We start from the raw sequence: 56936 nt of genomic DNA, 5'->3' as shown, positions 1-56936 counted from the left end.
CTGAAATGCCCGCCAGTATGACCAGATGCATCGGTGCTTGTGGTGTTGTGTATCCAACAGTCAGCACGGCCGGGAAGGACCAGGCAAACCCTGCCAGAAGGGCAAGGACGCCAAACATGCGAAGGCGCGGCAAAACGCCAAGCAAATCCTGATGGCGCCCCGTTTCCTTTAGCTGAAAACGGGCGAGTGCAAGCCGGGCGGCATTTAGCGCATTGACGACCAGGAACCAGCTTGCAGCGGCAAAGCCGCCGCCAGAAAGGGCCTGCACCGCGCAAATCAGGCCTGACAGGATCGCGCTTATCGGCATCGACACGAAGAGCCCGGCCCTCAGGTCAGCAAGCTGATCCTGACGGATTTTGGCCTCCAGCGATTCTTCTTCCTTTAGGGGTGCCATGAATGGACCAGCTTGCTTGCGTCGTTGTTCGCGAGGACCAAACCTATGCAAGCCCACTGAAGGACGGGTTAACTACCCAGCGAGGGTAACCAGTGCGCTCACCATGCTGCGGGTCACACCTTTGGCTTAGCATTGCCGAATCATCAAGGCTTCGCCCGCGCGCGTGCCTTGATCCGAATCATGCCATGATCGGCAACGTCACCAGGAAGCAGCCGTGCCCGCGACGACGCGCGCCAGCAAGACAAGGAAGCCTCGCCGAGACAGCGTTCCAGAGCGGCAGCGCTCTGTGCGATTCACCGCCTGAGCATGGCCGAAATGCCATGGCGGACAAAGGGAAGATGTTGGGCAAAGCGGAGCGCAGCATGTCTTGCAAGCCGTGCCGCCGGGTGCTCGCTTGAGTAGAGACCGACAAGCATGTTGGTGGCATGATAGAGCGGCCCCGCCGACAGCCGCAGCCGGCTTTCGTATCTGCCGAGCATGTCGGGATCGGCAATGTCGCGGCGGGCGCGACATGCTGTCAGTATTTTATGAGCGAGTTGCTTCTGGCCGCTGAGGCCGATGTTAAAGCCATGCGCGGTCACCGGGTGCATGCCGATGGCAGCATCGCCGATCAGTGCCGCACTCGGAGCCGAGAACTTGTGCGCCCAGGTCGTGACCAGCGGATAGGCATGGCGGGTGCTTGCCAGGGTCATCTGCCCGAGGCGTCCTCGACACCTGTTCATCAATTCCATGCGGAACAATTCGTCATCGAGAGCAGACAGTCTGTCGGCCTCGCTTGAGCGCAAAGTCAGAAGCAGCGACGACACGCCTTCCATGAGCGGCAACATCGCTATGGTCTGATGGTGGTCGAACCATTCGACCGCGATCTGGTGATGGACGCGCTCGTGCCTCACTCGGCAAATCAGCATGGAGTGGCCAAGCGGATGGATGTTGGCGCCAATGCCGAGCAGGTCGCGCATCGGGGACAAACGCGAATCCGCTGCTACGAGCAGCCGAGCGGCCAATTGCCTGCCATCAGAAAGCGTTATGACCGCCTCGTCTTCGCTATTTGTTGCATTGACGACCGAGTTGCCGCACAGGAGCCGGGCATGATCCTGGAAGTGGACAATTTTGAACAGGGCATCGCGGATCCGACAATTTGGGACCAGAAATCCGAGTGGTTCCCCAGATCCGCTGGGAGCATCGAAGCTCAGGGCGAAAGGGCTGGATCCGTTGAGCACGCGCGCGCCATGAAGCGGTGATTTGTCCGATGCGGGGATGGCATCCCAGGCGCCGAGCTCGCGAAGGATTCTCACTGATGCGTGGGTCAGCGCGATCTCGCGACCGTCGAAAGCCGGATTCGCCAGGCTGTCGAGCGACTGCCGTTCAACCACTGCCACCTTGAGTGGGCTCCAGGCGAGCGATGCTGCGAAGGCAAGTCCGACCGGACCAGCTCCGACGACAATGATGTCGAATTTGTCGACATAGCCGGCCATCAGCGTGCCGCCAAAGCGGCTATCTTCGACACGAAGCGCTCTTGAAGCATCGCAATCACCCACGGTTTGCCGCTCATCTCCCCAACTCGATAGACATGCGTTCTCCGTTGGAAGCCTGGTCAATGAAACCATGCCGATGAAGAGATAACGCTGATCTGGATCAACCAGGCTCGACAAACCCGTCAGCGGCGGGTTCACGGTCGAGTGGTCGATTGCCGTGAAAACGTCTGCATGTCTGGGCATTCTGAATGGTCGGCTTCCCAATCGCGTGCCCCTCCTGGCCAAAGGTTCGGCAACGTATTGTGGCTGATCCGTTCTTCGCACGCGCGCCTCGCGGGCAATCGCCAGCAAAGATTCGGTCGACTGACGACCAGCATCCGCACAGTCGTTGGCGCCGCCAACCGGTTCAGCCTCGCGGCTCTTCCCGATCGATAAGGACCCGCTCGGCGGAGCCGTCGAGATCTTCGTATTGGCCGCTCTTCAAGATCCACAGGAAGCCCCGGTCCAAGCCCCACCAAAACAGGCAGCGGCCATCGCATTTCCGTCAGGACGGGCGTCTTGCTGCCGACAGCGTGCTCTCCGACCATAACGCGCTAGACGCCGAAGGAACTCGCCGACGGCCTCATGTCCAAATGATGTGGGAAGGGAGCAAACCAAAGGGACTCTGCTTGGCGTCCCCGCTTTTTTCGCAGCTATGAAACCATCACTGAGAACGGATCCGTACTGAGGAGGAGGCGGTCCTTGACTTGCCCGACGCCGGCAACCTTCTCAGCCGCAACGATCGCTGCCTTCCACTGACGCTCGTCGACAATCGCCCCCTTCAGTTCGACAAGGCCGTCGCTGACCCTCACATCGATCAAGTCCCACCGCTCCAGGTTTGTGGCTGCAGTTCGGCAAGGATAGCCTTGCGGATCAGTTCGTCATCGGGTGGCGTGGTTCCCTGTTTCGGCATGGCGGATCAGGACAAGCAGCAAATCAGTTCGCGTGATGATGCCGACGACCCTTTCCCGATCGACAATCGGGACATTGTTGATGCGGTGTTGCATCATGAGGTCGACAGGAGGCGCCGAGATGAGGTGTGTGGTCATCACCTGATGGATGATCCGTCCATTCGAGCGCACACATAGTCATTGGCGGTTGTGCCCGGGCCAAGATCAAGCTCCAGCCATCGCGGACGCACACGCTGGGTTCCGAGTTCCTCTCGGCGCAAGAAGTCGCTTTTGCTTACAACGCCAACCAAGGTGCCGTCGCTGGTCGTTACTGGCAGGCAGCTGACTTTGCTTGAAAGCATGACCGCTTCGGCGATCGTCGCGTTCGCATGCGTCGTGATGACTGGCTTTGTCATTAAGGGTTCGGCTTGCATCCTCACCCTCCTGATCTTTCGTCGGACGACGATAGGACATCCCGACCCGCGGCGCGTTGATCTGAGTCACTTGGAACGAGTGGCATTCTCCGCGCCGTCGTCGCTGTCGATGAGAATGCGCTCCGCCGCGCCATCGAGATCCTCGTACTGGCCGCTTCTCAACGCCCAAAGGAAGCCGGACAGGCCGAGTGCGCCAAGGAATAGCGCTACGGGGATGAGGTAGACGAGCGTCGTCATGACGATTGAGCCAAGGCGCCGGCCCGCGCGGGCCTGTCTTGCCGCGCAATCGCGGACGACGCACCCGTTGCGAAGCCTTGCAGACGCATGGCATTTCCAACCACGAGCAATGACGAGGCTGACATCGCGACCGCGGCGATAAGAGGCGTAACATGGCCCAGAATGGCGATCGGCACGGCAACAGCATTATAAACGATCGCAATTGTTATGTTCTGTCGGATCAGGCTTCCCGCCTTGCGCGATACGTCAACAGCCAGCGGGACCGCCAAGAGGCTTTCGCGCAGGAAAACGAAGTCGGCTGCATTGCGGCCAATGTCGGCGGCGGTGGCGGGTGCGATCGAGACATGCGCAGCGCTCAGCGCCGGCGTATCGTTGAGCCCGTCGCCAACCATCAGAACCTTGTGCCCGTCCCTCGCCAGCGTCTCGATGCGTTCAACCTTGCCGGACGGCAGCAGGCAGGGGACGAAGTCATCGACACCCAGCCCTGTCGCAACCTCGGCACAGGCTGCCGCCGTATCGCCCGACAGCATTTCCACCGACATCCCAGCATGGGTCAATTGCCCGATCGCCGCCCTGGCGTCGGCGCGCAGCGCGTCCTCAAAATCGAAGGTCGCGACAATGAACCCGTCTTTTGTCAGCACCGTTCCGCCATAGCCATGTTTGCCTTCGCCGCCGGTCCGGGCCTTCCATCCAGCCCATCCGCGCCGGCCCAGCCGCCAGGTGCTTCCGGCGTCAGAGGCTTCGATGCCAAATCCCGGGTGCTCGGTGACGGCATCGAATTTGTGCTGCCCGCCCCGCGCGGCGAAGCCGGCTATGGTCTTTGAAAACGGATGGCGGGAACGCGCGGCCATGTCTGCCGCGATTGCCAGGATGGCCGGATCGATCGACGATGCATTGACGAGCCGCGGTTTTCCGAGCGTGAGCGTTCCGGTCTTGTCGAACACCGCGGCATCGATCGTCGCCAGGCGCTCCATGGCCGAACCGTCCTTGACCATGATGCCGTTCTCGAACAGGCGCCGCGCCGCGACCACCTGGACGATCGGTACGGCGAGGCCGAGCGCGCACGGGCATGTGATGATGAGAACGGCAATGGCGATGGTTATCGCCCGGTGCCAGTCACCGGTCGCCGCCATCCAGCCAAGGAAGGTCGCGAAGGCGGTCAGATGAACCACCGGGGCATAGAGCGCTGAAACACGATCGGCGATCCGGCGATAATGCGCGCGGCCGCCCTCTGCGGCTTCCATGAGCCGAACCATTTCCGCCAGAAACGAATCTTTCGCGGCGGCTGTCGCCTCGATCGTCAGCGGGCCGGTTAGGTTGAGGATACCGGCCTGAACGGCTTCGCCTGCTGCAACGCTTCGAGGCGTGCTCTCGCCGGAAACCAACGAGCAGTCCAGATCCGAGGCCCCTTGAATGATCTTGCCGTCGACGGGGATTCTCTCGCCGGCAGCGATCAACAGCAGCATGCCAAGTTCGATCTCGCCAACCGGCAGATAGTCGCGTGCACCATCGCCGCGCAGCACCATGGCGCCACGTGCGGCCAACTGGGACAGGCCTTTCACGGCGGTCCGGGCACGTTCGCGCATGACATGATCCAACGTGCGGCCGATCAGGAGGAAGAACAGCAGCGACACCGATGCGTCGAAATAGGCGTGGTCGCCATGGGTGATCGTCTCATAGAGGCTCATGGCGTATGCCAGCGACACCCCGACCGCGATCGGCACGTCCATGTTCATGCGACCGTGGCGCAACGCATTCCAGGCCGAGCGGAAGAAGATGCCGCCGGCGAAGGCGAGTGCAGGGATGGCGATAAGCGCCGAGACCCAGTGGAACAGATCGCGTGTCGCGCCTTCGGCACCGGACCAGACCGAGACCGAAAGCAGCATGATGTTGCCCGCCGCAAAGCCCGCAACAGCGACGGCGCGGATGAGCTCCGAGAGCGTCTTGTCCTTTGTATCGGTGTCGGCTTCGAACAGATGTGTCTGGTAGCCCAGGCGTCCGAGGATAGCGACGAATGGCGGAACGTCGTCGCCGCGCCAGCGGATAGACACCCGCCTCGTTGACAGGTTGACGCGGGCGGCTTCGACATGATCGAGCTTTCCCAATGCCGTCTCGATAGTCTGAATGCAGGCACCGCAGCGAACAGCCGGTATCGAAAGCTCGGTCTGATGAAGGTCGTCGCCAAGTGATCGGCTCGCCAGCTTGATTTCCTGGCTGGACGGCAGGGCCGAGGTCACGCTGACCATATCCAGCGCCATTTCAGCACCTGGCGCACAACAGCTCATTGCAGCGCTCCATTGGAAATCATGATCCTGCGGACGTCGCGATACGGTTTATCCAGGCCGGCATCGGCGTCGACTTCGACGATCCAGACACCATCCTTCGGCAAATGCTGGGCGGCGAATTCCTGACCCGAGGCGAGGACGAGCTTGATGGATTCATCCTCTTTTTCGTAAGCGGGATGGCGAAACAGCGCCTTCACGCCATGCAAGGGAACCGGTTTGCCGGCGGCGTCGATGAGGCCGTAGCGGACTTCACCCGATGCGATGGTCAGCTTGCCGGTCCAGCCGAGGGCTGCCTGCGCCCGCCCTTCCTCGGCCTTCCTGTTGAACTGCTGGCTCGCCACATAGGTGTTTTCGACGACCAGGCCGGTCCAGCTCGTGTTGGCAAGCGTCGCCATGGTCAGATTGACCGCGATGACCACACCGAAAAAGGCCAGGATGATGGCCAACATGTGCCTGCCGGTGAATTCGCGGGTTTTTTGTGTTCTGGCGCTCATCTGGCAGTCTCCGGCGCGTTGAAGGTGGCGGTGTATTCGTCCGACTCGAAGCTCGCCTTGTCCTCGACGCGGAACTTGAAGGTCTGTGCCGGAGCGCGGATCTGGTCCGCCGGCTGGCGAACGAAGACCCTCAGCATTTTCAGGCGGTCGGGTTCGACCGGAATGGCGAAGGAACGGCCTGCGGGGATGTCGTCGCCGACGACGACCATGTCAGCGCCTTCAAGGCCCTGCATGGTTACGACGATCGTCCTCGGCTCGGGGATCATGTTGAGCAGCTTGACGGTGTAGCCGTTGCGGATCGAGCCGTCGGAGAGCGTGACGAATTGTGGATTGCGGTCGTGCAGGACATTGATTTCGAGCCGGTCGCGCGTCAGCAGCGAGTAGAGGAGGCCCAGGCCGATCAGCGACCACATAGCCATGTAGACATAGGTGCGTGGCCGAAAGATCTTGCGGATGTGGAAATGCGCCACTCTGTCCGAAAACAGGCCGTCATCCGTCCTGACCAGCGCCGGATTGACTGAGCTGGACCCGCCCGCGGTCGCCAGAATCATGTTGGCGTTGTAATCGGAGAGCGTCGCATAGGCGATCAGCCCACGCTCCTTGCCGAGCTTGTCCATGACGCCGTCACAGGCGTCGATGCAGAGCGCGCAAGTGATGCATTCGAGCTGCTGGCCGTCGCGAATGTCGATCCCCATCGGGCAGACCGCGACACAGGCATTGCAGTCGACGCAGTCGCCCACGAGCTGGCCTGCGGCCAGCACCTTCTTGGCGTGGCGCGAACGCGGTTCGCCGCGCCAGTCATTGTAGGTGACAGTGAGGGAATTTTCATCGAGCATGGCCGCCTGGATGCGGGGCCACGGGCACATATAGGTGCAGACCTGTTCGCGCATCAGACCGCCGAACGTGTAGGTGGTAGCCGCCAGAACCGCGACGGTGATGTAGGCGACAGGCGCTGCCGTGCCGGTGAAGAGTTCGCCGAGCAGCGTCGGCGCGTCAGCGAAATAGAAGATCCAGGCGCCGCCCGTCAGCGCGCCTATGGCCAGCCAGATGGCGTGTTTCGATACCCGCAGCACGAGTTTGCGGGGGGTCCAGAGACCGGCATCAAGCTTGATACGAGCGTTGCGGTCGCCCTCTATCGCGCGCTCGACGACCAGGAACAGGTCGACCCATACGGTCTGCGGGCATGTGTAGCCACACCAGGCACGGCCGACAGTCGAGGTGATCAGGAAAAGACCGACGCCGGCCATGACCAGAAGGCCGGCGACATAGTAGAATTCCTGCGGCCATATCTCGATGAAGAAGAAATAGAAACGCCGGTTAGCGACATCGAGCAGCACGGCCTGGTCCGGGCTAAACGAGCCCCGGTCCCAGCGCAGCCACGGGGTCAGATAGTAGATGCCGAGCGTGACCGCCATCACCAGCCATTTGAACTGGCGAAAGCTGCCCGAGGCCCGCTTTGGGAAGATCTTCTTGCGCGCGGCATACATTGGCTGACGCACCTTGGCGGAGTTGACCGGCGTGGGTTCGATCCTTTCTATTTGCGTGTTATCAAGCACGAGAAGCTCCAGTCACCAGCGACGATTTCGCCGGAAGCCGACTCATCGGTTCTGGATGATGCCGAGGCCCGGCTTGCGCCGGGCCTCGTCGCTTGGCGGGAGGGGGAGGACGAGAATAGGCTTCTGCTCCTATTCTCCGCCGCCAAGCGAATGGATGTAGACCGCCAGTTCCTTGACCTTGGTCTCGCCGAGGCGCGCGCGCCAGGCCGGCATCACGCCCTGTTTCGGCGCGGTGACCTGGGCGGCGATGGCCGCTTCGCCTGACCCGTAGAGCCAGATGGCGTCGGTCAGATCTGGAGCGCCGAGTTCCTTGTTGCCTTTTGCATTGTCGCCGTGACAGGCCACGCAATTTTCGGCGAAGACCTTGGCGCCGGGCGCGACCAACGATTGATCGCCGACAGTGCCGGACAGGCTGGCAACGTAGGTGCTGACCTGTTTGATCTGATCGGCGGTGATGATGTCGCCAAAGGCAGGCATCTCTGACAAGCGCGTATCCGGATCGGATGCGAAGCGGATGCCATGAGCGATCGTCTGCTGGATCTGGTCCACCTCGCCGCCCCACAGCCAGTCGTCGTCATTTAGGTTCGGAAAGCCCTTGGACCCTTGGGCGCCAGAACCGTGGCACTGCACGCAATTGACCTTGAACGCGGCGGCGCCGGCAGCGACGGCGAATTCGCGCAGCGTGTCATCCGCAGCAATCTCCGAAACACTTTTCGACTCTATTGCGGCGACATATTTGCCCTTTGCCGCTTCGGCCGCGGACAACTCGTTCTTGACTTCGTTGCGGCTGGAATAGCCAAGTACACCCTTTGTCGCGGAGTGCAACAGCGGCCATGCCGGGTAGGCAATTGTGTAACCGATCGCCCAGACTATGGTCATGTAGAGGGTGATGACCCACCAGCGCGGGAGCGGGTTGTTGAGCTCGCGAATGCCGTCCCACTCATGACCGGTCGTCGAGATGCCGGAAACCTCGTCAATGTGATCGCTGCTCATGATCAGTCCTCCTTCAGAGGAATTTGAGCTGCTTCGCCGGCTTGCCTGCGGCTGCCGGGACGAAGTGCAAAGGCAACGGATCCGATGAAGAAAAGAGCCATGGCAAGCAGGCCCCAGCTGTCGGCAAACTCCCGCATGAAATTGTACGTCATCGCCATTGTCCTCAGCGGTAGCCGGCGGTCTCATCGTAGTTCTTGAAATCGACAAGCGTGCCGAGCATCTGGAGATAGGAAACCAGGGCGTCCATTTCGGTGACTTGCTGCGGATCACCGTCGAAATCGCCGATCCTGGCCTTGGGGTAGCGGGCCTCGAGGCCGGATGTGTCGGCGTTGGGATCAGCCTGCGTCATCAAATCGGCATTGGCGTTAACGACCATGTCGTCGGAGTAGGGGACGCCGACGCGCCTGTTGGCAACCAGATGCGTCGAGAAATCCTTCACCGCGATCGGCCTATCCTTCAGAAAGCCATAGCTCGGCATGATGGATTCCGGCACCACGGAACGAGGGTCCGTGAGGTGCTCGACATGCCAAAGATTGGAGTAGCGATCGCCAACCCGAGCGAGGTCCGGTCCGGTGCGCTTCGATCCCCACTGGAAGGGATGATCATACATCGACTCGGCCGCCAGGCTGTAATGGCCGTAGCGCTCAACCTCGTCGCGGAACGGCCTGATCATCTGGCTATGGCAGAGATAGCATCCCTCACGCACATAGATGTTGCGCCCGACCAGTTCGAGCGGCGAGTAGGGCCGCATGCCTTCGACCTTCTCGATCGTGTTGTCGAGATAGAACAGCGGCGCGATCTCGACGATGCCGCCGATTGTCACGACCAGCAGCGACCCGAGGAGAAGAAGTGTAGCGTTCTTCTCGATGACCGCGTGTCTGTTCATCAACCTCATTTTCTGTCTCATCATCGCGCAAGCTGGAGGGCGGGAACGGAGCCGGGCATCGGATCCTCCTCGCGCCGGTAGCCAAGGATGGTCATGGCGATGTTCCACGCCATGATCAGGGCGCCGGAAAGGTACATGGCTCCGCCGATGGCGCGCATGATGTAGTAGGGGTGCATGGCGGCCACGGTTTCGGCGAAGGAGTAGACCAGGAAGCCCTGCTCGTCGTATTCGCGCCACATCAGGCCCTGCATGATGCCGGACACCCACATGACCGACGCGTAGACAACGATGCCAAGCGTCGCCAGCCAGAAGTGCCAGGTAACGAGGCGCAGCGAGTAGAGCCGTTCACGGTTCCACAGCTTCGGCACCATGTAATAAAGCGCGCCGAACGAGATCATGCCGACCCAGCCGAGTGCGCCCGAATGGACGTGTCCGATGGTCCAGTCGGTATAGTGCGACAGCGAGTTGACCGTCTTGATCGACATCATCGGGCCCTCGAAGGTGGACATGCCGTAGAAGGCGATGGCCATCACCATCATGCGGATGATCGGATCGGTGCGGAGCTTGTCCCAGGCGCCCGACAGCGTCATCAGGCCATTGATCATGCCGCCCCATGACGGCATCCACAGCATGATCGAGAACACCATGCCGAGCGTCTGCGCCCAATCGGGCAAGGCGGTGTAGTGCAAATGATGGGGTCCAGCCCAGATGTAGAGAAAGATGATTGCCCAGAAATGGACGATCGACAGCCGGTAGGAATAGACCGGCCGGTTCGCCTGCTTGGGCACGAAATAATACATCATGCCGAGAAAGCCGGCGGTCAGAAAGAAGCCCACGGCGTTGTGGCCATACCACCATTGCGTCAGAGCGTCCTGGACCCCGGAGAAAGCCGAATAGCTCTTCGAGCCCAGGAAGGAGGCGGGCATGGAGAGGTTGTTGACCACATGCAGCATCGCGATGGTGACGATGAAGGACAGGTAGAACCAGTTAGCGACGTAGATGTGGGGTTCCTTGCGCTTCAGGATCGTGCCGAGGAACAGGATGAGATAGGCGACCCAGACAATGGTCAGCCAGATGTCCACATACCATTCGGGCTCGGCGTATTCGCGGCTCTCGGTGATGCCGAGCAGGTAGCCAGTCGCTGCCATGACGATGAAGAGCTGGTAGCCCCAGAACACGAACCAGCCGAGATCGCCGCCGAACAGCCGGGCGCGGCAGGTGCGTTGCACGACATAGAGAGACGTGCAAAGCAGCGCGTTGCCGCCGAAGGCGAAGACGACTCCCGACGTATGCAGTGGCCGCAAACGGCCAAAGTTGAACCAGGGCTGGATGTTGAGATCGGGATAGGCAAGCTGCAGCGCGATGACCACGCCGACAAGCATGCCGATGACACCCCAGAACATGGTGGCGATGGCGCCATAGCGGATTGGCCCGTCCATGTAAGCGGACGGGTCGATCGGCGCGGCAGGCTTGAACTCAGTGTTGCGCAACAGGATCGCAGTGAAGCCAGCCAAGGCGAAGAACAAGACCCACATATGCTGGCGAAAGGGTTCATCCACCCCAGCGCCAGCGGCCACCAAAGCCGCGAATGCGAACAGGCTTAGAAGCACGATTTCTTTGCCGAATTTCATCGCAAGCCCCGATTTCCAATTCCGGCGGATGCCAAACCGCGGTGCCTTATTGCGCAGCCGTCGCCTGCTCGCCCTGATCCATGTCAGAGCCGCACCATTTTGCTTCGAGCAGCATCGAGTTCGGTGCGATCAGACTGTGTCGAATGTGGAAGTGCAGCACCGGCCGCCGGTTTATGGACAGGCCCGGCGTCCCCAGTCGGGGCCCGGGTAGGAGGCGACCGCGGGCGTGTGAGCGCACCTTCTGTGACGCTGGTAAGCAGGCCGATGCCTTACCGAACGTCGATCGTTTCAATGCCTTGGAACAGCCAGCGCCAGCGTTGCGCTGCCTTCGCGACATTTATAGTTTGGGGAGACGGCGATTTTCGCCTGCGTATGAGGCATATTGACTTCGGCCAAGTGTGGATGCTTCGCCGACGAGCCGAAACGCAACTGGCGTATACGATCGGAATTAGAACGGGCTGTCGCTACGCGATGTCTTCTGAGCCCAACGCGAGCATGCCCTGCCCCGAATGAAGTAAGTGGCGTGGGCCATGCAGCTCCGTGTCATTCAAACGGCTATTGCGCCTCGGCCGCCGCAGCGCCGTTCCAGCCGGCTCATGCTGTCCACGGTGACGCGGCGGTTGTTCTCGATCCGAATCACGCCGTCCATTCTCAGGCTGGTCAGCTGACGGCTCACGGTCTCGTTTGTGATGCCAAGGAAATCAGATATGTCGGCACGCGTCATCGGCAGCTCGAAGCATGCCGACCTAGCCGCCGGGTCAACATTGGAGTCGATGTTCCGGGCAATCATGAGGAGAAAGCTCGCCACCTTCTCTGGTGCGGTCTTGCGCCCCAGAGTCACCATCCATTCGCGGGCCTCGTCAAGTTCGTTCAGCGCCTGCTTGAGCAGGCGATGCACAAATTCGGGTGACTGCTTCATCATCCGTTCGATGGCCGCTCTCGGAAACGAGCACAGCGAGACAGCTGTTGCCGCTTCCGCATTGATCGCACTTTTCATCTTGAAGGGCCGTCCCAGAAAATCCGGCGCGAACTGGAGACCGACGATCTGCTGGCGGCCGTCCGAAAGGCTCTTCGTGAGCTTCACCACGCCTGAAAGCACGTTTGAATAACAGTCCACCGCCTCGGCGTCGCCGATCAGTTCGACCCCCGGCTCGATATTGTGCCGCGACGACGTTTTGGCGAGCTGAGCCAAATCGTCTGGCTCGAGCGCGCCACAGACACCGCGGCGCCGTGCCTCGCAAGGCAGGCAAAGAACGGGAATGCCGGAACTGTGAATATCCTGCCGTAATGTCATTCGATCGCTCTACCGGTCCAGTGCGGGCAGGATAGCAATCCACGGTAGAAAAATCCTTGCGGCAGTTTGTCCGTGCTGAAGGTTGATCGAAATCAGGGCTTAGGCTCATCCAAGCATCCACAGTTCGGGCGACGCAAACACGGTGGACCACGACATGCGACAAAAGCTAGCTGCCAGATTTGGCGAGAACGTCCCGCGCTATACCAGTTATCCGACTGCGCCCCATTTCCATGCGGGCGTCGATGCCGTCGTTTACCGAGGCTGGTTGGAGGCGCTCGAAGGTGGTGACGAGATATCGCTTTACCTGCATATTCCCTATTGCGACAGGCTCTGCTGGTTCTGCGCGTGCCATACCAAACAGACCCGCCACTACGAGCCGGTGGCCGCTTATCTGCGCTCGCTGTATGCGGAGATCGCCACGGTTGGCGGCCTTGTTACCGGCAAGGGCCGAGTTCGCGCGGTTCATTTCGGCGGCGGTTCCCCGACGATGCTGGAACCTGAGGATATTGTGGCGCTGGGAAGCGTCCTGCGCAACAGCTTCGCCTTTCTTCCCGGCGCCAAGATCAGCGTTGAAATCGAACCCAATGATATGGACGATGCCCGCCTCGATGCGCTTGCCGAAATCGGCACGACCCGTGCGAGCCTCGGCGTCCAGGACTTCGATCCGAAGGTTCAGAAGGCAATCAACCGCGAGCAGAGCTTTTTGCAGACCAAAGCGGTAGTCGACGGTGTTCGTTCGCGCGGCGTCGAATCGGTCAATCTAGACCTGCTCTACGGCTTGCCGCACCAGACGAGGGAGAGCGTCTCCTCCACCGTCGCGCAGGCGCTGACCTTGGAACCCGACAGGATAGTGCTTTTTGGCTACGCCCATGTGCCGTGGTTCAAGAAACATCAGACCATGATAGACGAGGCATGGCTGCCCGGTCCCGCGGAGAGATTTGCTCAATTGCAACTGGCGGCGCGGGCGATCGTGGACCAGGGGTACGAAGCAATCGGCCTCGACCATTTCGCCAAACCCGGCGATGCCCTGGCCCTTGCCGCCCGCGCCGGAACACTGCACCGGAACTTTCAGGGTTACACCGACGATTGCTGCGAAACCTTGATTGGGCTAGGCCCATCGTCCATCAGCCAGTTTCGGCAGGGCTATGCGCAGAACATGCCTTCGACCAGCGAATATCGATGCACGGTTGATGACGGCGGGCTGGCCGCTGTTCGGGGTATCGCACTTTCCAACGACGACCGCGTTCGCGGCTGGATCATCGAACGTTTGATGTGCGACTTCGCCTTCTCGGCCATCGATCTGGTGGAACGCTTCGGCGAGGCCGGCCAGAGGCTCCTCCTTCAGTCAAGTTCCATGGCCCTCCACGATCCGGTTCGATTGCTTGAACTTGATGGCGACAGATTCGTTGTGCCGGCTGAAAGTCGCCCTTTCGTCCGAAGCATCGCGGCCAGGTTCGACAAATATTTCGAAACTGGAACGGCCAGGCACTCGGCGGCAGTCTGAGCACCGCAGAGGAACGGTCATGGCTCTCACTCGATCGTGAACCGATTGCGATCGTTTTCCACTGTTGACCGGCGACCGTCGGCCGAGACGGTTCGAAGCGGACCAGACGCGTCTTGGCATGGCGACGATGTCGCCCGCTCATGCCCTGCCTGTGAGATCATGGTTGTCGGCGACAGCTCCCTTCGACCTTGCAAGGAGAATGCAAGGTGCCGTGCAAGCGGCTGACAACACTTGGGCCGGTGGTAGAAGTCCGCAAGCACCCCGGCAGCGCGGTCAACGTTGAACCACCCGTTCACCCGAATATGCCGGTGCAGTTCCGGTGGAAAGGGCTTGGCCTAGACGGCTCTCTTGTTACCCCAGAGCATAACGTGCAGCTGCGGTAGCACGCGGGCTTCGAACCATTTGTCGCGGGTCACGCTGTCAACCAGCCACTCCATGCGCTTCAATATTCCGTCAAGGTCGACGGGCGCGTCATCATTTGCCGGGTGTGGCGGCGTGTGATTGCCGGGTTGCAGATAGATCGGAAGTTGCGGAAATTGCGCAGCGGCGTCTTTCGCGTAGGCGTAGTCCCTTTCGTCGAAAACAATGAGCTTGAGCACGATTTGGGGCTTGCCTTGTGCCGCCTGGAGGCACGCCTCGACAGCGGCCCAATCTGTCGTCATTTGGCTTGACGGCGGCTTTGGGCTGAGGATCAGCACGTCAAGGTGCGCAAACCAGTCCCTGGCAAGCGAACCTTGGGTTTCCAGCGCAAAACGGTAACCGTCACCATGGCCTCGGTCGATGAGCGCGCCGAGCGGCTGGATGGCCGGATTGCCGCCTGACAGTGACACCATAAGCGGGCGGCCACCGGAAAGCGCAAGCACATTTTTCCACACCGCGCCGACGGACATCATCTCCCATTCATGGCGGAATTGATTGTCCACAGCATGCAGGCTGTCGCACCAGGAACAGCGAAAGTCACACCCGCCGGTTCTGACGAAGATCGTCGGCAAACCTATGAGCACGCCCTCGCCCTGGATCGTCGGCCCGAAAATCTCGCTAACGCGGATTGCGGGATGCGTATTGGTCATGGCCGGTATTCCGCCCAGGTTTTCGGCGTTTCGCTCACCCGCACGGCCGCGGTTTCGCTCAGGCGTGCCTTGCACCAGTCGTAGAAATGTCTGGCCAGATTTTCCGCCGTGACTTGCTCGTGTCCCAGCACGTCGTTGAGATGTCGGTGGTCGAAGCTCTCGTCGATGTAGCGTTTGAATGGCGCCAAATCGTGGTAGTCGCGCACGAAGCCGTGATCGTCCAGTCCATCCGCTGAAAGCTCCACTTCGACGATGTAGTTATGTCCGTGCAGGCGCGCGCATTGGTGATCGGGTGGCAATGAGGTGAGCTGATGCGAGGCTGAGAAGTGGAATTCCTTGGTGATGCGGAACATTACGCGGTGGTCCTTCGCAGCGCTCCGAGCCAGAAGTCGGAGTCCTCGTACTCGGTTGGGTCCGGGTGCCCAGCGATGTGGAACGCCTCACGCCGCTCGACGCAGGTCCCGCACCTCCCGCAATGACGCTCGGCGCCCTTGTAACAGGACCAGGTCTGCGCAAAGGGCGTGCCGTATGTGGCTCCATCCCTAACAATGTCCGCCTTCGTCAGGTTCACATAGGGTGCATAAAGGCGAATCTGCGCGTAGCCGTCGAGCGCGTGGTCCTGCATCATCTGGAAAGCATCGATGAAGGCCGGACGGCAATCGGGATAGACAATATGATCCCCACCATGCACGGCCGTCGCCACCGCGTCAGCGTCTTGCGCTGCGGCGAGGCCGAAGGCAATGGCCAACATGATGGCGTTCCGGTTGGGCACCACCGTTACCTTCATCATATCTTCGGCATAGTGCCCATCGGGCACGTCCACATTGTCGGTCAGCGCGGAGCCGGAAAGGCCGCCGCCGATCTCGTGGATATCAATGATTCGCTGCGGGACGCCCAGGCGCTCCGCGCAAAGGGTGGCGAAGCCCAATTCCTTCCTATGCCGTTGGCCGTAATCGAACGATAGCAGGCCGGTAAGCTGGTGCTCCGCTGCCACCTTGTGAGCAAGAGTAACGGAATCCAATCCGCCGGAGCAGACGACGAGAGTCTTCATCGTTGGGTCCTTGTTTTAACCGGGTAGGCTGCGACCGGAGATTTCTCTGCGCTCCAGTACTTCAGGAAAACCATTTTGTGAAGTGAACGGAGACCAGTTTCGTGCGCTTGCGTGCGGTGCGCAAAACGCCCTCGCGGTGAGCTGGAAGGACACGGACTGGTGAGACGTCACGCTTCAGCGGAATGCTCAAGCGAACGCTGCTCGCGGACAAAGTTCTCGACGAGCAGAGCCTGGCGGTTCCGAGCGCCGAGGGACGCCACTGCAACGGTTGCAGGGTACAAGGAGCCCGGATGGCTTGCCGCAAAGATGACCGGCAAACCCTGAATAACCGGTGATGAGCCGACATCTGTGAACAAGCGGTGTGGTCGATTGCAATCACCCATGTCTTGCGCACAGGTACCTTATGTCAGTGGATGAACTGAACTTGATGGTTTTACAGATGGCAGTCGAAAGCGTCCGCTCGCTCTCGTTGAGCTTCGCTGAAAAAGCCGCCGAGATAGCCACCAGGAGCCGCGGCATCCTGCTTTTCGACGTGCGGATCGACGGTGACGCGCAGGTCCAGCGGGTCGCAGCCATCCGATATCACGGCGGCCAATTCGGCGTGCTGGCGTTGGATGTACACGGCCTAGTTACCCACTATTGCATCGTTAACGGTATGTTCTCACATTACATTGCGTCCTTGGAGAGCTGGCACAGGATGCCCCTGTCGATGCAGGCCAAGATGGATGCCAACGGCAATGCCCGTCTCTTCGTAGCCGCGTTGCGGGATGCCGGACATATGCTGGGCACCTAGCATTGGGCGAGAATGCATCTGTGAATTTTGCATGTGCGTCACTGCGATGGCGCCGGCATGATCGTCATGCTCCAAAACGGCTGCGGCCCCCGCGAAGCGGTCGCCGCGATGATGGTGATCAACGGCGTTGCATCGATGCGAGCGTAGACAGAGGTCTCCTCCTGGCATCGAGCGCATGCAAGGAGCTACGCAAGCGCAGCTGCATCAAGTATTTTGAAGGGACGACCTCATGCATGGAGCTTGCGCTGCATACGGGCGGCGCGAGCCGCGTTGCCATCCAGCAGAGAGGGTGCTTGCGGTACTCTCAATGACCCGAGATCGCAAATGGACGTGGGTAAGCACCAGAACTGCAACACCCATGGTGGTCCGCTGGACTCGCTGGAGGAAGCACAAGGTGTCGGCGGGCAGAGCGCAGCGAGTGCCTACCTCGATCTTTCTAGAAGCGCGCCGGCAGCCTGGGCGGGGGGCTTGGGGTTAGACTGCCGGCGCACGCCACTCACGAAGAGCGGCCCCTTTTCGTGGTTCGAACACCCATAGTCAACCCGGAAACGTCAGGATGCCCGCCATGTTATTTTCAGAGCGGCGCGATGCCGGCCAGTTGGCCGATTCAGCCTAGGAGTAGCCACTCTCGTAGGCCGAGTTGATGCTCAAGCGCCAGCATCGCCTCGCCGAACTACCAAGAGTTCGCCGTTACAATCCTTCGTCGCGAGCCGATGCCCTCGTGCACGTTTCGTAGCACTCCGGGCGGCTATATCGCGTTGTTGTTCGCGAGCCCATGTGAAGGGTTCCTGCATCGGAAAGTTGACGAGATTCTCTTGGCGGTACTGCGCCAGAGGCATCCCAACGGAATCAGCGTCTACAATCAGCCGCAAGCTTCACATCACAAGAGCGGTAGTCCACCCATTGCGGATCATCCGACTGATCAGGCGGCGTCCGAAATGTGCGACTCTGCCTCAAGGATTCCCACAGGTATGGAAAGCGATCTCGCTATCCGATCCCGATATCCCTTGTTGTACCTCAGACCTCGCTCGATGTTTTGAATTTCCTCAGCGGCAAGCCCGCTCGCGACCGTCAGGTCCTCGATCGAATACCCAAGGTGCTCACGATAAGCGCGGACGATGTGGGTCCCCTGCGACATAGCCGTCAAGACTGGTTCGGGAATGCGCGAATCGTTCATAAACATCTCCAAGAACATGGGAGCTCCCTCGGGAGATACCCCCCGGCGGCGCAGACCAAGCAAATCAAAAAATGGACGTCCATTCAGCCGGACCGGCCTCGCCTGAATTAGGAGCTGGGTCGGAATATGGCGGCTCACCTCCTTCTAATCAAGAAAGCCAACGGCGAGAATTATTCGCGAAGGATCGCAGGTCGGATGCGCTACAGCCGATCAGGCCATCTCAGGAGGGGGCCCTGGAACTCTGAACACCAACTCGAACTCCCGGTACGGACACTGCTTCCTTCGGCCAATCTCCACCGGCGGGGGAGCGAAAGACCCACTCTTGAAAGCCCCCGGCTGCGTGCTGACGTCGGCTCTAGGAAGCTCGATCGCCCTGTGCCCCGATCGACCGGCCGAAAAAAGGGATTCCAAATTCCAGCAAACACTGGTCATCTGGTTTTCATCCGGATCCAGACAAAGGGTAGCTTTCCATCGAGAGCTTCGCCATCTGTACAGGTTCACAATCATTCGACCGTGACCGATTTTGCGAGATTGCGCGGCTGGTCTACATCTGTCCCCATGAAGAGCGCCGTGTGGTAGGCAAGAAGCTGTATCGGCAGCGAGAAGATCATTGGCGCGATAATCTCGTCGACTACCGGCAGCACGAGCGTGTGCATGGTGTCGAGTTTCGATGCGGCTGCCCCATTTTTATCGGTGATGAGTATAATCCGCCCTCCACGGGCAGCCACTTCCTGCATGTTGGAGACGGTCTTGTCGAAAAAGCGGTCATGGGGCGCGATGACGATCACCGGCATGTTCTCATCTATCAATGCGATTGGCCCGTGCTTCAATTCACCCGCTGCATAGCCTTCGGCATGGATGTAGGAAATCTCCTTGAGCTTCAGCGCTCCTTCCATCGCTAGCGGGAAACTGGTGCCACGGCCGAGATACAGGACGTCACGACACTTTGACAGTTCGCGCGACAAGAACTCGATCTCCGGCTGGATGCTGTTGAGTACCTGGCCCATGACGCGCGGCAATTCGGCGAGGCTCCTGACGAGTGCCCGCAGCTCGCCTTCGGGGACGGTCCCGCGGGCTCTGGCGGCGCTGATGGCGAGTGCGGCTAGAACGGCAAGCTGGCAGGTAAAAGCCTTGGTAGAGGCGACGCCGATCTCCGGTCCGGCAAGGATCGGGAAGACCGTATCGGCCTCCCGAGCGATGGTCGATTCGCAGGCATTGACGATAGCGCCAATTTTCAGCCCACGCTCCTTGCAGTACCTCAACGATGCAAGCGTATCGGCGGTTTCGCCGGATTGCGAAATGAAAAGAGCCGCGGACTGCGGCGGCAAAGGGATCTCGCGGTAACGGAATTCAGACGCAACGTCGATTTCAACCGTCAGGCGCGCATAGCGCTCGAACCAGTATTTTCCGATCAGTCCGGCGAGATAGGCGGTCCCGCAGGCAGAGATCGCCAAGCTCGGAACCTTGGCGAAATCGATGCCAGGAACCATGTCGCGACCCTCTATGATTTTGATGTAATGACGAAGAGCATGGGCGATGACCTCGGGCTGCTCGTATATTTCCTTCTCCATGAAGTGGCGATGGCTGCCCTTGTTGGCCAGATCGGCCGCGGCCGTGGAGATATGGCACGGACGCTCGACGGGATGGCCGTCGATATCGAAGATATGGGCGCCCGAATTGCCGACAATGGCCCAGTCGCCGTCCATGAGATAGGTAATTTCATTGGTGAAGGGCGCAAGAGCGATCGCGTCGGAGCCCAGGAACATCTCGCCGTCGCCGTGACCGATCGCCAGCGGTGGTCCGTTGCGCGCCGCCGTGATGGTCGACGGTTCATCTTCGAAGAGGATGGCAAGCGCATAGGCGCCCCTGACGCGTTTCAGCATGGCACGCGTGGCCTCTTGCGGCCTCATGCCCTCGCGGCGGTATCTTGCCAAGAGATGCCCAACGACCTCGGTGTCAGTGTCGGTCTGGAACTCGGCGCCATCCGCCGCCAATTCCTCCTTCAGCTCGGTGAAATTCTCGATGATGCCGTTATGGACGACGGCGACACCGTCGGTAAAGTGCGGGTGCGCATTGCGTTCCGTCGAGGCCCCGTGGGTTGCCCAACGCGTGTGGCCGATGCCGACTTTGCCGCTCAGCGGCTCTTCCTTCAGTCGCCTCTCGAGATTGACGAGCTTGCCCTCGGCGCGCCGGCGGTGCAAGGCACCGTCGATGATCGTCGCAACGCCGGCGGAATCATAGCCGCGATATTCCAAACCCTTCAACGCGCCGATCAACCGATCCGACACCGGCTGTTGCCCAACGATGCCAACAATCCCGCACATGTTCGTCTCCGCATTTTTGCGGGCAGCATCCGCCCACGCGAGACGGATACCCATCCGGCCGCTTTAAGTGGCGGCCTTGTAGTAGTATTCCATGATATTGGTACAATTGATTGTAGTGATCACTACCATCCGCCCCATGGATAGGTCGGCTGCTGTGGGGACCTAAAGTTCTATTCGCGCCTGACGCTCTTATGACAATCGCAGACTCACCCGCGGCAGGATCACGGCCTCAGAAACGGCCAGCAGGCCTTGGACAGTGGACGGACGACCGGCCTGCGAGCCCTAGTCAGGCAGTCCGGCATGTAGAAGCATTGTGCCGCCGACTTCGGCATCGGCGATGGTCTGTCTCGGCGACAGCCTGAGTTCGCTTCGCGGGCCGCGCGGCTCGCCCAGGACCGTCGTCGTCTGCGCGGCGCCGGTGTCAGTTGACGATGGCATAATGCCCGCCGGGGGCGAGCGCCTCGCGCACGGCACGTGCCAGCCGCGGTCGGTCCGGGACGCCATGGAAAGCGTTGGCCATGAAGACGAGGTCGACGGGGCGTGACACCAGAGTAGCGAGTTCATAGGCGTCGCCGGCGACGAATTCGCAATTGGTCACGCCGGCGCCGGTAGCGGCGCTGCGTGGCCTCCAGCTGGTCGGCGTCGATGTCTATGGCGACGACATGGCGGGCGACCGTGGCGATCGGCACAGCCGTCGCCGCAGCAGAGGTCGACCACCTCCATGCCCGGCTTCAGCCCGGTTGCCGCCAGCGCCATCTTCGCTGCGGTCCGGTTTGTCAGTGCTCTTTCCTGGCCTTGGCAAGAACACGAACTTCGGCTTCGGTCCGGAATGGCAATGTACCCCGATGGCGAAGGGCGACCCGATCTGCGTCAAGCTCATCGCCAGGGAAGAGACGAAGTGATGGGCACCCCCCTACCGCTGATTACCACCGGCGGCCGCCTCGCGTTCCAAGGTGGGCATGTCGTGCTCCTCGCAGGCTAGCCGAGGCAGAAATAACCGATCAGCGTCCACTCGGGCGGCGTGTCGAGAATCTCGGCCATCTCGGTCACATCGAGGATCGACACCCAGCCCATGCCGATGCCTTCCGCCCGCGCCGCTAGCCACAGTGTGTGCACCGCCATGACGGCCGAATAGTCGATGGTCGCCGGCATGGTTATGCGACCGAGCCCAAGGCCTTGTCCGGTCGTGCGGTCGGCGAAAACCGCGAACTGACAGGGCGCCTCGTTGAGACCGGCAAGCTTCAGCCGGGCATAGAGTGCAGCGCGCTCTCCCGAAAAGCACGTGAGCGCCTCGGCATTGCAGCGTTCGAAGCAGTCTCTCACCGGCGGTGCGCCGCTCGAGGCTGTCGACCACTACGAAGCGCAAGGGCTGGCTGAGGCCAACGCAGGGCGCAATGCTGGCGAGCTCGAGCAGCCGTTCCAGCTTGCCCTCCGGCAGAGCCGTCGGCTCGAAGCGCCGCACATCCCTGCGCCAGCGCAGCAGCGTGATCAGCCCGGCCCGAAAATCGTCGGCGAAATCGGGAGGTGACGGCATGGCGGTCTCGTTCGGGGCTAGGGATTGCAGTAGGGAGTACGGTGTGGATTGCCAGCTGCCTATTGCCCAAGCTGGCTTGTTGCGTCCGACAAGCGCGCCATGCGGCCCTAACCGCAAACGATAGAAAAATGTTTCCTGGTGGGCGGCGCTATTACGATGCAATCCAGCAAACCAGTTTCGATCAGCTCGCACGGCGGTGAATCATGTGCCAGGGCCTTTGCTAAATGCGCCATTGACACTCAGGCGCACCCGTATCGCTCACCAGGCCTCGGAATGCGGAGAACGTCGGCCTAGAACGCGGCGACGGCGACAGGCGTCTCAGCTTGCATATACTCGTTCCTGCCGCACCGCCTGTAACTCATTTTGCTTCCGACCACGTCGGCCTCGACGTCCCCGAAGGTTCCCCAGGTCATTCGGCAGATACCATCGTCTGACGTCATAGCGCCGGACCAGCACCAGCTGCCCAATTTCATGGGCATTGCTGAGCTTCCAGTCGCCCGCAGTTTCGCCTTCCACCAGTGTCAGGCATCACCCAATGGGGACTCATCCCTCTCACAGTCAATTCGCGGTTGACTTATTTGTCTCCGGCGAAGTGCGACAGCTGCTCGTATCCAGCAGCGTGAGCGATAGTTGATCAAATGCTGCCAATGAGTTTTGATACTGCAATCTTTAGACAGCCGCCTACCATGAATGTGCCATCGCGTTTCGGCGATCGAAGGAGCGAAGCCGGTGTCCAGTCGTCACTACATATTCCCGGAGAACAGCGAACCTCTGCGGCTATCGCGGCGGCTTGTAGAGGGAATGATCTTCGGAAAGGACGCTCTCCCGCAATACGCCGGCACACGCCAGCGGGTCGTCTCGGTGATAGTTGAGAACGAAGGCACCGCGCCGAATCGGATTCTAGATGCCCAAGGAGCCTATTGGGTTTTCGATGCTGCGGGCGATATCCGAAAAGGCCTCACACGGTCGACTAGCGACATTATGAGCGCCACCTTCAATGATTCCGACAACAAGGGAACGGTGGTGGCACTTCAGCCAAAGCTCTCCAAGAAGAGGGCTGAGGAGGAGCACCGCTGGGTAGTGGGCAAGGCCGAACTCGACAGGATTGCCGCAGACATCTGGCCGAAGGTGAAGTCGGACAAGATGAGATCCGCGCAGGGGGTTTCGGTGAAGCGACCGCCGCTTACCTATGATGCTCGGCACGCACTCGACGAGGCTACCGCAAATCTGTGGAAGATTTCGCACGCAGTAGCTCAACTTAAGGAGCCTAGCCTGAAGGGCTTTGCCCATGAGGCTCGTTCGAGAGGTGCCGACCGCCCGGAGCACGAACTTCTCTACCAAGCCATCGCCCAGTTGGCAGATCAGCGACTCGAAATTCTGCGACGTCGCAGGACCGGGAAAGGCGTCTGGTATGCCATAGTGGGCGTAATAAAATGGAACGGCGACCACGTAGGCCAGAGCGTAGCCAGGTTCCACGAGAAGTGCGAAGGAAAGCGTTCAGCGGTCGTCGCGGCGAGAAAGCTTCTCGCCGAACATGCCGGTGAATTCGCGGAAAATATGACTGTGGAGGCCGAAGTGCTGACTGACCTTGAATGGCAGGGCAGGCTCCCTGAAGTGGAAGATTGAGGGTCGCGCCATGGCGGGCTACTTGATTTCGGTGTCGCAGATGCGTGGCCAAAGACCGACACATGCTGCCAGGCATATGCATCTGCGGACTGGTTTGACTTTTGATATTGGGATAGGCAGGAAGGCCGCTTGCTGTACAGACGAGCTTATCGGCGAGGTCGAGAATCCTAGTACCGGTCAATGGTGGTGCATCCACAGCAGTCTGATTTCGACAGCCGTCGTCGAGCCGGAGTGCGCACCGCCCTGTGCGGTGAGGCCTCCGTAAGGTCTGGGTATCTGAATGCCGTGTTAGCGCGGGCGCGCCAAACCTTGGCTCGCGCCGGTCAAGGCAGTTAATCAAAAAAATGGGACATCCGGGGTTCGCAGGCATACAGTGTGCCATCGACGGCAACTCTAAGGGCGTCCGTCGGCTGTGAGCGATCAACATGCTTCCGCCCCAATAGGGAGAGGGAGCTATGACAGACTCCAGTTCACAAACTCACACTGCCGCGCAACGCGACACCCGCCAAAATTCCATCTATCGCAATTCGCTGCTGCTTCGAATGTGCTCGGCAGATTTGGCATTGCTGCAACCTCACTTGGAAAGCGTCTCCCTTGGACTGAAGACGCATCTCGAAGTGGCGGGGTCACCAATCAGAACCGTGTACTTCTTCGAGAGCGGTCTCGGGTCAGTGGTGGGCGAACTGCGGCCTGGTATTGAAGCTGAGATCGGAATCATTGGTTGTGAGGGCATGACCGGCTCAGCGCTTATCATGGGCGATGACCGATCAACGCACGATTGTTACGTGCAATTAGAAGCCCGCGCCTTTGTTATCGACGCGGGCCTCTTCACCAAGGCGCTTTTGACAAGCCCAACCCTGCGAACTTTTCTGCTCCGCTACGTTCACTACTTTCACCTCCAGGCAAGCTTCACCGCGCTCAGCAATGCCCGGATGAACATCGTCGATAGGCTCTCAAGATGGCTGGTGATGTGTGATGATCGCGTCGACGGAAACCGCTTGGCGATTACGCACGAGTTCTTATCAGTCATGCTCGGTGTCAGGCGGCCCGGCGTCACCATAGCGCTGCAAATGTTAGAGGGGCAAGGTCTGATACGATCGATGCGAGGAGAGGTCGTTATCCTTGATCGCACGCGTCTGATTGCGCTGGCTGACGGGTCGTATGGCAGGGCTGAAGCCGAATACGCTCGGCTAATCAGCCAACTGCCTTGGCCGCAGGCGCCTGATCGCCAATGAATGTGCTCGAACAGGGAGATGGCCGATCTCCTGCATTGAGGCCATGTCCGGGTAAGCCGCCTAAACAGAGCCTTCACCGCCGACGTTGTCGAGCATCAGATCCAAGACGAAGCTGTCATGCCGGCACCGCTGCATGCGCCGCCCCAGGGAAACCGCCCCTCGCATCCATTCAGGATTCCGAAGCACGATACGGCTGTGCACCACCTTCCGGCCACTGCAAAGGGGACCCGAGATGACTCGGTCCGTAAAGGCGGTTTTCGAAGAGCATCTGAGGCGATATCGAGGAGGATCTTGGGGCGCACTGCCGTCTAACCTCGATTAAGCAGGCATTCATGCGCTGGTTGGAGCAATGGCGAGACTCATTGCACCAGCCCAGTTCAAGGCATGTGCGGACAACCGCTTTGGGCGCCGAACAGATCGATTGGCGGCATAGCCTTATCTTGCCTCACAAGACTTGTGGTCCGGGAAGGCTGTTTCGGGACTTTTCGAAATCAGCGGATCACAGGCTCGCCATGGAAGCGGCGGCGTGATGGAGGAGAAACCCCGAAGCCAACTTCCATCATCAGCCGTGGCCTGTGCGCCGGCACGGTGCCCATATGGAACCCGAACGGATCCTCGACGAAACCGAAACCGGCCTCGCCGGTCAGCGTGACCGGGCTCTGCTTGCCGTACACGTCCAGAATCTCTTGCGCGGGATGGCCGACGACAAGCGTAAGTTGGTGCTTGAGGGCGCGGCGATCATGGCTGCCGCGGACATAGACATGCGGGCCGGTCCCCTCGTCGACGGGCACCAGATAGAAAAAGAACTTCAGCATCCGCCAGTCGTCCAGATCGAAGTGGTATTTGCCGAGCGAAGCCAGGTTCTTGTCGGCGTCCGACGCCTGGCCGGTCGGGAAGCTCCACCAGACGCGCGTTGTGATCAGCGTCGCCTGGCCGCCGAGATAGTGCGCGGCAATATCCATGAGCAGCGGATCGTTTTGGATGGCAACGGCCAAGTTACAGCCCAGAATGCGCTCGAAATAATGAATGACCGCTGAGCAACGGACGGCCAAACCGCGCCTCAGCCTCCGCATGCTCCGCCGGCATGAATTCGTGCCGAAACAAGGTGTGCACCTGGCGAACGCGGCTACATCTTCAGCCACCATTGTTGGCAGGACGAGGCCGGGAAAAAGCCCATCCATCCGCAGCGCGTCGACAACGTCCTGGCAATTGATACCGGCAAACATCGTGTCCTGGGCTCTTTGCGACCTTCGGACCGGCTTTGCACCACGCCAGTGCATTCTCCGTGCCGGCATGGTGCGCGCCAACATGAACATGGGCAGCCACGCCGGGTTCTCGCGAATATCCGACAGGTAGGTCGGAATGCGTACGGCTATGCGACGCAGCATGCTGCCGTTTCGCGCGATCGTCTCAAGGCTTGCCGCGCCGGCTTTGTCGGGGTTCATAACGGTCATCGGGATCCTCAAGGCATGAATGCACTCATCGACGAAGGTTGGGTCCCAGTGCTTCGCCGCGGAAGAACTGGGCGCTTGCCACGTTTTGTGCAACGCACAATTGCACTCAGAAATGGAGGTTGCGCGTTCGAATAAGACAATCGCAACCGCCCCAATTACCTCAGGAACTGTCTGTAGCCGCCGCCCATCAGGTAGCGGCCACGTTGGATGGCGCGACGTACCTGATCGCGAAGATGGCCACCTGGATGACGCCAATCTTCTTCGACGCGGCGTGTCCCGAACAAGGCAATGGCGACCTCCTGATGAGATGCTCCGGCAAGCGAGCCATCCAAAGCCTGGAGTACGATACGCAGACGCGCTCCGCGGTGTTCCGGCGGAAAGCAAGCAGCTGACAGGCGGGCGCAACCATTGACGTGGTTCAAGAACTGAAGGGCAGCGACATGGAACTTGAGGTGCTGCGGCTGAACGATCGCGTCGACATATAGCCGCAACGGGCGGAGGACGGACGCACCGGAAACGGCGATCTGCAGACTCCGGCAGTTCTCCCTCAGCAGCACGTGCTGCACGCCCGCAGCTGTCAGCAGGATGTCCTTGCAGCATGAGAGCGAAGAAAGGTGAAGCGGTTCAAAATCGTGGTCGAGCCCAAGCGGCTCCGCGGCCGCTCGTAGAATACAGGCGCAATCGCGCGGATCCCAAAAGACCCTCGCCGATGTAGCGTCCGAAAGTGGCGCGTCGGCGAAAAAGAAGGCTCCATTGTCTTAGGAGAGCTGATCCTGTCGTCAACTCGATTATCTGCATGTCGCCTTGGGGTCCGACAATGCAGGCGGACGGTGCCATTTTGGCGTGGTCGCGCTGGAATTGTGGATTGCGCCGAAGAAACTCCCAGGCCCAGCCAGTGCGTGGCAATCGTCTGGCATAGTGGTAAGCGTCGTGGCGACGCCAGTCCGGCCAGCATACAAGGCCGACCGTCGCTTCCTTGGACAGACCAGCATCCTTCATGGCTCAGGTGTCCACTATAGCGCTATGCCGACGGGCCTAGAACCGGTTGCCACAGTACCGGTCCAATCAGACGTCCCCTGCTGCGGATGCGCAAAAGGCTCGCGTGGGAAATCTCGAGAAACCCAGCCACCGCCTCCGTTTTGCCGACGCATTTGGGTTCTCCGATGCGCGACAATGGCCACGTAGCCAGGCGGAGGATCCGCTCCATGCGCGTATCCGTCACCGTTACTATCCGGGTCAGATCCTTGGCCAAGCCGAACTCGATCATGCCCGCGAAGAGCTCGTAGGTCGCCTGGGCCAGCCCGCCCGCAGCCTTGGGCGCCGACGGAGGAAGATCGAGCGCGAAACGACTGCTCTCCCATATGTCGGTGGTCGAGGGCACGACGTCAGCACCCAGCAGCACCGGGAAGGTGTCGCGCAACATTGTGGGTCCGGTGCTGGGCAGAAGACGCACGCAACCGCGAATTCGCCAGTCGGATCCTTTGAGGAGCAGATAGACGGGCTTCAGAGCATCAAACGAATCGGATTCCATCTGGTCTTCGGTATCAACTTCCCAATCGAGCCTTTCCTTGAACACCCGAAACCTGAGCCCGTGCATCTCTTTGAGTTCGCCTGCAAACTCGTTGTAAAAGTCTGGTGTTATCAGTTGCATCATGGTCGCCTCCATGTGGGATGTGTTCCCGCCATCGAAGGGCAAAGCTGACAGCGATGCAGCCTGTAGAGGTTTACAGGTATCGTGGCTGAAGAATCAGGATCTCGTCTGGCCGGAGGCAGCCATGCGTGCAACGGCCTGGTTGATCGTTCGAACGCCAAACTTTGCCTTGGCGTTTTCCAAGTGAAAAGTCACGGTGCGCTTTGAGACGCCGAGAAGCTGGCTGATATCCCAAGCCGACTTGCCGCGCGCCGCCCATTTCAGGCACTCGAACTCCCGCGGGGTGAGCGTTACACCATCCACCACGCGATCATCGGCGAGCCTGCGCCGGACGTGGATATGAAAGTTGATGGCCACCAGCTGCAATGCTTTTTCGTAACGTGCCAGTGACCGCAACAGAAGCGGACGGGACTCGTCGGAAGCAAAGGTCAGGGCAGCAAACCGGCCGAGATGATCATGCATGGACATCGTCAGGCCGCCGCAGATGCCAAACTCAGCCGCACTCTCCAGAATTTGTTGCTGCGAATTCGGCAGACAGTGTCGAGCGCGGTCCACACCCCAATCGAATGTATCCCAGCCTTGCAGCCCGCGCAGGATGACCGGATCAAACCTGTGGTACCGCTGTTGCAGATAACGTGATGTCCAGGATGAAGGATAGTTTGAAATCAATTGGGGGGCGTCGCCGGAGGCCGACGGGTAAGTGAAATAGGCGAATAGCGGGAAGTCGAAGCCGGCTGCAGCGGAGGCCATTGCCTCACAGAGATCGGCAGCATCAACACTTGCAGACAGTTGCTCGACGAAGTTCTCAAACACGCGATGCATTTGCCCTGTGCGTAACCTCCGTTCGCTCAATGCCAGGCAGAGACCTTGTTTTAAACGATCCCGGACGGATACAGCGCGTGCCGAGAACGTGGCTAATCTGTTGAACCAATCCGAAATAGTCTGACGTTGTCTATGAGACGTGTGCCGCCGAGCCAGGCCGCGGCAAGCAACCGTGCCGGTCGATCAAGGCTTGGCATCGGGTGCAGATCTGCCTCTTCGCGAAGTTCCAGGTATTCGACCTCGCGATAGCCTGCAGCCAGAATTGCTGCGCGAGATTCTGCAAGCGTTGGCAGGACGGGTGAGCCGCGCCCAAGCCGCTCAGCCGTCTTGAGCAGGACCGATGATAGCTTGGGAGCAACAGCGCGTTGCGCTGGCGAGAGCCGCACATTGCGCGATGATAGCGCAAGACCGTCGGCTTCACGGACTGTCGGACAGGCAACAATGGTGATTGGAATATCCAAATCCCGGGCCATGCGCCTGACCAGGTGAATTTGCTGAAAGTCCTTTTCGCCAAAGAAGCCGAAGTCAGCGCTGGTCTGCAGGAAGAGCTTGGTGACGACGGTCGCCACGCCATCGAAATGTCCCGGCCGGAAGGCACCGCACAGGCCCTCGCTGACACCGGACACCGAAACGGTGGTGGCGAAGCCCGCCGGATACATCTCCTCTGCATCTGGCGCATAAAGCAGGTGCGCGCCAAGCGGTGCCAGTTTGGCGGCATCCTCGTCCTCGGTGCGCGGATACGCGGCAAGATCGGCCTGGCTGTTGAATTGCTTCGGGTTTACGAAGAGCGTCACGATCACACGGTCTGCCTTCTCGAGTGCAGCGCGCACCAGGCTGAGATGGCCCTCATGCAGGACGCCCATCGTTGGCACCACGGCAATCCTCACGCCCTCGCGGCGCCATGCGGCGACGATTTCGCGAAGCTGGTCAGCGCTCCTGACGATCGGCACGCTCACGCTGCTTCTCCGCTTTTGGTGGCTTGCGTGTCGGCGGGCGTGGGCGCATCGGCAAACACGTGCTCGGCGGCCGGAAACTGGCGCTCCTTCACCTCGTGCGCATAGGAAGCGATCGCAGCCGCAGCCGCCTCCCCCAGTTCAGCATAGCGCTTGACGAATTTGGGTCGGAAGTCGCCGAAGAGGCCCAGCATGTCGTCGACGACGAGAATCTGGCCGTCACAGGCTGCCGAGGCACCGATGCCAATGGTCGGGGCCGCCACCTCCCCCGTGATCCGGCGGGCGAGCGCCTCAGGAACCTTCTCCAGGACGATCGCAAAGGCGCCCGCTTCGCTCACGGCAAGTGCGTCGCGCCTGATGCGCTCGGCATCCCCGCCCCTGCCCTGCACGCGGTAGCCACCGATGGTGTTGATGGCCTGCGGCGTCAAGCCGACATGAGCCATGACCGGCACGCCGCGTGCGGCGAGGAAGCCGATCGTCTCTGCCATCGTTTCGCCGCCTTCGAGCTTGACGGCCGTGCAGCCGGTCTCCGCCATGACGCGCGCAGCATTTCGGAGCCTGCTCTGGGCTTTCTTCGAAGGAACCGAACGGCAGGTCGACGACCATCAGCGCCTGCTTGATGCCACGGCGAACCGCCTGGCCATGCGTGATCATCATCTCCAGCGTGACACCGAGCGTCGAGGGCAGACCGTGGAGAACCATGCCGACGCTGTCGCCGACGAGCACCACATCACAATGGGGATCGACAAGCCGCGCGACTGGGGTGGTATAGGCGGTAAGGCAGACGAGCGGCGTCCCACCTTTGCGCGAACGAATATCCGGCGGTGTGATCGCCTTGGTATCACCAAACGCGCTCAATGGATCCTCCTTCCCCTACGTTACCAACCGCGGGTGTCGCCTTTCGCACATTTTTGTGCAGGTGCGAAGAGCAAAAAAATGGCCGTGCAGCTGTGGGGTGTTGACGTGCCGACAGGCGCGCTTACACTAAATCGATTAAGTGCCCCCCCGAGCTGGCAAACCAATTCGCGAACATGGACGATCAGGCAATACGACTCAGGAAAGACAGAGCCGCCGTGAATGCCGACGACGTCAAAGTGGACCTGATCGCCTTTGTGGTCGCCGTAAACGACAGTGAACCCTGTGTCCTCACCATCGGCCAGGCGGACACCTTGCCCTCCGGTCCCTTTGCGCTTGAGCACCGATCGCTGCAATCCGGCTTGAGGGGGTGGGTCGAGCAGCAGACCGGCCATCGGCTGGGGTACATTGAGCAACTCTACACGTTCGCTGATCGGGATCGCATCGGCGCCGAGCGCCAGCAGCGCGTCATCTCCATCAGCTATCTTGCATTGACCCGCAAGGAACAGGCAGCGGGCCCGCCCAAGTGCGGATGGCAGAGTTGGTATGAATATTTTCCATGGGAGGACCATCGCTCCGGCACGCCTCCGGTCGTGCTGGATGTTCTGCGACCACGCCTGATTGAATGGGCAAACGGCGTCCGCGATGCGGCCACGCGACGTGAACGCTGGCAGCGGGCGACGATAGCCTTTGGCTTCGACGACCGCCTTTGGAACGAGGAACTCACGCTGCAACGCTATGAGTTAGTTTACGAAGCAGGCTTGGTCCAAGAGGCCGTAAGAGGGCGGGACGGGGCGCCCCCTCCGCTGGTGCCCAGCAAGTCCATGGTCGCCGATCATCGCCGCATCGTGGCGACCGGCATTGCGCGGCTGCGCTCCAAGATCAAATACCGGCCGGTCGTCTTTGAGCTGATGCCGACGGTCTTCACGCTTTTGCAGCTGCAGCGAACCGTGGAGGCGCTCGCCGGCAGGCTCATCCACAAGCCGAACTTTCGCCGACTGATCGAACAGCAGGAACTGGTCGAGGAGACCGGAGAGGCCACTACTGAGACCGGCGGCCGGCCAGCGAAGCTTTTCCGTTTCCGCCACGCCGTTCTCGACGATAGGCTCATCGCCGGGACAAAATTGCCGCTGGCGCGGGGTTGACATCCCTTATACTCACAGCAAGTATATGCTGGTTATTTTCAATTAGAGTATAAGCGGGAGAGGGTTGATGAGCGCCATGCTGCCTGCGGCCGCGTTGCTCTACGAGCGCGTCCGGCGAGTGATCCCGCCGATCGAATGGCCGGCTTTCGTCGACGATATCGAGGCGATCCTTGCACTGAAGCGCGAGCGCAACGCCATCATCCTGGCGCACAACTATCAGACGCCCGAGATTTTCCATTGCGTGGCCGACATCGTCGGCGACAGCTTGGCATTAGCCCGCACGGCTGCGACGATCGAGGCGCAAGTCATCGTGCTGGCCGGCGTCCATTTCATGGCCGAAACGGCCAAGCTCCTTAATCCGGACAAGACCGTGCTCATTCCGGATCTCAGCGCCGGTTGCTCGTTGGCGGAATCAATCACGGCAGAAGACGTGCGCTTGATGCGCCAGCGTTATCCCGGCGTTCCGATCATTACTTATGTAAACACGTCGGCCGAAGTGAAAGCCGAGTCGGATATCTGCTGTACATCCGGCAACGCCAAGGCGGTCGTCGAATCCCTTGGGGTTCTCCGGGTGATCATGCTGCCGGACGAATATCTGGCCCAGAATATCGCCGCCCAGACCGATGTACAGATCATCGCCTGGAAAGGGCATTGCGAGGTGCATGAGCGCTTTACACCGGCCGACATCCGCGAGTTGCGCGAAAGCCATCCCGGCGTGGTCGTGCTCGCCCATCCCGAATGCCCGCCCGACGTCGTGGCTGAAGCAGATTTTTCCGGCTCGACGGCTGCCATGTCCGACTATGTCGAAGGGCAAAGGCCGCCACGTGTCGTGCTGATGACGGAATGCTCGATGAGCGACAACGTCGCGTTAGCGCACCCAGAGGTCGAGTTCATCCGGCCCTGCAATTTGTGCCCGCACATGAAGCGGATCACGCTTGCCAACATCCGCACGGCGCTCGAGCAGAACCAACATGTCGTAACCATCGAACCCGGGATCGCCGGGCGCGCGCGGCTTGCGGTCGAACGGATGCTGGCAGTTTGAGCGCCGACCTCCGCAGCTTCTTCGGGCGTCCCATCATCATCGGCGGCGGCATCGCCGGACTGATGACCGCGCTTCAACTGTCGCCGGAGCCGGTGCTTCTTCTGTCAAGGTCGCTGCTGGGAGCTGACAATTCGAGCACCTGGGCACAGGGGGGTCTGGCTGCAAGTTTCGGCGAAGACGACGAGCCGGCAATGCACCTGGCCGATACGCTTGCTGCCGGGGATGGTCTCTGCGACAGAGACGTGGCGAGCCGCATCCTCCAAGCCGCGCCCAAGGCGATAGAGGGGCTTGCGGCCTTTGGGGTTCCCTTTGACCGCACGCCGAAAGGATCACTGTGCCTCGGATTGGAGGCCGCACACAGCCGACGTCGCATCGTTCATGCGCATGGGGACGGCACCGGGCGTGAGATCATGCGTGCCCTGATCGCGGCTGTACGTTCCACTCCGTCGATAGTTGTCGTGGAGGGCGTGGAAGCGCGCCGGCTGGCCGTGCGAGAGAATGCGATCCGGGGCGTCTGGGCGAGCTGTTCGATCGGACCTTTCTTCTTCGGCTCACGGCGGGTCGTCCTCGCCACCGGTGGCATCGGGGGACTGTTTCTCGACACCACGAACCCTTGGGGAAGTTGCGGACAAGGCCTTGCACTTGCGGCCCGCGCTGGAGCTGTCCTAGCCGACCTCGAATTCATCCAGTTCCACCCGACCGCGCTTGACGGCCCGGAACGCCCTATGGCGCTGGTCAGCGAGGCTGTCCGAGGCGAAGGTGCTGCCCTGATCGATGAAACCGGCCAGGCTTTTCTCCAGAGCGTGCCAGGGGCGGAACTTGCGCCTCGCGATGTCTTGGCCCGGGCCGTGTGGAACCATCTTGCGGACGGCCACCGTGTTTTTCTCGACGCCCGACAACGGCCTGGCCCGGCATTCGCTCGACATTTCCCGACAATCGCATCAGCCTGTCGTGGAGCGGGCATCAATCCCGCCCGCGATCTCATCCCCATTCGGCCGGCCCAACACTACCACATGGGTGGCGTTGCAGTGGACAGCTCCGGCAGAACCTCCGTCAAGGGGCTGTGGGCCTGCGGCGAAGTCGCTTCGACAGGACTGCATGGCGCCAACAGGCTCGCCAGCAATTCCTTGACAGAAGCCATCGTGTGCGCCCGCTGGGTCGCTGAAAGTGTCGCCGGGACGCCTGCGCGCAGAACAAGGCCTGCGTTTGCCAACGTTTACCCACCGCCCGCTCCGATACGCGTGCGTGTTTTCCTGTCGCGCGCACTCGGCATCGTCCGGGATGGTGAAGGTTTGAAAGCAGCCGCGCGTGCCTTATTGCCGCTCGCCGAAAGCAAGGATGCGGTCTCGGATCCGGCGGCTGTCGGGCTAATGATCGCGGTTGCCGCCTTGTTGCGCGAAGAAAGCCGCGGCGCTCATTACCGGACAGATTTTCCTCATCATGCGACTGCCGCCCGACGGTCCGAAATCACCCTCGAAGCCGCCTTGGCTACAGCGCGGGGACTCGGACACTCGCCAAGTCTCGAAGGGCCGAAGTGATGACACTTTCACCGCTACCCACGGTCGTGCTTGAGCCGCTTGTACGGGCAGCTCTTCTTGAAGATCTTGGCAGAGCCGGCGACTTGACCACGCAGGCCATCGTCCCGAAGGAATACCAAGCGGGAACCGTGTTGGTGGCGCGACAGTCCGGAGTTGTCGCCGGCCTCGATCTGGCGATGCTCGCTTTCGGCTTGATTGATCCTGCTGTCGAAATCTCGGTGGAGCGCGCAGACGGCTGCAATGTCGTGGATGGAGAGATCATTGCATCAGTGGTTGGCCCGGCCCGGGCCATTCTCACAGCCGAAAGGACGGCACTCAATTTTTTGTGCCATCTGAGCGGCATCGCCACGGCAACGGCATCGATCGTCGCTGCGGTTCGTGGGTATGGCGCGAAGATCGTCTGCACCCGCAAGACGACGCCCGGATTGCGGGCAGTCGAAAAGTATGCCGTGCGCGCAGCTGGCGGGTCCAATCACCGCTTCGGTCTGGACGATGCAATTTTGATCAAGGACAACCACATCGCCATCGCAGGCGGCGTCCGCCCAGCGCTCGAGCGAGCACGAAGAGCGGCCGGTCATCTCGTCAAGATCGAAGTCGAGGTCGATACTCTGGCCCAGTTGGAGGAGGTACTTGGCTTCGCTCCCGATGCGGTTCTGCTCGACAACATGTCCCTCCCCGATCTTCGCCGCGCCGTCGCAATGGTCGGTGGCCGCGCTATCACCGAGGCTTCTGGCGGGATCACGTCCCATACAGCGCGGGCGGTTGCCGCGACCGGCGTTGATCTGATTTCGGTCGGCCGACTCATCCACAGCGCGCCGATCCTGGATATCGGCCTCGACCATCGGGGCTCATGATTGTCTGAGTCAGGATTGGGTCAACTGTCCTCTCCGATCGTCAACAGTCAGATAGCAAAGACCCCGCAAGACAGACCGGAGGAACAGCATGGACATGCAAACGGCAAGTTCAACGCAGACATCGCCACAGGCTCAATCCCCTGACCCCGGAGCGTGGACCCTGGAGAAGGCTCAGGCACTTTACCATGCCCCCTTCAACAATCTCCTCTTCCTGGCGCAAACGGTGCACCGCCAGAATTTCGATCCAAACAAGGTCCAGCTCAGCCGGCTGCTCAGCATCAAGACGGGAGGATGCCCGGAGGATTGTGGCTATTGCAGCCAGTCGGCGCGTCACGAAACCGGCCTGAAGGCGTCGAAGCTGATGGAGGTCCGGCGCGTCATCGCCGAGGCGACCAAGGCGCGTGATGCCGGCGCCACGCGTTATTGCATGGGCGCGGCCTGGCGAAACCCCAAGGCGCGCGACATGGATGCGGTGGTGGCGATGGTCGAAGGCGTCAAGGCGCTGGGCATGGAGACCTGCATGACGCTCGGCATGCTCGATCTTGAGCAAGCCGCTCGACTGAAGCAGGCGGGCCTCGACTACTACAACCACAACATCGATACGTCGGAACGCTACTACAGCGAGATCATCAGCACGCGCGGCTATGCCGAGCGGCTCGACACGCTTGAGCAGGTTCGTCGATCCGGCATCAAGGTCTGCTGCGGCGGTATTGTCGGCATGGGCGAAGATCCGGTGGACCGGATCGACATGCTGGTTACGCTGGCGAACCTACCCGAGCCGCCGGAAAGCGTCCCGATCAACATGCTGATCCCGATCGCCGGCACCCCGCTTGCCGAAGCCAAGCCCATCGAGCCGATCGAATTCGTGCGCGTGATCGCCCTGGCGCGCATCATGATGCCGAAATCGCATGTGCGTCTTTCCGCCGGCCGCACCGCCATGACCGACGAGATGCAGGCGCTGTCCTTTTTTGCCGGTGCCAACTCGATTTTCGTCGGCGACACGCTGCTGACGGCGGACAATCCCGGTGAGGACAAGGATAGCCTTCTGTTCCGCCGTCTCGGCATTGAGCCGATGGAACTCGAGGCGCAATGAACGGGGCACCGCTTGCCCGCTATGACGCGACCTTGCAGGGACTGGCCCGCAAGGACCGGCTGCGGACGCTTGCGCCGCGCGCAGGTCTCGATTTCTCGTCGAACGACTATCTCGGGCTGGCCTCGTCCAGGAGACTTGGCGATGCTGTTGTGGCGGCGATTGCGCGGGGCACGCCGGTTGGCGCCATCGGGTCGCGGCTGTTGCGCGGCAATGCACCGGAACACGAGCAGCTCGAGGCAGACGCGGCGGCATTCTTTGGAGCCGACCGCGCGCTGTTCTTCGGCAGCGGCTACATCGCCAACTTCGCTCTGCTGAGCGCCCTGCCGCGGAAGGGCGATCTTTTGGTTCTCGATGAGCTCGCCCATGCCAGCATGCATGAGGGTGCGCAGGCCGGGCGCGCACAGTTCGTGCTGGCCGCGCACAACGATGCCACCGCTGTTGAGGATGCGATCACACGTTGGCGCGCCGCAGGCGGCATGGGATGCGTCTGGATCGCGGTGGAGAGCCTTTACAGCATGGATGGCGACTGCGCGCCTTTGGAGAGCCTGGTCGCGCTTGCCGATCGGCACGGCGCATTCATCGTCATTGACGAGGCGCATTCGACCGGCGTCTGGGGACCGGACGGCCGGGGGCTTGCCGCCGCTTTCGAGGGCCGCGACAACATCGTCGCGCTCCACACCTGCGGCAAGGCGCTCGGCGCATCTGGTGGGCTCGTGACCGGGCCGAGGGCACTGTGCGAGTATCTGATCAACCGTTGCCGGCCATTCATCTACGCCACCGCGCCATCGCCGCTGATGGCAGTGGCAGTGCGCGAAGCACTCGCAATGCTCGCCGACGAGCCTATGCGGCGTGTTCAGCTGCATGAACGCGTTGCCCTCGCCGGCCGCCAGCTGGCCGAGCGCTGCGGCGTGATACCCAGCGGCTCGCAGATCCAGCCCCTCGTAATCGGCGATATCAGGCGCACCATGGCAGTGGCGGCGCGCCTGCAGGCCCGCGGCTTCGACATACGCGGTATTCGTCCTCCGACCGTGCGCACGTCGCGGCTGCGCATCTCACTGACGCTCAATATCGGCGAAGCCGACATTTCCGCCATGGTCGAGGCGCTGGTCGAGGTGTTGGCCCAAACATCACCGGAGGCGGTATGACCCAACGCATCGTCATCACCGGAACCGACACGGGAGTTGGCAAGACCGTGTTTGCGGCTGGGCTCGCCGGTTTGCTCGACGGCTTTTACTGGAAACCGGTGCAATCGGGCCTCGACGGCGAGACCGACAGCGAAGTGGTCGCGCGGCTTGCCGGCTTGCCCTCAGAGCGCGTGCTGCCGGAAGCCTACCGCTTGCGGAGTCCGCTGTCGCCGCATCGTTCGGCCGAGATCGACGGCGTGGCGATCAAGGCTGCCGATCTTGCTTTTCCCGTCCTACCGACGCCGCTCGTCATCGAAGGCTCCGGCGGCCTGATGGTGCCGCTTAACCGGCGCACAAGGCTCATCGACATCTTCGCTGAATGGCGGCTGCCCGTTATTCTGTGCGCCCGCACCACGCTCGGCACCATCAACCACACCTTGCTCTCGATCGAGGCGCTCCGCGCCCGATCCATCCCGTTGGCCGGCATCGCTTTCATCGGCGATGAGATGGCCGATACGCAACGGACCATCGTGGAATTCAGCGGTGCGCCGCAGCTCGGCAGGCTGCCGCACCTCGATCTGCTGACCGGCAAGACACTGAGGGACGCAATGATTGCCGGCTTCGCCTTCGCCTCGATTACTGGAGGTGACTGATGTCGCAGTCTCATGTGTGGCATCCCTTCACCCAGCACGCGCTCGAGCCTGCGATCCCAGAAATCGTCCGGACTGAAGGCGCCTATCTCCGCAGGGCCGACGGCGCCCGCATCCTGGACGCCATCTCCTCCTGGTGGGTCGTCACACATGGCCACCGCCATCCCCGCATCATGAAGGCAATCGAGACAACCGCGTCGAGCCTCGACCAGATTATCTTTGCGGGCTTCACGCACGAGCCGGCAGAGCGCTTGGCCAAGGCGCTTGTCGGCCTCGCTCCCGCTGGACTCGACTGGGTGTTCTATTCCGACAGTGGCTCGACCTCGGTCGAAGTAGCGCTGAAGATGGCGCTCGGTTATTTCCGCAATATCGGCGCCCCACGCTCGCGCATCGTCGTCATGGATCACAGCTATCATGGCGACACGATCGGCACGATGAGCGTCGGTGCGCGTGGCGTGTTCAACGCCGCCTACGAACCCTTGCTGTTCGAGGTCGCCACCATCCCCTTTCCGGCAGCGGGGCGCGAGCAAGAGACGCTGGATCGTTTAGAGGCTGTGACCCGCGATCGACGAGCCGCAGCCTTAATCGTCGAGCCGCTGGTGCTGGGCGCCGGCGGCATGCTGATGTATCCGGCTTCAGTTCTGGCCGAATTGAAGAAGATCACTGAGGCCTCCGGCACGCTGCTGATCGCCGACGAAGTGATGACCGGCTGGGGGCGGACCGGAACCATGTTCGCCTGCGAGCAGGCATCGATCTCTCCAGATATCCTGTGCACCTCGAAAGGCCTGACCGGCGGCGCCATCCCGCTGGCCGTAACGCTTGCCACCGATGCCATCTTCCAGGCTCATTATTCCGAGGACCGGAAGAAGACATTTTTCCATTCGAGCTCCTACACTGCCAACCCGATTGCCTGCGCGGCAGCACTTGCCAATGTCGAGATCTGGCGGGACGAGCCGGTGGCCGAGCGCATTGCGGCCTTGAGCGCAATGCAGGCCACCGGGCTTCGACGCTTTCGCGACAACAGCTTCTTCACCGACTGCCGGGCGACCGGCACGATCGCGGCGCTCGACCTGCGAACCGGTTCCGCAGGTTATCTCGCCGAGATCGGACCGAAACTGCGCGCTTTCTTCCTCGAGCGAGGGCTACTTGTGCGCCCGCTCGGCAATGTCCTCTACCTTCTGCCACCCTATTGCATCACCGGCGACGAGCTCGAGCGACTCTATGACGCCATTGAGGAGGCGGGCGAACGCTTCGGGTCCAGGCCATGAGCAAGTCGTCGCGCATTCTCGGGTTTGGCCATCATGCGCCTGGGCGAAAGGTGGCGAATGCCGAAATCGAGAGCAATCTCGGTCTTGATCCAGGCTGGATCGAAAGGCGTACCGGGATACGGTCGCGCTTCTGGGCAACCGACGAAGACACGCTGTCTGGTCTTGCTGCGCAGGCCGGCGACATGGCGCTGGCGAACGCCGGTATTGCGCGCCACGACATCGGTCTGCTGTTGCTTGCCACCTCGACGCCCGACCATCTTCTGCCGCCGAGCGCGCCGCTGGTCGCACACAAGCTTGGCCTTGGCAGCGCAGGCGCGGTGGATCTGACAGGCGCCTGCGCCGGCTTCATCTATGCGCTGATGTTTGCGGACGGATTTACCCGCCTGCACGGCAAAGCGAGCCTTGTTATCGCCGCCAATATCCTCAGCCGCCGCATCAATCCAGCCGAGCGCGCAAGCTCGGTCCTGTTTGCCGATGCCGCCGGCGCCCTGGTGATCGGTCAGTGCGATGATGCTGATCGGGGCATTCTCGGTGCCTCGGTGGCTTCGGACGGCTCGCGATACGGGCTGATCCAGATTCCCGCAGGAGGAAGCAACAAGCCGTTCCACGGTGACCTCGATCTCGCGCAAACCCGAATGAGGATGACGGACGGCCGCGAAGTGTTCGCAAAGGCCGTCGAGATGATGACCAATTGCTCGATAAGCGCGCTAGCCGCTGCCGGAGTGCGGCCACACGATCTCGGCCGGTTCGTGCCCCATCAGGCCAATACTCGGATTTTCGACGCGGTCGGGAGGAACCTCGGCATCGCGGACCAAGCAATTGTCAAGACGATTGCCGAATACGGCAACTCTTCGGCCGCGACGATCCCGCTGTCGCTCTCGCTCGCCAACCAGACGGAGCCATTCCAGCCTGGAGAGAAAATCCTTCTGTCGGCGGCGGGTGCGGGTCTCAGCGGCGGCGCTCTCGTGGTTGGAATCTAGCCGGCCGGCTCACGCGCGCAGGACTGGTCATGAATGGGAATAGGGCAACAGAACCAATGCCAAAATGGCCTTCTGAAGCTCGACATGACCGAGCTGACGCAGCACGACCCCGTGCGAGCCTCTGGATGAGATCAAATGCATCACCTGTTGCATCATTCGTGCCATCTGAATAAAGCTCAAATACAAAGGGTGAGCCGCCCCATATATGTCTGATACCCGACATTGTTCACATAAAAGGCTCGATGCTTACACGCTCTTTGCTCTCTTCTCTTTGCTGTCTGCTCTTTTCTCTTTGCTCTTTGCTCTTTCGTCTTGACTAGCAGGAGCATGCGGCTTATCTCATTGCCGCGTTAGCACTCGCTTCCGCTGAGTGCTAAGCACGCTCCGGCAACGGAGAACCGTTCAACATCCGCACCAAGGACATCCAAAAATGGCAAAGTCGAATTTCCGGCCGCTGCATGACCGCGTGGTCGTTCGCCGGGTCGAATCCGAATCCAAGACCGCCGGCGGGATCATCATCCCGGATACGGCGAAGGAAAAGCCGCAGGAAGGCGAGATCATCGCCGTCGGCTCCGGCGCTCGTGACGAAGCAGGCAAGCTGGTCCCGCTGGACGTCAAGGCCGGCGACCGCATCCTGTTCGGCAAGTGGTCGGGTACCGAAGTCAAGCTCAATGGCGAAGACCTTCTGATCATGAAGGAATCCGACATTATGGGCATCATCGGCTGATATCAGGCCTTTCCTTCGCACCATCAAATCTGAATTTCGGGCGAGATGCCCAGGAGTAAAAAAATGGCTGCCAAAGACGTAAAATTCTCCCGCGATGCCCGTGAGCGCATGCTTCACGGCATCAACATCCTCGCCGACGCGGTGAAGGTCACCCTCGGCCCCAAGGGCCGCAACGTCGTCATCGACAAGTCGTTCGGCGCACCGCGCATCACCAAGGACGGGGTCACCGTCGCCAAGGAAATCGAACTTTCCGACAAGTTCGAAAACATGGGCGCGCAGATGATCCGCGAAGTTGCTTCGAAGACCAACGACATCGCCGGTGACGGCACCACAACCGCGACCGTTCTGGCGCAGTCGATCGTCCAGGAAGGCAACAAGGCCGTTGCCGCCGGCATGAACCCGATGGACCTGAAGCGCGGCATCGATCTGGCCGTGACCGAAGTCGTCGCGGCGCTCGGCAAGGCTGCCAAGAAGATCAAGACCTCCGAGGAAGTTGCCCAGGTCGGCACGATCGCCGGCAATGGCGACGAGTCGGTCGGCAAGATGATCGCCGAAGCGATGCAGAAGGTCGGCAACGAAGGCGTCATCACGGTTGAGGAAGCCAAGACCGCCGAGACTGAACTCGAGGTCGTCGAAGGCATGCAGTTCGACCGCGGCTATCTCTCGCCCTACTTCGTCACCAACGCCGACAAGATGGTTGCCGAGCTCGAGGACGTCTACATCCTCCTGCACGAGAAGAAGCTGTCCAACCTGCAGGCGATGCTGCCGGTTCTCGAAGCCGTCGTGCAGACCTCGAAGCCGCTGCTCATCATCTCGGAAGACGTCGAAGGCGAGGCCCTGGCCACGCTGGTCGTCAACAAGCTGCGTGGCGGCCTGAAGATCGCCGCCGTCAAGGCGCCGGGCTTCGGTGATCGCCGCAAGGCCATGCTGGAAGACATCGCCATCCTCACCGGTGGCCAGGTCATCTCGGAAGACCTCGGCATCAAGCTCGAGAACGTCGGCCTCAACATGCTCGGCCGCGCCAAGAAGGTGTCGATCTCCAAGGAGAACACCACCATCGTCGACGGCGCCGGCAAGAAGGCCGAGATCCAGGGCCGCGTTGCCCAGATCAAGCAGCAGATCGAAGAGACCACTTCGGACTACGACAAGGAGAAGCTGCAGGAACGTCTGGCGAAGCTCGCCGGCGGCGTTGCGGTGATCCGCGTCGGCGGTGCCACGGAAGTCGAAGTCAAGGAAAAGAAGGACCGCGTCGATGACGCCCTCAACGCGACCCGCGCGGCCGTCGAAGAAGGCATCGTTGCAGGCGGCGGCGTCGCTCTCCTGCGCGCTTCGGCCGACATCAAGGTCACCGGCGTCAATGCCGACCAGGCCGCCGGCATCAACATCGTTCGTCGTGCGCTGCAGGCTCCGGCCCGCCAGATCGCGGCCAACGCCGGTGCGGAAGCATCGATCGTTGCCGGCAAGATCCTTGAGAACAAGGGCGCGACCTTCGGCTACAACGCCCAGACCGGCGAATATGGCGACATGATCGCCATGGGTATCGTCGATCCGGTCAAGGTTGTCCGTACGGCTCTCCAGGACGCGGCCTCGGTCGCCGGCCTGCTGGTCACCACCGAAGCCATGATCGCGGAGGCTCCGAAGAAGGAGTCGGCTGGCGGCGGCGGCATGCCTGGCGGCATGGGCGGCGGCGGTATGGGCGGCATGGGCGGCATGGGCGGCATGGATTTCTAATCCAGCCCCTATCAACCTACAGCGGAAAGGGCGGCAGCAATGCCGCCCTTTCCTTGTGTGCCGAACATGATCGACAACTTGGAGTGCGTCCCGAGGATCTCGTCAGAATTAGGATCTTGTCCGATCGAGCAATTCGCGGGCTCAACCTGGTCAAACCGGCGCCCCCTACGAACTGCCCGATCCTTGAGGATTCCGCTGCGCGACAATCACGATGATTCATTCAGTTGGTAGCTATAGGCGGTGAATCATGAGGGGCATTGAGGAGCGTGGCAAGGCGCCCATCTCGGCATTTAACCCCATCGAGCGTGATATCCGAGACAATTCTCTCATCGGACCGGCGGCTGGCGTTGAAGGACCCGGTGAATCATCCTGTTCTATAGTGGAGCAGACGCGCTCTGAGCCTCAAGATCAAGCGTTTCCTCCTCTGAGTATCCTTGATCTGCCGCTGGACATTCTCGTTGATTGCTGAGCGGCTCAGCCCGATGGATCTGCTGAGGTGTCGCACACAAATCAAGAGCTGCGTGTCGCCGCGATGATAGTCGCAACGCCTCAAGAAAGGCGGATCCAGGTTCAGGCTCGTCGTCGTGGCCGAGAGGCCTCGTGACCCCGACGACTGCGCTTCGGCCTTGTGGGGCCTCGGAGCGGGCGTGGCAGCGCTTGCACCTGAGCTCCAGCGGCGTCTCATCCTGCTTGAGCCCAGGTCTCAGACCATTGCCCTGGAGGGCCTCGGAGCAGGCGTGGGTGGCCTTTGGCCAACCTCCAGCGGCTTGTCTGCGGATTTCACTAAATTGGGACAGCCGTTTTAGTAAATCGCGAACAAGCGTTTCGCTAAGTCGCGGGCAACGGAAGCGATCGAGTTCCGGTTGCCTTTGCTGTTAGGAGTGATTGATTTCGGTTATTTCGCTGAAACGCTGAAACGCCATATCCAGCTTTTCCAACGGTAAATTGGGCACTGTCCAATACTTTATTTCTTGAGAAATCCAACGTTTTTGCCGCGCAGTGACGTTCGGACATAGCAAGGCCTGTCCCATACCTATGAATACGTTTGGCTGAAGCAGACCGATGGCTGCGCGTCGAAGCCGAAGCCGTCGAGTTCGCGGACAAACGGGAACTGCGCGATCTTGCTCGACATGAGCGTGTCGAGCTGGTCGCGGATGGCCGTCAACTTCAGCCGATCCAGGATTGCGATCAGCAGGTCATGATCTAGCGTCGTCATCACCAGCTCCCTCCGACCACCGCTTCGTACTCGGCGAGTGGCCGCAGCAAGGTGGCCGGGGATGATCTTGATGCGCTCGGCGCGCACCGGCCCTTCGAAGCCGGCAACGCCGACAAAAGGCTCTGTCGCAAACCTGGAAATGGGGGTGTGAACGGCCATTTCGGCCTGTCCGTCAGGCAGCGAGGATATCGAAACAGCGATCGACAGACTTGTAGTCATACCTCGCCTGTCGCTTGCCAATCATGTGGATCATCTCGATGCCGGAGAGGATAACCACGGCGCTCGCCTGCGACTTGAAGCCGATGGATCGAATGCGGCGCTTGATACGCAGTCTGTTCTTTCAATTTAGACCAACTATGCGGATGCCGCCTCAGTCAATTCAAGAAGGTAACCAATGCCGCGCACGGTCGTGATCCGTGGCGTTGCACCTGACCTACTCAGGTGTCCACGTAAGCGATAGATTCCGACTTCAAGCGCGTTGGCAGATACCTCGTCGTTGAACGAATAGAGGTGATCTTCCAACTGCGCACGAGGCACGATGCGGCCTGCACGGATAAGCAGATGCTCTAAAATACATAGTTCGCGGCGTGCGATCTTCAGAGGATGACCCGAGACGGAAACCTGTCGGCCGATCGGATCGAAATTGAGATTGCCAAATACAACGATGGGGTCGGTCACCTGTGTCGACCGGCGCAGAATGGCTCTCATTCTGGCGATGAGCTCATCGAAAGAGACGGGCTTGAGCAGAAAATCGTCCGCGCCACCGTTGAAAATTGCAATTCGCTTCTCGAGATCGTTGATGCTACTCATAATGAGGGTTGGAACTGAATGCCCGTCGCTCCTTAGCTGTCTCAGCCAGCCCAAGCCATCGCCATCTGGCAGAGCCAACTCCAGCAGGAGAATTTCATAGGTTGCGCAACAGAATGCCCTCGACGCCTGTTCCAGGTTGCCAACTACATCAACGGCAAAACCGCTATCCCCGAGCGCAGCTCGCACGGCGCGCGTAAGATCCACGTGATGATCAATGAGCAGCGTTCGCATTTCACGTCCTATCAAGGTAGGACAGGTCACCGTCCGCTGTAAGACCGGGGCGACAGCAGAAGTCGCGCAACTCTTCGTAGTGTTCGTAACGCTCTTTCCGATGGGTGATCGCGGGAGAATGCAATCCGCACGCCTGCAATAGTCGGGGATGGAACACGTGAAGACCTGTTGACGGGCTGAAACCGTCGGTCGGCCAGCCCACAATGCCACCGACTCTGCCTGCGATTTCTCTGCGCATCGATCCTCCTATATGGGTTGCGTCGCAAACTCCAGCTGAGGTCGCAAGGGCAGGTTGCGGCTTTGTTCATTGAGAGGACCCCCTGGAGGCAATACCGGGAGGATTCCCTGTATAGCACTTCCCGATTTACCAACCGGTCATTCCGAACCACGTTCGGCGGCTTTGAAGACGCTCATTTGAGCGCGGCTAGGTAAATCAAGGGTACGACCTGCCGGGTGTCGATGCCGCTTTTGAAGCAGGCATCGGCACCAGCTCGCTGAGCGTCGCCCGCGCAATTCAGCGGACGCGCTCGATACACCCAGTCGAATCGTGCCGCAGCTTGCCGCGCCGACAGGGCGGCCGAAGAGTTCAGGCTTGTGACCGAAGGGCTACGCCCAGTCGTCCTCCCATAATCAACCTCGGTCAAATCAAAGTGACGTTGAATCTGAACAAGTTGCGCCATCATATCACAAACGACTTACCGATCCCCGACGTGCTCGAGCCTTAGTGCTTATTGAGAAGATCGGCTACTGTCTCTCCGCGTCGCCGGGCATCGGCGGCGAGCCACACCTCCCCCACCTCATACACGTCGCCGTGGGTACGAAACGGCACAATGACGTCAATGGCAGCCGACAGCAGGTCAAGAAGCGTGTGGTCTTCCACAGCAGCTCCTTGCGGGCTGCTCTTGACGAGTGAAAAGAGCTTTTTAAAGCCTTGGACCGGATCCGCCCCATGAATCGTCGATATTGATCCCGCATGGCCGGAGACGACTTCGCTAAGGTAGGCCCAAGCAGCATCATCGCGCATCTCGCCAAGCAATATTCGATCAGGGCGCATGCGCAAGCTGGCTTGCAACAGTTGCTCGGCTGTCACCGCACCTACGCCTGCTCGGTCCTTCGGATAGAGTAACCGGACATGATTCTCGTGCGGGATTGCAAGTTCGAGCGTGTCCTCGATACTTATCAGCCTCTCTTGCGGGGGTATAGCGTTGATCAAAGTCTTGCTCATTGTCGTTTTGCCGCTACCAGTAGGTCCGCAAAGCAGCATCGTGAGCCGCCCGCAAACGCACGCTCGCAAAAATTGCTCCAAGTCACCATGGTCGTAGTGCTGAAGAATCGTTTCGTCCTGCCGCTCTTGGCGCTCCTTTCGTGACCGCCATTGATTCCAACGCGAGTATTCGTAGCGAGAAGAAACTTCCTTGAGTTCGGTCACACGACTTGAGGGACGCCGTATCGTCAGGCTTATTGTTCCTGAGGGAACAGCGGGCGGCAAACAGATCTGCAGCCGCTCTCCGTTCGGCAGCTCAGTCGCACAGAGGGGGCTTTGCGGTCCGACATCTTGCTTGCGCAGCGCTCCAGCGAGGATCGCGATGTCCTCCAGATCGTCATAAGATAGCGGTAGCGGATGTTTCGTGAAAACGCCGGCCTGTCGGACAAAGGCTTCCCCAGGCCGGTTGATAGCGACCTCTTCGGTCCTTGGCTCCTCAAGCCATTTCAGAACAGGGTTGAGAAGCAAACGCAATTGAGGGTCAGCCTCCGGTCGCATTGTTGTCTCTCCGGCGTTGGCGATGTTGGGGGGGGGCTGGCGCCACGGCGGTCGCTCTAAGATCGTATACATCTGAGAAATCGAGGTCCCGAGCCACAAAGATGGATACAGCATCTCCCTGGTTTTTCTTCAGAGTTGGCGGAACGTTGATCGTTGCTCTAAGGGTCGTCTCAACGGCTTGTCCGGCGTTGCTCTGGAAGCTGTTGATACCGCTTCCTCCACCTGAGCTGCCAGCGTATTGACCGGCGGCCTGAAACGCGCCTTGAATGACGCTCATGAGCATTGCTCCGCCAAAGCGCTGCCAGAAGTGATTATCCACCGTGCCAGGCATTCCGGAGCGGCCGAGCTCGTCAGCGCCCGGCGATGCTAGCGAAACGAGGGCATGGTCAGGCGTTTCCATGCGCGTCCACAGCACGAAGACACGCGCATCCCCCTGTTGGAGACCACGCTGGATCTCGCCAATCACGGTCGTCCCGCGATCCAAAAGCACCACGTTGTTGGTGGCGCCGCGGACGTCTTTAGGTAAGACGCACTTCACATAACCCGGTAAATTTGTGTCGACTGCCGTTTGCAAAATGCAGGGGATGATCGTTCCTTGAGTAATCACGAGATCAGGGTGCGGCAAAAGTGTGGCCCGGCTTGGCTCCTGTATATCTGGCTTCAATCGCGCCGACAGATCGCCAGCGTCTGAAATCTCATCCGAGGTCGCGGGAGCATCCCTATGGTTGTCTTCGCTCCGCTGACCGTCGTTGGGCATTTTACTGCTGCCACTGTAGGCGAAAATTGGTGTTTCCTCCGGCGGCGGATCAGCTGAAGTCGGCGTGGATGGCGCAGGATCTCCTGCCTGCGCCGCCTGTACGGCTGCTGGAGCTTCGGGAGCAATCTCAATCGGCACGGGGCGGAATGGTTCGGCGTCGGCGACAATTGGAGGTTTTGGCTGAGTTGGTTCGTCTTGTGTGCTGGGACGACCTCCGAGCCAGATGAGTGATAGAGATGAGATGAGAACAAGAGCAGCGACGGCCAACTTCTGCAATCCCGAAACATGCCGGCGGGCCGGCTCCGAGACCATCGATCCGGAGGCATGGACATCATGTCCCGACTGTGGGCCGGTTTCATTCATCGGCCGAGCCTTTCAAAACGCGCCACACGTCGGGTGTCACTGTACCGGTCCCTGGCGCTCGTCCCACAGGGTCATAAGCCCTGTTGAAAATGGACAAGACCGTATTGCCATCTCTCAGACGCCATTCCCGGGCGACTGCGGATACTTCAACATAGTCTCCTTTGACCGTGTAATTGGCAGCGGCTTCCTTGCCGTCGGGATTGATAATGTAGAGAGAGGGTATGCGGGAATTGCTTGCGAAGCCAAATACGGTGGTAAAGCCATTATCGAAAACTTGCAGCGGCGACAGCGATCGATCGCCCTTTGCGACGTAGTGAAAATTGCTTTCGTCCGGACTGGTAGTTGCGGCGGGCCGATTCAACAAATCCTGAACTCTCTCGTCGTGCAGCACTTTCGCCCGGGCCTGACCAAGAATCGAGCGCCTTTCTGCGTCCTTTCTCCGAGCAGCAGCCTCATCAGCAGGATAGGTGAACTGCACACTGTAGTATAGGTCAGGTTGCTGCTCATCGAGTTTTGGCATCGCTCTCGTTGAAATACTGAAGACGTATCTCCGTGTACCGGACTCACTCTCGGCCAGCACGATGACCGGCTGCGGCGGGAGCATCCGGCTAGCCTTAAAAAAGAGATAGTTGGCGCGCGGGAGCGCAGCCAGGTCTTTGCTATTGGAAACGGCCACGGCTGCGACTGTCTCGTTGGCCGCGAATGTGACAACCAGCGTTGCCCCCACTGCGGTAGACAGGCGCACCACTTCGTCAGGACGGTAAGCCAGGTAGCGCATGCGCGCATCATGCTTGCCGGCAAGTGGTGTGTCTTCCGCGGACGCTTCCATCGTTAAGAAGAGTGAACAGACCAGCGCGAGAAACGCTCTTTTTGTCATGGCTGCACATAGCCCAGGTTCGATACGCTATCTTCCGAGCTTTGATAGGAAGTGATGAGTAGACCTCCCGGATTGGTGAGCCTCGATTGCCCAGGCAGACCCGTCAAGCGCTCGTAGCGGATGGTAGCTGTCCAGGTGGTCACTATCGGCATCTGCCCATCGACAACAAGCGTACGTTTGTAACGGATCTGTTGAACGTCCGGACTGATGTCGTTTGAAGAAATATGCCCGACCTCGAGCTTGCCGCGCTTGCCGACCGTGACTTGCGGCGAGGTGGGATTCGGATAGTTGAAGAAATCTTGATATTGCTGTCGCACAGTCGGCGCGCTGAAACTGGATACGAGGTCATAGGCGTATTGGGCTGTATCTGCTGTGTACCCCTCGCGCAGGCGTACATATTCCCACAGCGAAGCATTTATGACGGCTCGGTCTTGGGTTGCCGGCAGTCGAGACACTGACACTTCGCTGTCGACGGTCCCATCCGGCCGGACCCAGAGGAACACAGGTACGAGCTTGGCCAACGGGACCATGGCAGCGATGGTAAATGCCTGGGCAACATTTCCTAGGACCGCCGCTGCGGCAAAGGCGATCAGGGCCTTTGACAGGCGCCGCGCAGACTTCGCTCGTGACGTTTGAAACGCTTCCACCTTCTTATAGTGGGCGGCTAGCGTTTCTCTCTCCACCAGAAGGGCATGTTCAGGAAATTTCACTTTGGCTCTTCCGCGCATTCGACCTGAAGATCCTCAGGGGTGGTTTCCCATTGTCCCACGTTCAGTTGGAATGGGGCACCCGCGCACGTCGCAAGCCCATGGCTCGTCTTGCAGGCGGCCAAAGCGAGGATTGACAGAAGTAGGCAATATTTCATGTTTTTGGCACCGAACTTGTCGATTGATTAACCACCCGCCGTTTTGGCAAAGTGGCGATTGAGGCTGTTAAGAGGTCGGTTCGCACCTCCCCAAGAGCCGCCGGCGATGCTGCTGGCGATCGTCGGAAGCGCGACGATCAGAGCGTCACCAGCTAGGAAAAGCATGTCGAGCTCGTAAAGCCCGATGATCTTGGCTGCTGTCGTGCCCGAGAATTTGATCATCAAAAGCATGGCTGCCAGCGAGACTGCTTCGGCAGCGATTACTATCGTTGCAACGATGTTGAGGAGGAGAAGCAGCAGCCCGTACGAGAGCAGTTGGCCGATCCATCTGGTGGCTATGTCTCGAGTGTGATCAAAAAGGTAGCCTACAAGGACCAGGGGGCCGATCGTCAAGAGCACCTTCGTCAGAATTCCAACGGCATCGTAGATCTCGAACGCTGTCCACAGCGCGCCGTAGAAAATCCATTGCGCTCCCTCGAAAGCAAGTATGTCCTGGCCGTTCATAGGCCCAATTTCGGAAGCAATCAGCTGAAAGACATACTGGCTTGAAGCAAACATGATGTCGAGCTTCTGGGCGATTCCGATGAAGGGCAAGTCGCTGCCACTGATGTCGTGAGCCAACCTCGGAATCGTTTCGTCGAAAAGCGCTTCAATGTACTGCTGATAGTTGGCCTGCCCTAAGATAAGGGCGACGACAATCGACACCATGATTACGCGCGAGATACCCCCGCGCGCATCGACTTGACCACGCATGACCAGACAGCCTTGGATTATTATCCAGAGCGTGACACACGCAACCAGAGGCGCACTGACCGCCGCTTGGACGTTTTCAAGCACTTTGTGCAGCCCGGACGTGAAGGCCCCATGAAAGATCGTGTGTATAGTCGTGAATGGCGCGGGAATTTTGAAATTCATGGCGTGAGCCTGATGTGTCCCTGATCAGCGCAGCTGAGCCTGATGAACTCAGCGTTCACGGGAGGGGGCCAAAAATGCGAGCGGTGTCCCGATGTTCGCGACGCTGCGTGGCGGCCTCCTCAGCGGCGTGAAGGCTCCCTTGTGCAGTGGCCATAGTCAGCAGACTCGTGGCCTGGGCATTTTGGATCATCGCATCGTGAATCTGCTTGAGGACCAGACCGTTGGTCACGGTGGCCTGCATAATATTTCCCGAGCGGGAAAGCTGACCAAGCGTGCCGGCGTTATCCTTAAGGCGCTTGTCCATCATGCCCAAAGTGTCGGCTGCAATAGCTGCGGCATTGGCGGCCCCAGCGATTTGTCCCTTTAACAGTTTCGCTTCTGAATCGTCGCCCGTGACTATCCGATTTGGGTCCTCCGCAATGTTACGGGCGATAATCGAAGCTGGCGCCCGAGCATCAAACATCTGCTCCTCCAGCTTATTGCTCGACGGGTAATGATTTCCTTGGTTCAGTGAGCTTAGCACTCCCGTGACAGCGAATGACGAGGTTAGCATTGTCACCATTTCGATCGTCGTAGCGAGCGTCTCGATTGACCTCTCAAGGATCGCCGCATTGGAAATCGCTGTTAAGGTCGATTGTGTTTCTGTTACAGGGTCGGTGACGATCCATTGCGACCGGGCCTGTCCGTGAAGCAGAAGGGAAGCAGCAAGGGTCGTTACTGCAAGTTTGGCAAGTTTCATGAATATTCCTCCGTCAGTCTTGAACTTCATGGTACCGGGCCATGAACTTGTCGAGCCACCCACTTGGGGCGTCTCCGTGCTGGTTGCGAAGCTGGTCGGCAAAGCGCACTGTGTTGGCCCGCCCCGAGAGTACGGCTACGTACTCGCGCATCTGCCCAAGATCGAATTCGCAAACAATACTCCCGCTATCGCGCTTGAGCAAAAACTTGCGGCTGCCGATTGCCATTCCCTGGCGGATTGCCTCGAACTCCTGCGCAGTGCACTTCAAGCCATCGACATACGCAGAGCGGTCCGCCGTCGGTGATGGGTAGAAAATTTTCGTCATACATTGCGCAACGAGACTAGCTCCGAGAGGCGATTCCAGAACGTGTTCAGGCTGCTGCGTTGCGAGTATCAACATGCCGTTGTTTTTGCGGACCGTGAGCAAGAACTTGTCGATAACGGCCGAGAATTGGGGGTTGAGTAGATAGAATCGAAATTCGTCGCAGCTCATCACGAACCGACGACCATCGACGATAGCGCCCACTCGATGCAGAAGGTATGCGGCGGCCGGTGCACAGACCTCCTCATATTCCAGGAGCTGCGTCATGTCGAAGCCCGTAATGGAGGCATCCAGCCTTACTTCGTCCACGTCGCCGTCAAAGGCCCATCCAAGCGCCCCCCCTCTACACCACCGCTGCAGCCGTGCTCCTGCGCCCTCGGAGGGGCTGTGCAATAGGAACTCGCGCAGGCCCGCAAGTGAGCGCATAGGGGGTTCGAACGAAAGCTGACGAACAATGCCGCGTTCCAGCCGACGGCTTTCCTCCGGCGAGATCGGACCACGGCCGTCACTCTCGATCAGGGCCATCAACCACTCGCGCAGAAAGTCCCGAGAGGCGGAGGTGTTGTCCAGTCCACGCAGAGGGGCCAAGCCGCTCGGAGCGCCTCTGCGCAACGCAAGATATGTCCCTCCCGTGGCTCGCACCAGCAGTTCACCACCCCGATCCTTGTCGAAGAAGACGATCGCACCATTGCGATCGACCAAGCTTTGCTCAAGCATCGCGAGGACAAAGGTCATCAGCGTCGTCTTGCCTTTGCCAACGGGCCCGAATATTGCCGTCATGCCGACGTCATTCTCATGGGGGATGTAGTCGAAAGAAGTTCCACCGTTTGTGCGAAAGCGCGCAACAGCATTGCCCCAGTGGCCGGAACTGGAACCGCTTGGGAAGTTCTCAAATGAGACGAGCCCGGCAAAATTGTGTGAGGTGATCGCCCCCGGGCGCGTGCGCCACCTGTTGTTCCCCGGAAGTTGGGACCAATATGCGGCCTCCATGCCGATGCCCTCTTGGACGATAACGGCGCCCGCGTCGGCCAGCCGTGCGCGGGCACTTGCTGCGCGATCTGCAAGGCTATTGAGGCTGTCGGCATAGACGCACAGGCTCAGATGATGCGAACCCATCACGAATTCGTTGCTTGCCAGTGCGTCCTCTGCCTCGGCAAGTTCATTGATCTGGGTGAGAGCCTTGTCGCCGGCACTCGTCATCTGGCTGGACTTAAGGCTTAGTTTGGCATGAGCTTGCGGGCGAGTGAGGAAGGAAAAGCTCTGGCTCAGGACAAGCGGGAAGTTGGCGGACAGCAAGGAATTTAGCATGCCCGGCCGCGTCGTCGCCGGATATTCACGGAACGAAAACAATGATCCGACGGAGCTATCCCCGGGCCTTCGAATCTCAAGCGCCCGCTTCCCGCAGATGACCTGGTCAGTGTAGATCGAGGCGCCAAGTGAGCCGGTAACCATCGGAACCGGAAGAAACCGGCAAGTCATCATGAGCCGAAGCGCCTCGCCGATTTCCGTGAAGAGCACGTTGCCTTTCTCACGAATGCCCAACCGGCGCAGACCGTAACCGCCGAGTGCGCCAGCAATGATGTGCCAGAGGTCTTCCAGGCTCCGCATTTGGGTGGCTAGATCGTGCTCATTCCGTCTGCGGGACTTGGCAATCCGCAAGCCGATCTTGCCGATTGCGGTGCGGGGGGACACGATCAAAGTGAGGAAGTGATCGTTGCGAAAGAGCTTTCCCGACAGCACACGACGCTCGTAGGCCTCGCTCAGACTGCCAGCGAATGCACTTTGAAACCGGCGCGGCGCCGGCGCCGGCACATCGTTGTGTCTCACAAGATGAGCGTATATCGAGACATTGTCATCGGCGATGTTGCGCAAGAGAGTGTTGAACGCGCGGCAGCGCGAGTTGCGCATCTCAGCGTCTTCCAAATCAAAGGGCACACCGTTCACATGTGCCATGGCCATGATCGATCCGTCTTCCAGAAGGACAACCTGATCGCTTACGTGACCAACATACGGAAGGTAGATCTCGCCAGACCTCTCGGTCCGGCCGCTGGCGCCGAACATTACACCATTCCTCTTCCGCGTTTCGGCACTCTGATCGGATTGGCGCTGACGCTTGCGCCTCCCCAGACCGGCCCGTCCACGCTTCTGCCGGCCGTCTGCAAATAGAGCAGCACGACGCTTGCCGCGTTATAGTCACGCTCAACAACCAGCCGTGCTCCGAACCAGAGTGGCGCGAGAACGATTTCGTAGAGCGGGTTCTGAAGGATAATGATAACAAGCCCAGCCAACATCATGAGCAATCCGGCCAGCGTCAGCGGCACCCCCAGAAACAGTGCCGGGCGCGTCGCCGCCACATAGAGGGTGCTCACTTCCAACCGGTCGCTCATCAGCCACCGCCTATGAGCGCCTTGCCCAGGAAGCTGGCCCCGAACATGATGACGATCCCTCCAACGACACCCGCAACCAGGCCAAGTGAAGCACGACCGAACATCCAAGAGATACCGATGGCTACGAGCCCGAGCACGGCCAGTGATTGTCCAAAGGGCCCAAGTATGAACGTGCAGATATTCTGGACCATCTTGGCAGGATCCGTCCCTCCGGTCACCTGAGCCGCGGCTGGCCCGCTGTAGAAGACCGTCCACGCCGCGCCTGCAGCAGCGGCCGGTACATATTCAGCCGCCATGCGCAGCATGAAAAAAGGCGAAGGAACACGCGTTTTAAGCGCACGAAGTATCTTGAGTGGCGTCATCATTGCATCTCCATGTTTCAATCGAATACGAGTTTGTTCGGGTTCGAGGGTTCCCGTGCTTTCGCAGCCTGGCTGCCTGTCGGATCGGAGGGATCGGCCCCGGAGCGGTCTGGCTGATACGAGCCCCAGATGTCCCAAGAATCTTGGTTGGGCTGCTTCTTTCTATTGGCCTGTTGGCTCTGCTGGAGCAGAGGCGGCACGGCTTTCCGACCGGGTGCCTCAAGGTGCGGCACATCTCGAGCAGTCGGCTCCAGCGTTCTCTCAAGGAGACTTGAGATGTCCTTTGCGGCCGACTCGACCTTGCGTACATAACCGTTGGCGAAGCCATGCGTGACGTCGCCCGTGTTATAGGCCGAGATGGCACGGCGAAGCGCCAGTTGCTGTGCCACAGCAGTGGTGCCGCCGGCATACCGGCTTTCAAGCAGGTGGGCGGCAGCCGAAAGCGAGGCGCAGGGCTCGAAAGCCCTTTCCGGCGTGAGATTGAGCACGGCAAAGTTCTTGCTGTTTATCTGCATCAATCCAACATCGACAGAATGTTGTGCTTCGAGGCGTTCCTTGATGCCCCGCGTGGCTTCCAGGTGGTCTATCCAGCGAAGCTGCTCACCTGTGGTGTTGTCATGAGCCACCAGCGTTTCAAAGCCACTTTCAATCTTGGCAATCGCGGCGAGGGTGGACGGCGCAACCCAGGGGGCGCATTTGCGCGACAGGCTGCGGAACTCACGCGGAGAAAGTGGCGCGGGCTCGGCTGGGAGTGACATGGATGTCATCAGGACGATGGCCAGCGGCCAAGCTGCAATAAACATTCCCTATCACCTACCTTTCCAAGCCGCCGGACGGGTTCTGGCCCTGTCCGGCACGCGCTTATCGGGGAGGTTTGTTACTGTGTAATGTTCAAGTTCAGCTTTTCGGTTTCAATTGAAGCAAAGACCGTGTTCGTATCAGCGTGGGTGAGCATCTTGCGCATGCGTGAGTGGCGCGGGCCCGATCAGCCAGCGACATCCGGAGCATCTTGGTACAATGACTCCTGTACAGGATTGCTCGTCCCGGCCGTCCGTTGCTCCTGGAGTGTGGGCCGCGACTTTGGCGTCATGGATGGTACTTCTGTCAGCGCCAAGCCAAGGACAAAATGGGGAGCTTGGCGGGCTTGTTCAGGCTCGGGATCACCGTGGGGAATCGACTAAGGCGATAAAGCGGCCCAACTTTGCCGGTATGCTGCCGGTCGTTAAAGAGCAGCCATGCGCGGCCCTGCACACTCAGATCATTGCTTGAGACGCGAGCTCGTCCGCGAAGCTGGCTCGAGGGCGCAAATCCGCGGCGGCGAGGGTCAACTGGGAAGACGTGGCGGCCCAGCCCATCCTGGTGCGAGCCTCGTTCAGCTGTTCGGCCGCCGCCGCCAAAGGGTGGATCATGCACAGTCCCATCGGCAGATAACCGCACGTCATTGACGGAGTCCGACGGCGCAATGGACAAGCATAGTGACACGCTCAAGATGGAGGAGTTGCAGTAACTGAGAAATGTTAGCCCGGACGTTCACCGCAACCGGCGACCTGCCGGTCGCCGAACAGCATTTGAGGCCGCCGGCCACCTTGGACGAAGCCGGCTTGGCAGGAGACACACTATTTTGCACAAGGCCGCTGCAGCGAATCACGGTCTTCTTCCGCCGACCGCCTCTCCGATCAAGCCAAACGCCGCGCTGCTCAACCATGTCCGAGCTGGATCCACGAGCCGGAGGATATCGAGATGATCCAGGTCCGCAAACTCCAGGATGACCAGGATGCAAGGGCATAGCAGGAAACTTGGCATCCATGAGGTCGAACTTGAGTGATATTGGCAGGCCTGCACCAACGGGGGAGCTCGAAGCGAAAAAGCGAAGGACCACACGGCAGGGTCATGTCGGCGCTTGGACCTGTCTGGTGGCCACGGGCTGCCTTGGTGCGGTCAATTCGCTGGGGATGAAAAGAACAGGACGAGCACGGCCTCACATTGGCCGCACGCAACGGCGAGTGGTATCAAGGAGCAGCTGTTCTGGGTCGGTGCCCCAGGGTTGCTCGGCAACAGGTTTAGACAAGGGGATTCAAGATTGAAGGTGTGCCGTTGAAACATGTTCTTGTCATTGACGATGATGCCGCAATGCGGCGCCTCATCGCCGAGTATCTCACGATGCATGCCCTGAAGGTAACCGCAGTCCACGATAGCAAGCAGTTTGACTATGTTCTTTCACGTGAGCCAGTCGATCTCGTGGTTGTTGACCTTAACCTAGGCCGGGAGGATGGACTTGCGATCGTCCGCAATCTGGCGACAAAATCGGATGTTCCTATCATAGTGATCAGCGGCGACCGGCTTGATGAGGCGGAAAAAGTGGTTGCACTGGAGCTCGGCGCAACCGATTTCATTCCCAAGCCTTTCGGGATGCGCGAATTCTTGGCCCGCATTCGAGTAGCGCTACGCCAGCGCATTTCTAGTCCGCGAACCAGAGAGCAGCGCTCATTTCGCTTTGGGGCCTGGAAGCTCAGCGTGAAGC

The 56936-nt window shown here is 60.1% G+C and carries 54 protein-coding genes and 6 pseudogenes (1 of these 60 running past the window's edge); 16 read left to right on the top strand and 44 right to left on the bottom strand.

The features are described 5' to 3' along the window. The 15 genes from NKH95_RS30495 to NKH95_RS30425 form a co-directional block, all read right to left on the bottom strand. A protein-coding gene (locus tag NKH95_RS30495) for a putative bifunctional diguanylate cyclase/phosphodiesterase (RefSeq protein WP_352894205.1) crosses the window boundary here: on the bottom strand, positions 1 to 394 show its beginning. Its footprint begins 1517 nt before the window's first position; only the first 394 of its 1911 coding nucleotides appear in the window; its start codon is at positions 392 to 394; its stop codon lies beyond the left edge, outside the window. A gap of 293 nt (positions 395 to 687) precedes the next feature. Beyond that, on the bottom strand, positions 688 to 1869 hold the full coding sequence (ubiM, locus tag NKH95_RS30490; protein WP_352894208.1) for a 5-demethoxyubiquinol-8 5-hydroxylase UbiM: 1182 nt from the start codon (positions 1867 to 1869) through the stop codon (positions 688 to 690). 406 nt (positions 1870 to 2275) lie between these two features. Continuing rightward, the gene (ccoS, locus tag NKH95_RS30485) at positions 2276 to 2392 is read right to left on the bottom strand and encodes a cbb3-type cytochrome oxidase assembly protein CcoS (protein ID WP_084025756.1); all 117 of its coding nucleotides are present in this window, start codon (positions 2390 to 2392) and stop codon (positions 2276 to 2278) included. 169 nt (positions 2393 to 2561) lie between these two features. Next, on the bottom strand, positions 2562 to 2720 hold the full coding sequence (locus NKH95_RS30480; RefSeq protein WP_352555409.1) for a BON domain-containing protein: 159 nt from the start codon (positions 2718 to 2720) through the stop codon (positions 2562 to 2564). Between the two features lie 69 nt (positions 2721 to 2789). Then, positions 2790 to 2957 carry a CBS domain-containing protein gene (locus tag NKH95_RS30475; RefSeq protein ID WP_348625571.1) on the bottom strand — a complete coding sequence of 56 codons (168 nt, stop codon included), beginning with the start codon at positions 2955 to 2957 and terminating at the stop codon, positions 2790 to 2792. Then, a complete protein-coding gene (locus tag NKH95_RS30470; protein WP_352894206.1) occupies positions 2957 to 3160 on the bottom strand; it encodes a CBS domain-containing protein in 204 nt (67 codons plus the stop codon). The genes NKH95_RS30475 and NKH95_RS30470 overlap by 1 nt, the downstream gene beginning before the upstream one ends. Positions 3161 to 3298: 138 nt before the next feature. Beyond that, positions 3299 to 3469: a cbb3-type cytochrome oxidase assembly protein CcoS gene (gene ccoS, locus NKH95_RS30465; RefSeq protein WP_023762793.1), complete on the bottom strand. Its 171-nt coding sequence runs from the start codon at positions 3467 to 3469 to the stop codon at positions 3299 to 3301. Continuing rightward, positions 3466 to 5754 carry a heavy metal translocating P-type ATPase gene (locus tag NKH95_RS30460; RefSeq protein WP_352894203.1) on the bottom strand — a complete coding sequence of 763 codons (2289 nt, stop codon included), beginning with the start codon at positions 5752 to 5754 and terminating at the stop codon, positions 3466 to 3468. Before NKH95_RS30460 ends, ccoS (NKH95_RS30465) begins: the two co-directional genes overlap by 4 nt. Beyond that, a complete protein-coding gene (locus NKH95_RS30455; protein WP_031261324.1) occupies positions 5751 to 6248 on the bottom strand; it encodes a FixH family protein in 498 nt (165 codons plus the stop codon). The genes NKH95_RS30460 and NKH95_RS30455 overlap by 4 nt, the downstream gene beginning before the upstream one ends. Beyond that, positions 6245 to 7804 carry a cytochrome c oxidase accessory protein CcoG gene (ccoG, locus tag NKH95_RS30450; protein WP_352894199.1) on the bottom strand — a complete coding sequence of 520 codons (1560 nt, stop codon included), beginning with the start codon at positions 7802 to 7804 and terminating at the stop codon, positions 6245 to 6247. Before ccoG ends, NKH95_RS30455 begins: the two co-directional genes overlap by 4 nt. Before the next feature lie 129 nt (positions 7805 to 7933). After that, positions 7934 to 8797, bottom strand: coding sequence for a cytochrome-c oxidase, cbb3-type subunit III (gene ccoP / locus NKH95_RS30445; protein ID WP_352894197.1), 864 nt, complete (start codon positions 8795 to 8797; stop codon positions 7934 to 7936). Between the two features lie 2 nt (positions 8798 to 8799). After that, on the bottom strand, positions 8800 to 8949 hold the full coding sequence (locus NKH95_RS30440) for a CcoQ/FixQ family Cbb3-type cytochrome c oxidase assembly chaperone (RefSeq protein WP_023766610.1): 150 nt from the start codon (positions 8947 to 8949) through the stop codon (positions 8800 to 8802). Between the two features lie 11 nt (positions 8950 to 8960). Further along, positions 8961 to 9692, bottom strand: coding sequence for a cytochrome-c oxidase, cbb3-type subunit II (gene ccoO, locus NKH95_RS30435; protein ID WP_352894195.1), 732 nt, complete (start codon positions 9690 to 9692; stop codon positions 8961 to 8963). A gap of 11 nt (positions 9693 to 9703) precedes the next feature. Further along, positions 9704 to 11314, bottom strand: a complete 1611-nt coding sequence (gene ccoN, locus NKH95_RS30430; protein WP_352441140.1) for a cytochrome-c oxidase, cbb3-type subunit I — start codon at positions 11312 to 11314, stop codon at positions 9704 to 9706. A 547-nt stretch (positions 11315 to 11861) separates the two neighbouring features. Continuing rightward, positions 11862 to 12608, bottom strand: a complete 747-nt coding sequence (locus NKH95_RS30425; RefSeq protein WP_023766606.1) for a Crp/Fnr family transcriptional regulator — start codon at positions 12606 to 12608, stop codon at positions 11862 to 11864. A gap of 154 nt (positions 12609 to 12762) precedes the next feature. On the opposite strand from NKH95_RS30425, the gene hemN reads away from it, so the two are divergent. Continuing rightward, positions 12763 to 14112 (top strand): oxygen-independent coproporphyrinogen III oxidase, encoded by a 1350-nt coding sequence (gene hemN / locus NKH95_RS30420; RefSeq protein WP_352441141.1) that lies wholly within the window; start codon positions 12763 to 12765, stop codon positions 14110 to 14112. Positions 14113 to 14447: 335 nt separating this feature from the next. Here hemN and queE read toward each other — a convergent pair whose 3' ends face one another. From queE to queC, 3 genes are read right to left on the bottom strand one after another with little or no spacing between them, the layout of a single operon-like run. Further along, positions 14448 to 15182 (bottom strand): 7-carboxy-7-deazaguanine synthase QueE, encoded by a 735-nt coding sequence (queE, locus tag NKH95_RS30415; protein WP_023735817.1) that lies wholly within the window; start codon positions 15180 to 15182, stop codon positions 14448 to 14450. Continuing rightward, positions 15179 to 15535 carry a 6-carboxytetrahydropterin synthase QueD gene (queD, locus tag NKH95_RS30410; protein WP_352894192.1) on the bottom strand — a complete coding sequence of 119 codons (357 nt, stop codon included), beginning with the start codon at positions 15533 to 15535 and terminating at the stop codon, positions 15179 to 15181. Before queD ends, queE begins: the two co-directional genes overlap by 4 nt. After that, a complete protein-coding gene (gene queC, locus NKH95_RS30405; protein WP_352441142.1) occupies positions 15535 to 16233 on the bottom strand; it encodes a 7-cyano-7-deazaguanine synthase QueC in 699 nt (232 codons plus the stop codon). The genes queD and queC overlap by 1 nt, the downstream gene beginning before the upstream one ends. 403 nt (positions 16234 to 16636) lie before the next feature. Between queC and NKH95_RS30400 the strand changes: the two genes are divergently transcribed. Beyond that, complete coding sequence (locus NKH95_RS30400) at positions 16637 to 17026, top strand: hypothetical protein (protein WP_023735820.1); 390 nt, start codon at positions 16637 to 16639, stop codon at positions 17024 to 17026. A gap of 922 nt (positions 17027 to 17948) precedes the next feature. Here NKH95_RS30400 and NKH95_RS30395 read toward each other — a convergent pair. The 5 genes and pseudogenes from NKH95_RS30395 to bluB all read right to left on the bottom strand — a co-directional run bounded on the left by NKH95_RS30395 (position 17949) and on the right by bluB (position 22061). Continuing rightward, on the bottom strand, positions 17949 to 18203 hold the full coding sequence (locus NKH95_RS30395; RefSeq protein ID WP_023735822.1) for a helix-turn-helix domain-containing protein: 255 nt from the start codon (positions 18201 to 18203) through the stop codon (positions 17949 to 17951). A gap of 503 nt (positions 18204 to 18706) precedes the next feature. Next, positions 18707 to 20527 carry a glutamine--fructose-6-phosphate transaminase (isomerizing) gene (glmS, locus tag NKH95_RS30390; RefSeq protein ID WP_352441143.1) on the bottom strand — a complete coding sequence of 607 codons (1821 nt, stop codon included), beginning with the start codon at positions 20525 to 20527 and terminating at the stop codon, positions 18707 to 18709. Between the two features lie 282 nt (positions 20528 to 20809). Further along, entirely contained in the window at positions 20810 to 20965 is a 156-nt protein-coding gene (locus NKH95_RS30385) for a hypothetical protein (protein ID WP_023809321.1), read from the bottom strand. After that, positions 20949 to 21125, bottom strand: coding sequence for a class I SAM-dependent methyltransferase (locus NKH95_RS30380; RefSeq protein WP_023762808.1), 177 nt, complete (start codon positions 21123 to 21125; stop codon positions 20949 to 20951). The genes NKH95_RS30385 and NKH95_RS30380 overlap by 17 nt, the downstream gene beginning before the upstream one ends. 315 nt (positions 21126 to 21440) lie before the next feature. Further along, positions 21441 to 22061 (bottom strand): annotated as a pseudogene (gene bluB, locus NKH95_RS33500) (5,6-dimethylbenzimidazole synthase). A gap of 729 nt (positions 22062 to 22790) precedes the next feature. Between bluB and NKH95_RS30365 the strand changes: the two are divergent. After that, positions 22791 to 23687: a hypothetical protein gene (locus NKH95_RS30365; protein ID WP_352441144.1), complete on the top strand. Its 897-nt coding sequence runs from the start codon at positions 22791 to 22793 to the stop codon at positions 23685 to 23687. A gap of 455 nt (positions 23688 to 24142) precedes the next feature. After that, entirely contained in the window at positions 24143 to 24922 is a 780-nt protein-coding gene (locus NKH95_RS30360) for a Crp/Fnr family transcriptional regulator (protein WP_023766597.1), read from the top strand. Between the two features lie 491 nt (positions 24923 to 25413). On the opposite strand, the pseudogene NKH95_RS30355 reads toward NKH95_RS30360, so the two are convergent. The 7 genes and pseudogenes from NKH95_RS30355 to panB form a co-directional block, all read right to left on the bottom strand. Continuing rightward, positions 25414 to 26376: pseudogene (locus NKH95_RS30355) on the bottom strand (hypothetical protein). A gap of 155 nt (positions 26377 to 26531) precedes the next feature. Beyond that, positions 26532 to 26933 (bottom strand): DUF2285 domain-containing protein, encoded by a 402-nt coding sequence (locus NKH95_RS30350; RefSeq protein WP_245264243.1) that lies wholly within the window; start codon positions 26931 to 26933, stop codon positions 26532 to 26534. 67 nt (positions 26934 to 27000) lie between these two features. Next, the gene (locus tag NKH95_RS30345; RefSeq protein WP_350314065.1) at positions 27001 to 27375 is read right to left on the bottom strand and encodes a transcriptional regulator domain-containing protein; all 375 of its coding nucleotides are present in this window, start codon (positions 27373 to 27375) and stop codon (positions 27001 to 27003) included. Between the two features lie 22 nt (positions 27376 to 27397). Further along, positions 27398 to 28030 carry an acyl-homoserine-lactone synthase gene (locus NKH95_RS30340; RefSeq protein WP_023766595.1) on the bottom strand — a complete coding sequence of 211 codons (633 nt, stop codon included), beginning with the start codon at positions 28028 to 28030 and terminating at the stop codon, positions 27398 to 27400. Between the two features lie 93 nt (positions 28031 to 28123). Further along, a complete protein-coding gene (locus NKH95_RS30335; protein ID WP_023766594.1) occupies positions 28124 to 28849 on the bottom strand; it encodes a LuxR family transcriptional regulator in 726 nt (241 codons plus the stop codon). 92 nt (positions 28850 to 28941) lie between these two features. Next, positions 28942 to 29805 (bottom strand): pantoate--beta-alanine ligase, encoded by an 864-nt coding sequence (panC, locus tag NKH95_RS30330; RefSeq protein WP_023814409.1) that lies wholly within the window; start codon positions 29803 to 29805, stop codon positions 28942 to 28944. Then, positions 29802 to 30660, bottom strand: a pseudogene (panB, locus tag NKH95_RS30325) (3-methyl-2-oxobutanoate hydroxymethyltransferase). The gene panC and the pseudogene panB overlap by 4 nt, the downstream one beginning before the upstream one ends. A gap of 173 nt (positions 30661 to 30833) precedes the next feature. Here panB and NKH95_RS30320 point away from each other — a divergent pair. The 11 genes from NKH95_RS30320 to groL all read left to right on the top strand — a co-directional run bounded on the left by NKH95_RS30320 (position 30834) and on the right by groL (position 42809). Then, positions 30834 to 31802, top strand: a complete 969-nt coding sequence (locus NKH95_RS30320) for an NUDIX hydrolase (RefSeq protein WP_023735838.1) — start codon at positions 30834 to 30836, stop codon at positions 31800 to 31802. 67 nt (positions 31803 to 31869) lie between these two features. Then, entirely contained in the window at positions 31870 to 32844 is a 975-nt protein-coding gene (gene nadA, locus NKH95_RS30315; RefSeq protein ID WP_023766591.1) for a quinolinate synthase NadA, read from the top strand. Beyond that, positions 32841 to 34382, top strand: coding sequence for an L-aspartate oxidase (locus NKH95_RS30310; protein WP_023766590.1), 1542 nt, complete (start codon positions 32841 to 32843; stop codon positions 34380 to 34382). Before nadA ends, NKH95_RS30310 begins: the two co-directional genes overlap by 4 nt. After that, positions 34382 to 35236 carry a carboxylating nicotinate-nucleotide diphosphorylase gene (gene nadC / locus NKH95_RS30305; protein WP_352894188.1) on the top strand — a complete coding sequence of 285 codons (855 nt, stop codon included), beginning with the start codon at positions 34382 to 34384 and terminating at the stop codon, positions 35234 to 35236. Before NKH95_RS30310 ends, nadC begins: the two co-directional genes overlap by 1 nt. Positions 35237 to 35330: 94 nt before the next feature. Next, positions 35331 to 36329 (top strand): biotin synthase BioB, encoded by a 999-nt coding sequence (gene bioB / locus NKH95_RS30300; RefSeq protein ID WP_050592767.1) that lies wholly within the window; start codon positions 35331 to 35333, stop codon positions 36327 to 36329. Beyond that, complete coding sequence (locus tag NKH95_RS30295) at positions 36326 to 37474, top strand: 8-amino-7-oxononanoate synthase (protein WP_352894187.1); 1149 nt, start codon at positions 36326 to 36328, stop codon at positions 37472 to 37474. Before bioB ends, NKH95_RS30295 begins: the two co-directional genes overlap by 4 nt. Further along, on the top strand, positions 37471 to 38106 hold the full coding sequence (gene bioD, locus NKH95_RS30290; RefSeq protein WP_023735844.1) for a dethiobiotin synthase: 636 nt from the start codon (positions 37471 to 37473) through the stop codon (positions 38104 to 38106). The genes NKH95_RS30295 and bioD overlap by 4 nt, the downstream gene beginning before the upstream one ends. Beyond that, positions 38106 to 39371 carry an adenosylmethionine--8-amino-7-oxononanoate transaminase gene (locus NKH95_RS30285; protein WP_023766586.1) on the top strand — a complete coding sequence of 422 codons (1266 nt, stop codon included), beginning with the start codon at positions 38106 to 38108 and terminating at the stop codon, positions 39369 to 39371. Before bioD ends, NKH95_RS30285 begins: the two co-directional genes overlap by 1 nt. Next, positions 39368 to 40351 (top strand): 3-oxopimeloyl-[acyl-carrier-protein] synthase BioZ, encoded by a 984-nt coding sequence (bioZ, locus tag NKH95_RS30280; RefSeq protein ID WP_023766585.1) that lies wholly within the window; start codon positions 39368 to 39370, stop codon positions 40349 to 40351. The genes NKH95_RS30285 and bioZ overlap by 4 nt, the downstream gene beginning before the upstream one ends. Before the next feature lie 430 nt (positions 40352 to 40781). Beyond that, positions 40782 to 41078 (top strand): co-chaperone GroES, encoded by a 297-nt coding sequence (groES, locus tag NKH95_RS30275; RefSeq protein ID WP_019863563.1) that lies wholly within the window; start codon positions 40782 to 40784, stop codon positions 41076 to 41078. A gap of 63 nt (positions 41079 to 41141) precedes the next feature. Beyond that, complete coding sequence (gene groL / locus NKH95_RS30270; protein WP_023766583.1) at positions 41142 to 42809, top strand: chaperonin GroEL; 1668 nt, start codon at positions 41142 to 41144, stop codon at positions 42807 to 42809. A gap of 1057 nt (positions 42810 to 43866) precedes the next feature. Here the strand turns inward: groL and NKH95_RS30265 are convergent. The 14 genes and pseudogenes from NKH95_RS30265 to NKH95_RS30200 all read right to left on the bottom strand — a co-directional run. Beyond that, positions 43867 to 44025 (bottom strand): annotated as a pseudogene (locus NKH95_RS30265) (ATP-binding protein); the annotation flags it as partial. Positions 44026 to 44197: 172 nt separating this feature from the next. Further along, positions 44198 to 44353: pseudogene (locus NKH95_RS30260) on the bottom strand (IS6 family transposase); the annotation flags it as partial. Positions 44354 to 44379: 26 nt separating this feature from the next. Further along, positions 44380 to 45066 carry a response regulator gene (locus tag NKH95_RS30255; protein WP_023814396.1) on the bottom strand — a complete coding sequence of 229 codons (687 nt, stop codon included), beginning with the start codon at positions 45064 to 45066 and terminating at the stop codon, positions 44380 to 44382. 721 nt (positions 45067 to 45787) lie between these two features. Next, positions 45788 to 46828, bottom strand: coding sequence for a P-type DNA transfer ATPase VirB11 (gene virB11, locus NKH95_RS30250; protein ID WP_023737143.1), 1041 nt, complete (start codon positions 46826 to 46828; stop codon positions 45788 to 45790). Next, positions 46812 to 47948, bottom strand: a complete 1137-nt coding sequence (gene virB10, locus NKH95_RS30245; protein ID WP_023766578.1) for a type IV secretion system protein VirB10 — start codon at positions 47946 to 47948, stop codon at positions 46812 to 46814. Before virB10 ends, virB11 begins: the two co-directional genes overlap by 17 nt. Continuing rightward, a complete protein-coding gene (locus NKH95_RS30240) occupies positions 47941 to 48825 on the bottom strand; it encodes a TrbG/VirB9 family P-type conjugative transfer protein (RefSeq protein WP_023766577.1) in 885 nt (294 codons plus the stop codon). The genes virB10 and NKH95_RS30240 overlap by 8 nt, the downstream gene beginning before the upstream one ends. Continuing rightward, a complete protein-coding gene (locus tag NKH95_RS30235) occupies positions 48822 to 49535 on the bottom strand; it encodes a type IV secretion system protein VirB8 (protein WP_023766576.1) in 714 nt (237 codons plus the stop codon). The genes NKH95_RS30240 and NKH95_RS30235 overlap by 4 nt, the downstream gene beginning before the upstream one ends. After that, positions 49532 to 49690, bottom strand: a complete 159-nt coding sequence (locus NKH95_RS30230; RefSeq protein WP_081731114.1) for a type IV secretion system lipoprotein VirB7 — start codon at positions 49688 to 49690, stop codon at positions 49532 to 49534. The genes NKH95_RS30235 and NKH95_RS30230 overlap by 4 nt, the downstream gene beginning before the upstream one ends. Before the next feature lie 27 nt (positions 49691 to 49717). Continuing rightward, on the bottom strand, positions 49718 to 50605 hold the full coding sequence (locus tag NKH95_RS30225) for a type IV secretion system protein (RefSeq protein WP_023766575.1): 888 nt from the start codon (positions 50603 to 50605) through the stop codon (positions 49718 to 49720). Between the two features lie 55 nt (positions 50606 to 50660). Continuing rightward, positions 50661 to 51344 carry a TrbJ/VirB5 family protein gene (locus tag NKH95_RS30220; protein WP_023766574.1) on the bottom strand — a complete coding sequence of 228 codons (684 nt, stop codon included), beginning with the start codon at positions 51342 to 51344 and terminating at the stop codon, positions 50661 to 50663. A gap of 13 nt (positions 51345 to 51357) precedes the next feature. Beyond that, a complete protein-coding gene (gene virB4 / locus NKH95_RS30215) occupies positions 51358 to 53727 on the bottom strand; it encodes a type IV secretion/conjugal transfer ATPase VirB4 (protein ID WP_023737137.1) in 2370 nt (789 codons plus the stop codon). Next, the gene (locus NKH95_RS30210; RefSeq protein WP_023679584.1) at positions 53727 to 54053 is read right to left on the bottom strand and encodes a type IV secretion system protein VirB3; all 327 of its coding nucleotides are present in this window, start codon (positions 54051 to 54053) and stop codon (positions 53727 to 53729) included. Before NKH95_RS30210 ends, virB4 begins: the two co-directional genes overlap by 1 nt. Continuing rightward, positions 54053 to 54418 carry a pilin major subunit VirB2 gene (gene virB2 / locus NKH95_RS30205; RefSeq protein WP_031257862.1) on the bottom strand — a complete coding sequence of 122 codons (366 nt, stop codon included), beginning with the start codon at positions 54416 to 54418 and terminating at the stop codon, positions 54053 to 54055. Before virB2 ends, NKH95_RS30210 begins: the two co-directional genes overlap by 1 nt. Positions 54419 to 54432: 14 nt before the next feature. Next, positions 54433 to 55218 carry a type IV secretion system lytic transglycosylase VirB1 gene (locus NKH95_RS30200; RefSeq protein ID WP_023766572.1) on the bottom strand — a complete coding sequence of 262 codons (786 nt, stop codon included), beginning with the start codon at positions 55216 to 55218 and terminating at the stop codon, positions 54433 to 54435. 1291 nt (positions 55219 to 56509) lie between these two features. Between NKH95_RS30200 and virG the strand changes: the two are divergent. Beyond that, positions 56510 to 56936 (top strand): annotated as a pseudogene (gene virG, locus NKH95_RS30195) (two-component system response regulator VirG); the annotation flags it as partial.

It is taken from the genome of Mesorhizobium sp. M0848, assembly GCF_040319805.1.
In the GTDB taxonomy this organism is placed as follows: Bacteria; Pseudomonadota; Alphaproteobacteria; order Rhizobiales; family Rhizobiaceae; genus Mesorhizobium.
Note: the sequence above shows the minus strand (reverse complement) of the source record. Positions and strands in the feature narration are given on the sequence as shown.

Bases quoted from the DNA above. Each gene is read 5' to 3' on its own strand.
- bioB (WP_050592767.1), top strand. From the start codon at position 35,331: ATGCAAACGGCAAGTTCAACGCAGACATCGCCACAGGCTCAATCCCCT.
- NKH95_RS30210 (WP_023679584.1), bottom strand. From the start codon at position 54,053: ATGAGCGACCGGTTGGAAGTGAGCACCCTCTATGTGGCGGCGACGCGC.
- NKH95_RS30475 (WP_348625571.1), bottom strand. From the start codon at position 2,957: ATGACCACACACCTCATCTCGGCGCCTCCTGTCGACCTCATGATGCAA.
- glmS (WP_352441143.1), bottom strand. From the start codon at position 20,527: ATGTGCGGGATTGTTGGCATCGTTGGGCAACAGCCGGTGTCGGATCGG.
- NKH95_RS30400 (WP_023735820.1), top strand. From the start codon at position 16,637: ATGTCAGTGGATGAACTGAACTTGATGGTTTTACAGATGGCAGTCGAA.
- NKH95_RS30255 (WP_023814396.1), bottom strand. From the start codon at position 45,066: ATGCGAACGCTGCTCATTGATCATCACGTGGATCTTACGCGCGCCGTG.
- ccoN (WP_352441140.1), bottom strand. From the start codon at position 11,314: ATGAAATTCGGCAAAGAAATCGTGCTTCTAAGCCTGTTCGCATTCGCG.
- NKH95_RS30470 (WP_352894206.1), bottom strand. From the start codon at position 3,160: ATGCTTTCAAGCAAAGTCAGCTGCCTGCCAGTAACGACCAGCGACGGC.
- NKH95_RS30230 (WP_081731114.1), bottom strand. From the start codon at position 49,690: ATGAAATATTGCCTACTTCTGTCAATCCTCGCTTTGGCCGCCTGCAAG.
- ubiM (WP_352894208.1), bottom strand. From the start codon at position 1,869: ATGGCCGGCTATGTCGACAAATTCGACATCATTGTCGTCGGAGCTGGT.
- NKH95_RS30285 (WP_023766586.1), top strand. From the start codon at position 38,106: ATGTCGCAGTCTCATGTGTGGCATCCCTTCACCCAGCACGCGCTCGAG.
- NKH95_RS30460 (WP_352894203.1), bottom strand. From the start codon at position 5,754: ATGAGCTGTTGTGCGCCAGGTGCTGAAATGGCGCTGGATATGGTCAGC.
- nadA (WP_023766591.1), top strand. From the start codon at position 31,870: ATGAGCGCCATGCTGCCTGCGGCCGCGTTGCTCTACGAGCGCGTCCGG.
- NKH95_RS30240 (WP_023766577.1), bottom strand. From the start codon at position 48,825: ATGACAAAAAGAGCGTTTCTCGCGCTGGTCTGTTCACTCTTCTTAACG.
- NKH95_RS30440 (WP_023766610.1), bottom strand. From the start codon at position 8,949: ATGACGTACAATTTCATGCGGGAGTTTGCCGACAGCTGGGGCCTGCTT.
- NKH95_RS30340 (WP_023766595.1), bottom strand. From the start codon at position 28,030: ATGATGCAACTGATAACACCAGACTTTTACAACGAGTTTGCAGGCGAA.
- virB10 (WP_023766578.1), bottom strand. From the start codon at position 47,948: ATGAATGAAACCGGCCCACAGTCGGGACATGATGTCCATGCCTCCGGA.
- NKH95_RS30200 (WP_023766572.1), bottom strand. From the start codon at position 55,218: ATGTTTATTGCAGCTTGGCCGCTGGCCATCGTCCTGATGACATCCATG.
- queE (WP_023735817.1), bottom strand. From the start codon at position 15,182: ATGACCAATACGCATCCCGCAATCCGCGTTAGCGAGATTTTCGGGCCG.
- virB11 (WP_023737143.1), bottom strand. From the start codon at position 46,828: ATGCGACCGGAGGCTGACCCTCAATTGCGTTTGCTTCTCAACCCTGTT.
- nadC (WP_352894188.1), top strand. From the start codon at position 34,382: ATGACACTTTCACCGCTACCCACGGTCGTGCTTGAGCCGCTTGTACGG.
- groES (WP_019863563.1), top strand. From the start codon at position 40,782: ATGGCAAAGTCGAATTTCCGGCCGCTGCATGACCGCGTGGTCGTTCGC.
- NKH95_RS30385 (WP_023809321.1), bottom strand. From the start codon at position 20,965: ATGCCATCGTCAACTGACACCGGCGCCGCGCAGACGACGACGGTCCTG.
- NKH95_RS30425 (WP_023766606.1), bottom strand. From the start codon at position 12,608: ATGACATTACGGCAGGATATTCACAGTTCCGGCATTCCCGTTCTTTGC.
- hemN (WP_352441141.1), top strand. From the start codon at position 12,763: ATGCGACAAAAGCTAGCTGCCAGATTTGGCGAGAACGTCCCGCGCTAT.
- ccoS (WP_023762793.1), bottom strand. From the start codon at position 3,469: ATGACGACGCTCGTCTACCTCATCCCCGTAGCGCTATTCCTTGGCGCA.
- NKH95_RS30335 (WP_023766594.1), bottom strand. From the start codon at position 28,849: ATGCATCGCGTGTTTGAGAACTTCGTCGAGCAACTGTCTGCAAGTGTT.
- queD (WP_352894192.1), bottom strand. From the start codon at position 15,535: ATGTTCCGCATCACCAAGGAATTCCACTTCTCAGCCTCGCATCAGCTC.
- NKH95_RS30360 (WP_023766597.1), top strand. From the start codon at position 24,143: ATGACAGACTCCAGTTCACAAACTCACACTGCCGCGCAACGCGACACC.
- NKH95_RS30345 (WP_350314065.1), bottom strand. From the start codon at position 27,375: ATGAAGGATGCTGGTCTGTCCAAGGAAGCGACGGTCGGCCTTGTATGC.
- bioZ (WP_023766585.1), top strand. From the start codon at position 39,368: ATGAGCAAGTCGTCGCGCATTCTCGGGTTTGGCCATCATGCGCCTGGG.
- NKH95_RS30455 (WP_031261324.1), bottom strand. From the start codon at position 6,248: ATGAGCGCCAGAACACAAAAAACCCGCGAATTCACCGGCAGGCACATG.
- ccoO (WP_352894195.1), bottom strand. From the start codon at position 9,692: ATGAGGTTGATGAACAGACACGCGGTCATCGAGAAGAACGCTACACTT.
- virB2 (WP_031257862.1), bottom strand. From the start codon at position 54,418: ATGATGACGCCACTCAAGATACTTCGTGCGCTTAAAACGCGTGTTCCT.
- virB4 (WP_023737137.1), bottom strand. From the start codon at position 53,727: ATGTTCGGCGCCAGCGGCCGGACCGAGAGGTCTGGCGAGATCTACCTT.
- NKH95_RS30225 (WP_023766575.1), bottom strand. From the start codon at position 50,605: ATGAATTTCAAAATTCCCGCGCCATTCACGACTATACACACGATCTTT.
- ccoP (WP_352894197.1), bottom strand. From the start codon at position 8,797: ATGAGCAGCGATCACATTGACGAGGTTTCCGGCATCTCGACGACCGGT.
- queC (WP_352441142.1), bottom strand. From the start codon at position 16,233: ATGAAGACTCTCGTCGTCTGCTCCGGCGGATTGGATTCCGTTACTCTT.
- NKH95_RS30295 (WP_352894187.1), top strand. From the start codon at position 36,326: ATGAACGGGGCACCGCTTGCCCGCTATGACGCGACCTTGCAGGGACTG.
- groL (WP_023766583.1), top strand. From the start codon at position 41,142: ATGGCTGCCAAAGACGTAAAATTCTCCCGCGATGCCCGTGAGCGCATG.
- NKH95_RS30220 (WP_023766574.1), bottom strand. From the start codon at position 51,344: ATGAAACTTGCCAAACTTGCAGTAACGACCCTTGCTGCTTCCCTTCTG.
- bioD (WP_023735844.1), top strand. From the start codon at position 37,471: ATGACCCAACGCATCGTCATCACCGGAACCGACACGGGAGTTGGCAAG.
- NKH95_RS30320 (WP_023735838.1), top strand. From the start codon at position 30,834: ATGGACGATCAGGCAATACGACTCAGGAAAGACAGAGCCGCCGTGAAT.
- NKH95_RS30395 (WP_023735822.1), bottom strand. From the start codon at position 18,203: ATGAACGATTCGCGCATTCCCGAACCAGTCTTGACGGCTATGTCGCAG.